General features: G+C 71.2%; 55 protein-coding genes and 1 pseudogene. 41 read left to right on the top strand and 15 right to left on the bottom strand.

Going from position 1 to position 53,542, the window contains the following annotated elements; translation table 11 throughout:
* Window positions 1–94, bottom strand: a pseudogene (locus ACFVUT_RS34810) (transcriptional regulator); the annotation flags it as partial.
* A gap of 25 nt (window positions 95–119) precedes the next feature.
* On the opposite strand from ACFVUT_RS34810, the gene map reads away from it, so the two are divergent.
* From map to truA, 8 genes are all read left to right on the top strand, one after another.
* On the top strand, window positions 120–956 hold the full coding sequence (map, locus tag ACFVUT_RS34805) for a type I methionyl aminopeptidase (RefSeq protein WP_389655989.1): 837 nt from the start codon (window positions 120–122) through the stop codon (window positions 954–956).
* 341 nt (window positions 957–1,297) lie between these two features.
* Window positions 1,298–1,519 carry a translation initiation factor IF-1 gene (gene infA / locus ACFVUT_RS34800; RefSeq protein WP_003956442.1) on the top strand — a complete coding sequence of 74 codons (222 nt, stop codon included), beginning with the start codon at window positions 1,298–1,300 and terminating at the stop codon, window positions 1,517–1,519.
* Window positions 1,520–1,579: 60 nt separating this feature from the next.
* Window positions 1,580–1,693, top strand: coding sequence for a 50S ribosomal protein L36 (gene rpmJ / locus ACFVUT_RS34795; RefSeq protein WP_003956441.1), 114 nt, complete (start codon window positions 1,580–1,582; stop codon window positions 1,691–1,693).
* Between the two features lie 193 nt (window positions 1,694–1,886).
* Window positions 1,887–2,267, top strand: a complete 381-nt coding sequence (gene rpsM / locus ACFVUT_RS34790; protein ID WP_018519286.1) for a 30S ribosomal protein S13 — start codon at window positions 1,887–1,889, stop codon at window positions 2,265–2,267.
* A gap of 105 nt (window positions 2,268–2,372) precedes the next feature.
* A complete protein-coding gene (rpsK, locus tag ACFVUT_RS34785) occupies window positions 2,373–2,777 on the top strand; it encodes a 30S ribosomal protein S11 (RefSeq protein ID WP_003956432.1) in 405 nt (134 codons plus the stop codon).
* Window positions 2,778–2,918: 141 nt separating this feature from the next.
* On the top strand, window positions 2,919–3,941 hold the full coding sequence (locus tag ACFVUT_RS34780) for a DNA-directed RNA polymerase subunit alpha (RefSeq protein WP_003966937.1): 1,023 nt from the start codon (window positions 2,919–2,921) through the stop codon (window positions 3,939–3,941).
* A 230-nt stretch (window positions 3,942–4,171) separates the two neighbouring features.
* Window positions 4,172–4,696, top strand: coding sequence for a 50S ribosomal protein L17 (gene rplQ, locus ACFVUT_RS34775; protein ID WP_389655987.1), 525 nt, complete (start codon window positions 4,172–4,174; stop codon window positions 4,694–4,696).
* An 87-nt stretch (window positions 4,697–4,783) separates the two neighbouring features.
* Window positions 4,784–5,638 (top strand): tRNA pseudouridine(38-40) synthase TruA, encoded by an 855-nt coding sequence (gene truA, locus ACFVUT_RS34770; RefSeq protein WP_389655985.1) that lies wholly within the window; start codon window positions 4,784–4,786, stop codon window positions 5,636–5,638.
* A 26-nt stretch (window positions 5,639–5,664) separates the two neighbouring features.
* On the opposite strand, the gene ACFVUT_RS34765 is transcribed toward truA, so the two are convergent.
* Both ACFVUT_RS34765 and ACFVUT_RS34760 read right to left on the bottom strand, forming a co-directional pair.
* Window positions 5,665–7,536 (bottom strand): hypothetical protein, encoded by a 1,872-nt coding sequence (locus tag ACFVUT_RS34765; RefSeq protein WP_389655983.1) that lies wholly within the window; start codon window positions 7,534–7,536, stop codon window positions 5,665–5,667.
* Window positions 7,537–7,586: 50 nt separating this feature from the next.
* Window positions 7,587–8,438, bottom strand: a complete 852-nt coding sequence (locus ACFVUT_RS34760; protein WP_389655981.1) for a hypothetical protein — start codon at window positions 8,436–8,438, stop codon at window positions 7,587–7,589.
* Between the two features lie 58 nt (window positions 8,439–8,496).
* Here ACFVUT_RS34760 and ACFVUT_RS34755 point away from each other — a divergent pair, with 58 nt between their 5' ends.
* The 5 genes from ACFVUT_RS34755 to glmM all read left to right on the top strand — a co-directional run bounded on the left by ACFVUT_RS34755 (window position 8,497) and on the right by glmM (window position 14,147).
* Window positions 8,497–10,125, top strand: a complete 1,629-nt coding sequence (locus ACFVUT_RS34755) for an ABC-F family ATP-binding cassette domain-containing protein (protein ID WP_389656104.1) — start codon at window positions 8,497–8,499, stop codon at window positions 10,123–10,125.
* Window positions 10,126–10,307: 182 nt separating this feature from the next.
* Entirely contained in the window at window positions 10,308–11,207 is a 900-nt protein-coding gene (locus ACFVUT_RS34750; RefSeq protein WP_389655979.1) for a hypothetical protein, read from the top strand.
* A 303-nt stretch (window positions 11,208–11,510) separates the two neighbouring features.
* Window positions 11,511–11,954 carry a 50S ribosomal protein L13 gene (rplM, locus tag ACFVUT_RS34745; protein ID WP_072486702.1) on the top strand — a complete coding sequence of 148 codons (444 nt, stop codon included), beginning with the start codon at window positions 11,511–11,513 and terminating at the stop codon, window positions 11,952–11,954.
* 44 nt (window positions 11,955–11,998) lie between these two features.
* Complete coding sequence (gene rpsI / locus ACFVUT_RS34740; protein WP_030914197.1) at window positions 11,999–12,526, top strand: 30S ribosomal protein S9; 528 nt, start codon at window positions 11,999–12,001, stop codon at window positions 12,524–12,526.
* Window positions 12,527–12,788: 262 nt separating this feature from the next.
* Window positions 12,789–14,147 (top strand): phosphoglucosamine mutase, encoded by a 1,359-nt coding sequence (gene glmM / locus ACFVUT_RS34735; protein WP_389655977.1) that lies wholly within the window; start codon window positions 12,789–12,791, stop codon window positions 14,145–14,147.
* 156 nt (window positions 14,148–14,303) lie between these two features.
* Here glmM and coaA read toward each other — a convergent pair whose 3' ends face one another.
* The 3 genes from coaA to ACFVUT_RS34720 form a co-directional block, all read right to left on the bottom strand.
* Window positions 14,304–15,299, bottom strand: a complete 996-nt coding sequence (gene coaA, locus ACFVUT_RS34730; protein ID WP_389655975.1) for a type I pantothenate kinase — start codon at window positions 15,297–15,299, stop codon at window positions 14,304–14,306.
* Window positions 15,300–15,442: 143 nt separating this feature from the next.
* Window positions 15,443–16,426: a CU044_5270 family protein gene (locus ACFVUT_RS34725; protein WP_389655973.1), complete on the bottom strand. Its 984-nt coding sequence runs from the start codon at window positions 16,424–16,426 to the stop codon at window positions 15,443–15,445.
* Window positions 16,414–17,013 carry an RNA polymerase sigma factor gene (locus ACFVUT_RS34720; RefSeq protein WP_389655971.1) on the bottom strand — a complete coding sequence of 200 codons (600 nt, stop codon included), beginning with the start codon at window positions 17,011–17,013 and terminating at the stop codon, window positions 16,414–16,416. The genes ACFVUT_RS34725 and ACFVUT_RS34720 overlap by 13 nt, the downstream gene beginning before the upstream one ends.
* A gap of 207 nt (window positions 17,014–17,220) precedes the next feature.
* Here ACFVUT_RS34720 and ACFVUT_RS34715 point away from each other — a divergent pair, with 207 nt between their 5' ends.
* Both ACFVUT_RS34715 and ACFVUT_RS34710 read left to right on the top strand, forming a co-directional pair.
* Window positions 17,221–17,856 carry an RNA polymerase sigma factor gene (locus ACFVUT_RS34715; RefSeq protein WP_389655969.1) on the top strand — a complete coding sequence of 212 codons (636 nt, stop codon included), beginning with the start codon at window positions 17,221–17,223 and terminating at the stop codon, window positions 17,854–17,856.
* The gene (locus ACFVUT_RS34710; RefSeq protein ID WP_389655967.1) at window positions 17,853–18,926 is read left to right on the top strand and encodes a CU044_5270 family protein; all 1,074 of its coding nucleotides are present in this window, start codon (window positions 17,853–17,855) and stop codon (window positions 18,924–18,926) included. Before ACFVUT_RS34715 ends, ACFVUT_RS34710 begins: the two co-directional genes overlap by 4 nt.
* A 208-nt stretch (window positions 18,927–19,134) precedes the next feature.
* Here the strand turns inward: ACFVUT_RS34710 and ACFVUT_RS34705 are convergent, their stop codons facing one another.
* On the bottom strand, window positions 19,135–21,642 hold the full coding sequence (locus tag ACFVUT_RS34705) for a hypothetical protein (RefSeq protein ID WP_389655965.1): 2,508 nt from the start codon (window positions 21,640–21,642) through the stop codon (window positions 19,135–19,137).
* Window positions 21,643–22,099: 457 nt separating this feature from the next.
* Here ACFVUT_RS34705 and ACFVUT_RS34700 point away from each other — a divergent pair, with 457 nt between their 5' ends.
* From ACFVUT_RS34700 to ACFVUT_RS34660, 9 genes are all read left to right on the top strand, one after another.
* Window positions 22,100–22,927 carry an alpha/beta fold hydrolase gene (locus ACFVUT_RS34700; RefSeq protein WP_389655963.1) on the top strand — a complete coding sequence of 276 codons (828 nt, stop codon included), beginning with the start codon at window positions 22,100–22,102 and terminating at the stop codon, window positions 22,925–22,927.
* A gap of 173 nt (window positions 22,928–23,100) precedes the next feature.
* On the top strand, window positions 23,101–24,948 hold the full coding sequence (glmS, locus tag ACFVUT_RS34695) for a glutamine--fructose-6-phosphate transaminase (isomerizing) (RefSeq protein ID WP_389655961.1): 1,848 nt from the start codon (window positions 23,101–23,103) through the stop codon (window positions 24,946–24,948).
* A 20-nt stretch (window positions 24,949–24,968) separates the two neighbouring features.
* Window positions 24,969–25,337 carry a holo-ACP synthase gene (locus ACFVUT_RS34690; protein ID WP_389655959.1) on the top strand — a complete coding sequence of 123 codons (369 nt, stop codon included), beginning with the start codon at window positions 24,969–24,971 and terminating at the stop codon, window positions 25,335–25,337.
* A gap of 4 nt (window positions 25,338–25,341) precedes the next feature.
* Window positions 25,342–26,799 carry an NAD(P)H-hydrate dehydratase gene (locus tag ACFVUT_RS34685; protein ID WP_389655957.1) on the top strand — a complete coding sequence of 486 codons (1,458 nt, stop codon included), beginning with the start codon at window positions 25,342–25,344 and terminating at the stop codon, window positions 26,797–26,799.
* 59 nt (window positions 26,800–26,858) lie between these two features.
* Window positions 26,859–27,251, top strand: a complete 393-nt coding sequence (locus tag ACFVUT_RS34680) for a DUF488 domain-containing protein (protein ID WP_389655955.1) — start codon at window positions 26,859–26,861, stop codon at window positions 27,249–27,251.
* A gap of 162 nt (window positions 27,252–27,413) precedes the next feature.
* Window positions 27,414–28,568, top strand: coding sequence for an alanine racemase (gene alr, locus ACFVUT_RS34675; protein ID WP_389655953.1), 1,155 nt, complete (start codon window positions 27,414–27,416; stop codon window positions 28,566–28,568).
* Window positions 28,569–28,661: 93 nt separating this feature from the next.
* Complete coding sequence (locus ACFVUT_RS34670; RefSeq protein WP_389655951.1) at window positions 28,662–29,921, top strand: alpha/beta fold hydrolase; 1,260 nt, start codon at window positions 28,662–28,664, stop codon at window positions 29,919–29,921.
* Window positions 29,890–30,453, top strand: a complete 564-nt coding sequence (gene tsaE, locus ACFVUT_RS34665; protein ID WP_389655949.1) for a tRNA (adenosine(37)-N6)-threonylcarbamoyltransferase complex ATPase subunit type 1 TsaE — start codon at window positions 29,890–29,892, stop codon at window positions 30,451–30,453. Before ACFVUT_RS34670 ends, tsaE begins: the two co-directional genes overlap by 32 nt.
* A gap of 309 nt (window positions 30,454–30,762) precedes the next feature.
* The gene (locus ACFVUT_RS34660; RefSeq protein WP_389655947.1) at window positions 30,763–30,951 is read left to right on the top strand and encodes a hypothetical protein; all 189 of its coding nucleotides are present in this window, start codon (window positions 30,763–30,765) and stop codon (window positions 30,949–30,951) included.
* Window positions 30,952–30,990: 39 nt separating this feature from the next.
* Here ACFVUT_RS34660 and ACFVUT_RS34655 read toward each other — a convergent pair whose 3' ends face one another.
* On the bottom strand, window positions 30,991–31,554 hold the full coding sequence (locus ACFVUT_RS34655; RefSeq protein ID WP_389655945.1) for a hypothetical protein: 564 nt from the start codon (window positions 31,552–31,554) through the stop codon (window positions 30,991–30,993).
* A gap of 171 nt (window positions 31,555–31,725) precedes the next feature.
* Here ACFVUT_RS34655 and tsaB point away from each other — a divergent pair, with 171 nt between their 5' ends.
* From tsaB to ACFVUT_RS34625, 6 genes are all read left to right on the top strand, one after another.
* The gene (tsaB, locus tag ACFVUT_RS34650; RefSeq protein WP_389656100.1) at window positions 31,726–32,373 is read left to right on the top strand and encodes a tRNA (adenosine(37)-N6)-threonylcarbamoyltransferase complex dimerization subunit type 1 TsaB; all 648 of its coding nucleotides are present in this window, start codon (window positions 31,726–31,728) and stop codon (window positions 32,371–32,373) included.
* A complete protein-coding gene (rimI, locus tag ACFVUT_RS34645) occupies window positions 32,370–32,897 on the top strand; it encodes a ribosomal protein S18-alanine N-acetyltransferase (protein ID WP_389655943.1) in 528 nt (175 codons plus the stop codon). The genes tsaB and rimI overlap by 4 nt, the downstream gene beginning before the upstream one ends.
* On the top strand, window positions 32,897–34,015 hold the full coding sequence (gene tsaD, locus ACFVUT_RS34640; RefSeq protein ID WP_389655941.1) for a tRNA (adenosine(37)-N6)-threonylcarbamoyltransferase complex transferase subunit TsaD: 1,119 nt from the start codon (window positions 32,897–32,899) through the stop codon (window positions 34,013–34,015). Before rimI ends, tsaD begins: the two co-directional genes overlap by 1 nt.
* The gene (locus tag ACFVUT_RS34635; protein WP_389655939.1) at window positions 34,012–34,296 is read left to right on the top strand and encodes a hypothetical protein; all 285 of its coding nucleotides are present in this window, start codon (window positions 34,012–34,014) and stop codon (window positions 34,294–34,296) included. The genes tsaD and ACFVUT_RS34635 overlap by 4 nt, the downstream gene beginning before the upstream one ends.
* Before the next feature lie 230 nt (window positions 34,297–34,526).
* Window positions 34,527–34,892 carry a YciI family protein gene (locus tag ACFVUT_RS34630; protein WP_389655937.1) on the top strand — a complete coding sequence of 122 codons (366 nt, stop codon included), beginning with the start codon at window positions 34,527–34,529 and terminating at the stop codon, window positions 34,890–34,892.
* A gap of 47 nt (window positions 34,893–34,939) precedes the next feature.
* Window positions 34,940–36,208, top strand: coding sequence for an RNA polymerase sigma factor (locus ACFVUT_RS34625; protein ID WP_389655935.1), 1,269 nt, complete (start codon window positions 34,940–34,942; stop codon window positions 36,206–36,208).
* 122 nt (window positions 36,209–36,330) lie between these two features.
* Here ACFVUT_RS34625 and ACFVUT_RS34620 read toward each other — a convergent pair whose 3' ends face one another.
* A complete protein-coding gene (locus tag ACFVUT_RS34620; protein WP_389655933.1) occupies window positions 36,331–36,951 on the bottom strand; it encodes a class I SAM-dependent methyltransferase in 621 nt (206 codons plus the stop codon).
* A 97-nt stretch (window positions 36,952–37,048) separates the two neighbouring features.
* Here ACFVUT_RS34620 and ACFVUT_RS34615 point away from each other — a divergent pair, with 97 nt between their 5' ends.
* Both ACFVUT_RS34615 and ACFVUT_RS34610 read left to right on the top strand, forming a co-directional pair.
* Window positions 37,049–37,714 (top strand): hypothetical protein, encoded by a 666-nt coding sequence (locus ACFVUT_RS34615; RefSeq protein ID WP_389655931.1) that lies wholly within the window; start codon window positions 37,049–37,051, stop codon window positions 37,712–37,714.
* 53 nt (window positions 37,715–37,767) lie between these two features.
* The gene (locus ACFVUT_RS34610) at window positions 37,768–38,133 is read left to right on the top strand and encodes a hypothetical protein (RefSeq protein WP_389655929.1); all 366 of its coding nucleotides are present in this window, start codon (window positions 37,768–37,770) and stop codon (window positions 38,131–38,133) included.
* 44 nt (window positions 38,134–38,177) lie between these two features.
* On the opposite strand, the gene ACFVUT_RS34605 is transcribed toward ACFVUT_RS34610, so the two are convergent.
* A complete protein-coding gene (locus tag ACFVUT_RS34605) occupies window positions 38,178–39,470 on the bottom strand; it encodes a methyltransferase domain-containing protein (protein ID WP_389656097.1) in 1,293 nt (430 codons plus the stop codon).
* 82 nt (window positions 39,471–39,552) lie between these two features.
* Here ACFVUT_RS34605 and ACFVUT_RS34600 point away from each other — a divergent pair, with 82 nt between their 5' ends.
* From ACFVUT_RS34600 to groL, 4 genes are all read left to right on the top strand, one after another.
* Entirely contained in the window at window positions 39,553–40,572 is a 1,020-nt protein-coding gene (locus tag ACFVUT_RS34600; protein ID WP_389655927.1) for a polysaccharide deacetylase family protein, read from the top strand.
* A complete protein-coding gene (locus ACFVUT_RS34595) occupies window positions 40,569–40,907 on the top strand; it encodes a hypothetical protein (RefSeq protein ID WP_389655925.1) in 339 nt (112 codons plus the stop codon). The genes ACFVUT_RS34600 and ACFVUT_RS34595 overlap by 4 nt, the downstream gene beginning before the upstream one ends.
* Window positions 40,908–41,334: 427 nt before the next feature.
* A complete protein-coding gene (gene groES / locus ACFVUT_RS34590; protein ID WP_389655923.1) occupies window positions 41,335–41,643 on the top strand; it encodes a co-chaperone GroES in 309 nt (102 codons plus the stop codon).
* 99 nt (window positions 41,644–41,742) lie between these two features.
* Entirely contained in the window at window positions 41,743–43,368 is a 1,626-nt protein-coding gene (gene groL / locus ACFVUT_RS34585) for a chaperonin GroEL (protein ID WP_389655921.1), read from the top strand.
* A gap of 147 nt (window positions 43,369–43,515) precedes the next feature.
* Here the strand turns inward: groL and ACFVUT_RS34580 are convergent, their stop codons facing one another.
* On the bottom strand, window positions 43,516–44,289 hold the full coding sequence (locus tag ACFVUT_RS34580; RefSeq protein WP_389655919.1) for an SDR family NAD(P)-dependent oxidoreductase: 774 nt from the start codon (window positions 44,287–44,289) through the stop codon (window positions 43,516–43,518).
* Between the two features lie 35 nt (window positions 44,290–44,324).
* Entirely contained in the window at window positions 44,325–44,999 is a 675-nt protein-coding gene (locus tag ACFVUT_RS34575; RefSeq protein ID WP_389656094.1) for an MOSC domain-containing protein, read from the bottom strand.
* Between the two features lie 216 nt (window positions 45,000–45,215).
* On the opposite strand from ACFVUT_RS34575, the gene ACFVUT_RS34570 reads away from it, so the two are divergent.
* On the top strand, window positions 45,216–46,106 hold the full coding sequence (locus ACFVUT_RS34570; RefSeq protein ID WP_389655917.1) for a LysR family transcriptional regulator: 891 nt from the start codon (window positions 45,216–45,218) through the stop codon (window positions 46,104–46,106).
* Window positions 46,107–46,191: 85 nt separating this feature from the next.
* Here ACFVUT_RS34570 and ACFVUT_RS34565 read toward each other — a convergent pair whose 3' ends face one another.
* A complete protein-coding gene (locus ACFVUT_RS34565; RefSeq protein WP_389655915.1) occupies window positions 46,192–46,527 on the bottom strand; it encodes a WhiB family transcriptional regulator in 336 nt (111 codons plus the stop codon).
* 413 nt (window positions 46,528–46,940) lie between these two features.
* Here ACFVUT_RS34565 and ACFVUT_RS34560 point away from each other — a divergent pair, with 413 nt between their 5' ends.
* From ACFVUT_RS34560 to ACFVUT_RS34545, 4 genes are all read left to right on the top strand, one after another.
* Window positions 46,941–47,552, top strand: coding sequence for a response regulator transcription factor (locus ACFVUT_RS34560; RefSeq protein ID WP_003948568.1), 612 nt, complete (start codon window positions 46,941–46,943; stop codon window positions 47,550–47,552).
* Window positions 47,553–47,849: 297 nt separating this feature from the next.
* Complete coding sequence (locus tag ACFVUT_RS34555; RefSeq protein WP_093893485.1) at window positions 47,850–48,425, top strand: sigma-70 family RNA polymerase sigma factor; 576 nt, start codon at window positions 47,850–47,852, stop codon at window positions 48,423–48,425.
* A gap of 129 nt (window positions 48,426–48,554) precedes the next feature.
* Window positions 48,555–50,057, top strand: a complete 1,503-nt coding sequence (gene guaB, locus ACFVUT_RS34550; protein WP_389655912.1) for an IMP dehydrogenase — start codon at window positions 48,555–48,557, stop codon at window positions 50,055–50,057.
* A gap of 134 nt (window positions 50,058–50,191) precedes the next feature.
* A complete protein-coding gene (locus tag ACFVUT_RS34545; protein ID WP_389655910.1) occupies window positions 50,192–51,316 on the top strand; it encodes a GuaB3 family IMP dehydrogenase-related protein in 1,125 nt (374 codons plus the stop codon).
* 78 nt (window positions 51,317–51,394) lie between these two features.
* Here ACFVUT_RS34545 and ACFVUT_RS34540 read toward each other — a convergent pair whose 3' ends face one another.
* Window positions 51,395–52,036 carry a hypothetical protein gene (locus tag ACFVUT_RS34540; RefSeq protein ID WP_389655908.1) on the bottom strand — a complete coding sequence of 214 codons (642 nt, stop codon included), beginning with the start codon at window positions 52,034–52,036 and terminating at the stop codon, window positions 51,395–51,397.
* 105 nt (window positions 52,037–52,141) lie between these two features.
* The gene (locus ACFVUT_RS34535; protein WP_389655906.1) at window positions 52,142–53,404 is read right to left on the bottom strand and encodes a nucleotide sugar dehydrogenase; all 1,263 of its coding nucleotides are present in this window, start codon (window positions 53,402–53,404) and stop codon (window positions 52,142–52,144) included.
* Window positions 53,405–53,542 lie beyond the last annotated feature (138 nt).

The raw sequence follows: 53,542 nt of genomic DNA, 5'->3' as shown, positions 1-53,542 counted from the left end.
CCCAGTCGGGGTAGATGCGGTGTGAGGCGGGGTCGAGGAAGTTGAAGCGGGCGAGGTTCGCCTGGTTCTGGGGGGAGGCGTAGACGTCGTGGTAGTCCGATGCAGAGAGGCGCCGCGCAATGGTGCAGATCAAGACCCCCGAGCAGATCGCGAAGATGCGTGAGGCGGGGCTGGTGGTCGCTGCCATTCACGCGGCCACCCGAGAGGCGGCGGTTCCCGGCGCCACCACGCTGGACCTGGACCAGGTCGCCCGCAAGGTGATCGCCGACCACGGAGCGAAGCCGAACTTCCTCGGGTACGGCGGCTTCCCCGCGACCATCTGCACCTCGGTCAACGAGGTCGTCGTCCACGGCATCCCGGACGACAAGACCGTCCTCAAGGACGGCGACATCATCTCCGTCGACGCCGGCGCGATCGTCGACGGGTGGCACGGCGATGCCGCGTACACGGCTTTCGTCGGCACCGGTCACGCTCCGGAGCTGATCGAGCTCTCCCGCGTGACCGAGGAATCCATGTGGGCCGGTATCGCCGCGATGAAGGTGAACCACCGCCTCATCGACATCTCGAAGGCGATCGAGTCCTACATCCGCCGCCAGCCCCGCCCCGCCACCGGTAAGTACGGGATCATCGAGGACTACGGCGGCCACGGCATCGGCACCGAGATGCACATGGATCCCCACCTGCTGAACTATGTCAGCCGCAAGCGCGGCAAGGGCATCAAGCTCGTGCCGGGCGTCTGCCTGGCCATCGAGCCGATGGTCTCGCTCGGCACGGCGCAGACCGAGGTGCTGCGGGACGACTGGACCGTGATCACCACGGACGGCACCTGGTCCTCCCACTGGGAGCACTCGATCGCTCTCACCGAACAGGGCCCGCTCGTCCTGACCGCCCCCGACTGCGGCAGGGAGAAGCTGGCGCAGTACGGGATCGAGGCCGCACCGGACCCGCTGGGCTGAGCGCACACCGGGCGGACGGGGTCGGACGGGACGGCCGGAGCCGGTGAAGGTGCGCGGGGAAGTGCCGGGATGCCGGGGCCGGTGTGGCCCCGGACCGGCCGCAAGTCCGCGGCCCCGGACCGCTTCGGGGCCGTGCGGATGGTCCGGCGGAGCGAGTGGTCCGGTGGATTTGACCCCCTTGTGGAGGTCTAAGGATCTCCTGGGTTGGGCAAACTTGACGGATTCGTCTTTTGGGGTCCGCTGACGTAGACTGACTCGTCGGCTCTCGTGCATCAGTGTGTCCACATGCCCACGGATGATGCCCGGAAGCCGATCAAGGTAGCCGATTCGAAAGGCGAAGCGTGGCCAAGAAGCAAGGTGCCATCGAAATTGAGGGCACCGTGATCGAGTCCCTCCCGAACGCCATGTTCAAGGTGGAACTCCAGAACGGTCACAAGGTCCTCGCGCACATCAGCGGCAAGATGCGGATGCACTACATCCGAATCCTTCCGGATGACCGGGTCGTCGTGGAGCTCTCCCCGTACGACCTGACGCGTGGCCGGATCGTCTACCGCTACAAGTAGATCTTGCCCGCATCACGCTTCGGCGTGGTGATGGCACTGACCCGGAGAACCTGACATCCCATGAAGGTCAAGCCGAGCGTCAAGAAGATCTGCGACAAGTGCAAGGTGATCCGCCGTCACGGTCGGGTCATGGTCATCTGCGACAACCTGCGCCACAAGCAGCGCCAGGGCTGACGCACGACCCCCTGCATCTCGCAGCACTTCGCGCGACGCACGTAATACGTACATACGCAGAGCCCGTCCAAGCTTCGGCTGACGACACCTCCGGCGGGGGCCGGGGACCCGGGCGTACCACCTCTCGCCACGAGAGGTCGGCGATCGGGAGCGGCACTGCGGAAGACCCCCGAAAAACAACTGGAGCCATTGAATGGCACGCGTTTCAGGTGTTGACATCCCGCGCGAAAAGCGCGTGGAGGTTGCCCTCACCTACGTCTTCGGTATCGGGCGCACCCGGTCCAAGGAGATTCTCGCCACCACTGGCGTGAACCCCAACACCCGCGTTCGCGACCTGGCCGAAGAGGACCTGGTCAAGATCCGCGAGTACGTGGACGCCAACCTCCGCACCGAGGGTGACCTCCGTCGCGAGATCCAGGCCGACATCCGCCGCAAGGTCGAGATCGGCTGCTACCAGGGCCTGCGTCACCGCCGCGGCCTGCCGGTCCACGGCCAGCGCACCAGCACGAACGCGCGTACCCGCAAGGGCCCGCGTCGCGCGATCGCCGGTAAGAAGAAGCCGGGCAAGAAGTAGTCCTCAGCGGACGCACTGCGGCAGTCCGGGTCTCCGGCCGTCCGCAGCAACCAGCGGTCTTCGCTGTAGGACCGATCACCTCCCCTCTCCATCTGGAGTCAAGACATGCCCCCCAAGGGTCGTCAGGGCGCAGCCAAGAAGGTGCGTCGCAAGGAAAAGAAGAACGTCGCTCACGGCCACGCGCACATCAAGAGCACGTTCAACAACACGATCGTCTCGATCACGGACCCCTCGGGCAACGTGATCTCCTGGGCCTCCGCCGGCCACGTCGGCTTCAAGGGCTCGCGCAAGTCCACCCCGTTCGCCGCGCAGATGGCCGCCGAGTCGGCCGCCCGTCGCGCGCAGGAGCACGGCATGCGCAAGGTTGACGTCTTCGTGAAGGGCCCCGGCTCCGGCCGCGAGACCGCGATCCGTTCGCTCCAGGCCACCGGCCTGGAGGTCGGTTCGATCCAGGACGTCACCCCCACCCCGCACAACGGATGCCGGCCGCCCAAGCGTCGCCGCGTCTGATTCTGCCCGGGCAGTGGTGCCGGTCATCCGGCACCGGCTCGTGGTTCCGGGCGGTACGGCCCTTTCGGGTCGTGCCGCCCGTACCCTTGTCAGTATCTGGGGGCGTCAAATAGTGGGCGCCCACGACTGAAGGAACGCAACATGCTTATCGCTCAGCGTCCGTCGCTGACCGAAGAGGTCGTTGACGAGTTCCGCTCCCGGTTCGTCATCGAGCCGCTGGAGCCGGGCTTCGGTTACACCCTCGGCAACTCTCTTCGCCGCACGCTCCTCTCCTCGATCCCCGGCGCTGCTGTCACCAGCATCCGGATCGACGGTGTCCTGCACGAGTTCACCACCGTGCCGGGCGTCAAGGAGGACGTCACCGACCTCATCCTCAACATCAAGCAGCTGGTCGTCTCCTCGGAGCACGACGAGCCGGTCGTGATGTACCTGCGCAAGCAGGGCCCCGGCCTGGTCACCGCTGCTGACATCGCCCCGCCGGCCGGTGTGGAGGTCCACAACCCGGACCTGGTCCTGGCCACGCTGAACGGCAAGGGCAAGCTGGAGATGGAGCTGACCGTCGAGCGCGGTCGCGGCTACGTCTCCGCGGTCCAGAACAAGCAGGTGGGCCAGGAGATCGGCCGTATCCCGGTCGACTCCATCTACTCGCCGGTACTCAAGGTCACCTACAAGGTCGAGGCGACCCGAGTCGAGCAGCGCACCGACTTCGACAAGCTCATCGTCGACGTCGAGACCAAGCAGGCCATGCGTCCCCGTGACGCCATGGCTTCGGCCGGTAAGACCCTGGTCGAGCTGTTCGGCCTGGCGCGCGAGCTCAACATCGACGCCGAGGGCATCGACATGGGTCCGTCCCCGACGGACGCCGCGCTCGCCGCCGATCTGGCGCTGCCGATCGAGGAGCTGGAGCTCACGGTCCGCTCGTACAACTGCCTCAAGCGCGAAGGCATCCACTCCGTGGGTGAGCTCGTGGCGCGTTCCGAGGCCGACCTGCTCGACATCCGCAACTTCGGTGCGAAGTCGATCGACGAGGTCAAGGCGAAGCTGGCCGGTATGGGCCTGGCGCTCAAGGACAGCCCGCCCGGATTCGACCCGACGGCCGCGGCCGACGCGTTCGGCGCCGATGACGACGCGGACGCCGGTTTCGTGGAGACCGAGCAGTACTGACCACCTCCGGCGGAGGTGCCCGGCGGTCGCCGGGTGCCCCCGCCGGTGCGAGGTTCCTTCCTCGGCCACCGGCCCGGTCCCGGTCCGGTGGCCGATGCCTGCGGTGACAGGCAGGGACCGCCTCGTCCGAGGGAAGCCTCGGGCAGGCACAGACGTCCGCGGGGCAGCCGCCTCGCGGGAACTGACACCGGTACCTGATACGGCCGGTGCAGCACACAAGGAGAAAAACCATGCCGAAGCCCGCCAAGGGCGCCCGTCTGGGCGGCAGCGCTGCGCACGAGAAGCTTCTTCTCAACAACCTCGCGAAGTCGCTGTTCGAGCACGGCCGCATCACCACGACCGAGGCCAAGGCCCGCCGCCTGCGTCCGGTCGCCGAGCGCTTCATCACCAAGGCGAAGAAGGGCGACATCCACAACCGTCGCCTGGTGCTGCAGTCGATCACGGACAAGGGCATCGTGCACACGCTCTTCACCGAGATCGCCCCGCGGTACGAGAACCGCCCCGGTGGTTACACCCGCATCACCAAGATCGGCAACCGTCGCGGCGACAACGCCCCGATGGCCGTCATCGAGCTGGTCGAGGCGCTGACCGTGGCCCAGCAGGCCACCGGTGAGGCCGAGGCCGCGACCAAGCGCGCGGTCAAGGAAGACGCCCTCAAGAAGGACGAGGCCCCGGCCGAGTCCGCCGAGGTCGTCGAGGACGCCAAGCCGGCCGACGCCGAGGCAGCGGCTGATGTCGAAGCCAAGGACGCCTGAGCGTTCTGAGACCCCTGGACGGGCCCGCATCACCCTTCGGGGCGGTGCGGGCCCGTTCCGTAGGGACTGGCAGAAAAGGATCCTTCGGTGAGTGACGAGGTAGAGCCCGGCTTCGTACGGGTGCGGCTGGACCTGGCGTACGACGGCAAGGGCTTCTCCGGCTGGGCCAAGCAGACCGGCAGGCGGACCGTCCAGGGGGAGATCGAGGACGCGCTGCGGACCGTGACACGGTCCGCACGGACGTACGACCTGACCGTCGCCGGGCGTACCGATGCCGGGGTGCACGCCCGGGGCCAGGTCGCCCATGTCGACCTGCCGGACGAGGTGTGGGCCGAGCACGCGGACAAGCTGTTGCGGCGGATGGCCGGGCGGATGGCACCCGATGTGCGGATCTGGCGGATCTCCCGGGCGCCCGTCGGGTTCAATGCCCGCTTCTCGGCGCTGTGGCGTCGTTACGCGTACCGGGTCGCCGATCGTCCCGGTGGGGTGGATCCGCTGGTGCGCGGTCATGTGCTGTGGCACGACCGGCCGTTGGACGTCGACGCCATGAACGAGGCGGCGCTCCGGATGGTCGGGGAGCACGACTTCGCCGCGTACTGCAAGAAGCGCGAGGGTGCGACGACCATCCGTACGCTGCAGAAGCTGCGTTGGGTGCGGGACGAGGCGTCCGGGATCCTGACGGCGACCGTGCAGGCGGACGCGTTCTGCCACAACATGGTGCGGGCCCTGATCGGGGCGGCGCTGTTCGTCGGGGACGGGCGCCGCCCGGCCGAATGGCCCGCCCAGGTGCTGGCGGCACGGCTGCGCGATCCCGGCGTGCACGTGGTACGCCCCCATGGCCTGACGCTGGAGGAAGTGGCGTACCCGGCCGATGAGTTGCTGGCCGCCCGGTCCAAGGAGTCGCGCAGGGTGCGCACGCTCCCCGGAGCGGGCTGCTGCTGACCCGCGGCGGTGCGCCGGCCCTTCGCTCAGTCCGGGGCCGGGGCCGTGCCGCCGCGCGCCCGGCGCCGCTGCCGCCAGGCACCCGCCAGCCGGCCCGCCATGTACAGGGACACGAGTGTGGCCATCGCCGCCCGGAGCGGGCGGACGTCCGCGGCCGACCACGCGTACACGGCAGCCGCCGTGAACAGCACCAGCCCCAGGACACGCAGCAGCCACCAGAACGGTGAGCGGGGTGCGTGGCTGTCCGGGGGCGGCGGGTGTTCGCCGTCCCGGGCGGTCATCGAGGACCGCAGGCCGGCCAGCAGGCCGCGGCGGGTGAGGACCCTGGCGTCGGGGAGGGCGTCGAGGACTTCCGGGCGGTCCCCGAAGGCCGGGGGCAGCGGGGGCAGGGACAGGGCCGCCAGGAGGTCCGACTGGTGGCGGGGCGGGTTTCCCGTGGCACGCAGGACGTGGATCAGCGGGCGGGGGTCGGGGAGGGCGAAGGCGCGGGACAGGGCCTCGGCCGTGGCGGCGGCCGCGGTGTGGTCGGGGGCAGGGGACGTGGTGTCCCACTCGTGGCTGGCCAGGGGCCTGCCCTTGAGGAACAGGGTGAGCCCGCAACGTTCGGGCGTGCGGCGCAGAACCAGCGTGGGCCACTTCTCACCGGTGGTGAATCGGTCGGCGGCCGTGGTCAGCGGGTCCTCCGTGGACAGGACCGAGCGCTTGGCGGGCCGGGCCTCGGGGACGGCCTCGATGTAGGTGTGCGTGGTGGTTGCCGGGGCGGTGCGCAGGGAGACGCCGCACATCAGCGCCGCCTGTGCCACGTCCGCCGGGCGGGCCGCCGCGATCGCGACCGCGCACGGGGCGCCGGGCCACCATTCGGGGGTGGGGACGGGGGTACGGGCCTGCGGAGGAGGTCCGAAGAACGGGGTCCGGGCCGCCATGTGGATGCGGATGCCCGAGCGGGTCTCCAGGAACTCCGTGCGCGGGTCGCTCCCGAAGTACGCCCAGGGGTGCGTGGTGGCGTGGACGCCGATGGCGCGGAACGCGTCGAGGGCCTCGTCCCAGCGCTCCGTGCGCAGCAGCATCAGGGCCAGGTGGTTGCGGAAGCCGGCGGCCTCGGGGCTGCCGGTCCCGTACACGTCCGAGAGCTCCAGGGCGCGGGCGATGGCCGACGTGACGCGGGGCGCGTAGGGATCGGGGCCCGCCGGTGTGCCGGGGGCGGGGGAGAGGACCGTGTACTCCAGCGCTGCGAGCAGCGGCAGGGCGTGCAGCTTCGAGCCGGGCGGGGCCGTCGTCGCCGCGCTCTCGGCGAAGCCGAACATCTCCTCGTGCGAACCCCACCACCTCGCGGACAGGTACTGGAGGGCCGCGGCATGGCATCCGTAGTGGTGCGGGTCGCGTGCCAGGGCCTGCGCCCGGTACTCGTCGAAGGCCTCGCGCGGGGCCCGGCTGCCCCTGGCGTGGGTCAGGGCGATGCGCCACGGGACGGGATCGGCGGGGTTGAGATCGGCCGCCCCGCCGATCACCGGGGCCGCGTCCTCCAGCAGCGCGAAGAAGGCCCGGAGCTGGTCGGGCGAGACCCGCCCGGCACGTTCCGCCGTCCGTATCTCCCAGGCCCGGCCGATACAGAGGTCCGCCCGGACCAGAGCCGCGTCCGGGTCCTCGGGGGATCCGGACGACCAGGCGTCCAGCCAGCCGGGGTTGTGCAGGGCGGCTGCGGCGAGCCGGGAGACGTAGCCGTCCCTCAGCTCCCACTGGGCGTGCGCACGGGTGGCGGCCAGCAGTTCGCGGGCGGGGCCGTGGTCGCCCTCGGCTGCCGCGGTCAGGGCGGTACGGAGCGCGGTGTCCGGGGCGTCGACGACCACGGCTTCGTCCGGCGGCAGATCGGCACCGATGGCCGCGCTGTGGCGCAGCACGCGGGGGAGGGTGAGGAGGAACGGGAGGCGCACGGGAATCCCGGGCCGGGTCAGCCGGTGGGCGCGGTGGCCGCCGCCGATGCCTGGAGCTCGCCGCGGTGGCGGATCTGACGGAATGTGAAGTTCGTCAGGTCGTCACCCGTGGCGTAGACGTTCTTGTCACCCTTGGTGACGTTCTTGCCGCTGGTGAACCCGCTGATGGAGAAGTAGGCGTAGCGGCCGTAGGAGTTGGCGGTACGGCGGCAGAACGACCCGGCGGGGCAGAAGGCCGGTACGCCCGCTCCGCCCAGTGCGGCGATGCTGTCGCTCGCCTGCTGGGCCGCCTTCTTCGCCTGTGCCTCCGTCCCGAAGACCGCGAGGCCGACGGTGACGGCGACACCGTCCTTGCTGTACGTGGCACGGATGACCTGGCCGCAGCCGTTGTTGACGAGGACCGAGCCGAGCGTGCCCTTGGCGGTCGCGGCGCAGTTCTTCGTCTGCTGCGTCGCGCCCTTGACGTAGACGCGGTCGCCCATCGTGAGCTTCTTGCCGGGGAAGAACGCGTCGACGGTGATCGGCGCCTTGTCCTTCTTGGCGTCGGATATGTAGTCCTTCGGGTCCGGTGGGGGCGGTGGTGCCACCGAGGAGAAGGACGGTTCCGGCTCGGCCGTGTCGTTCGGCAGGTCGCTGGGCGCGGGCAGCTCGCTCGCGTTCTTGCCGGAGTTGGCGTGGTTGTTGTTGTTCGTCGAGATGACCGCCGTCGCCACGATCGCGCCGACCGCGGCGGTGGCGAGTACGCCGCCGCCGATCAGCAGCCACTTCTTGCGACGGCCGCGCGCGGCGGACTCGTCGGCCAGTGCTGCCCAGTCCGGAGTCTGTGTGCCCCCGGGCCCCCAGGAGGGCCCCCCTTGCCCAAAGCTCATGCGGCGAATCCTAGACGGAACATAATCCGGTTGGGCCAGGGCTTCGCGGCCCGTGACAATGCTGTGCATGGGACATCTCGAAGCGGGCCATCTGGAGTATTACCTACCGGACGGGCGGGTGCTGCTCGGCGATGCCTCGTTCCGGGTCGCGGACGGGGCCGTGGTCGCCCTCGTGGGGGCGAACGGAGCCGGGAAGACCACGCTGCTGAGGCTGCTCGCCGGGGAGCTCCAGCCGCACGGCGGCTCCGTGTCGGTGAGCGGCGGCCTCGGCGTGATGCAGCAGTTCGTGGGTTCCGTGCGGGACGACCGCACGGTCCGGGACCTGCTGGTCTCCGTCGCCCAGCCCCGTATCCGGGAGGCGGCCCTCGCGGTCGACCGGGCCGAGGAACTGATCCTCACCGTCGACGACGAGGCCGCGCAGATGACGTACGCGCAGGCCCTGAGCGACTGGGCGGAGGCACGCGGGTACGAGGCCGAGACGGTGTGGGACATGTGCACCACGGCCGCGCTCGGTGTGCCGTACGAGAAGGCGCAGTGGCGCGAGCTGCGCACGCTGTCCGGCGGTGAGCAGAAGCGGCTGGTGCTGGAGGCGCTGCTGCGCGGGCCGGACGAGGTGCTGCTGCTCGACGAGCCGGACAACTATCTCGACGTCCCCGGCAAGCGCTGGCTGGAGGAGAAGCTGAAGGAGACCCGTAAGACGGTCCTCTTCGTCTCCCACGACCGGGAGCTGCTGTCCAGGGCCGCGGAGAAGATCGTCAGCGTCGAGCCGAGCCCGGCGGGCAGCGACGTGTGGGTGCACGGCGGCGGCTTCGATACGTACCACCAGGCGCGCAAGGACCGGTTCGCCCGGTTCGAGGAGCTGCTGCGGCGCTGGGAGGAGGAGCACGCCAGGCTGAAGGCGCTGGTCCACCGGCTGCGGCAGCAGGCCGCGATCAGCCCCGACATGGCGTCCCGCTACCGGGCGATGCAGACCCGTTTCAAGAAGTTCGAGGACGCGGGACCTCCGCCGGAGCCGCCGCGCGAGCAGGACATCAGGATGCGGCTGCGCGGCGGCCGGACCGGAGTACGGGCGCTGACCTGCGAGGGGCTGGAGCTGACGGGGCTCATGAAGCCGTTCGACCTGGAGGTCTTCTACGGGGAGCGGGTCGCCGTCCTCGGCTCGAACGGCTCCGGGAAGTCCCACTTCCTGCGGCTTCTCGCGGGCGAGCCGGTGGCGCACACGGGCGGGTGGAGGCTCGGGGCGCGTGTCGTGCCGGGTCACTTCGCGCAGACGCACGCCCATCCGGAGCTGCTGGGCCACACGCTCGTGGAGATTCTGTGGACCGAGCACGCCAAGGACCGCGGCGGGGCGATGTCCGTACTGCGGCGCTACGAGCTGGAGCGGCAGGGGGACCAGCCGTTCGAGAAGCTCTCCGGCGGGCAGCAGGCCCGGTTCCAGATCCTTCTCCTGGAACTGTCCGGCACGACCGCGCTGCTGCTGGACGAGCCGACGGACAACCTGGACCTGGAGTCCGCCGAGGCCCTGCAGGACGGCCTTGAGGCGTACGACGGGACGGTCCTGGCGGTCACGCACGACCGCTGGTTCGCGAAGTCCTTCGACCGGTATCTGGTGTTCGGTTCGGACGGCGTCGTGCGGGAGACGAAGGAGCCGGTGTGGGACGAGCGGAGGGTGGAGCGGGCGCGGTAGGACGAGGTGGCGGTGGTGGGTGCTGGTGCCCGGTCCTGGTGCCCGGTCCTGGTGCCCGGCGCCGCTCGGCTGCTGGTGCTGGTCGGGGCATGGGTGCTGGTCGGAGCGCCGGCGCTCACCCGTCCGGGTGAGCGCTCCGCGAAGGGCGGACACGCCCTGTGCCGTGTTCCTAGCGTGGCCGCATGGTCAGCTCATCACACGAGGCGATGCACCGGATCTTCCAGGAGGATCCCGGGGTCTTCGCGCGGACGTTCCGCACGCTCGGCCTCCCCTTTCCGGAACCCGTCGCGGTCTCGCTCATGCCCACGGATCTCACCGAGATCAAGCCGCTCGAAAGACGAGTGGACACCCTTCTGCGGATCGACGCGGCCGAAGGCGGCAGCTATCTGCTGGCCGTTGAGGCGCAGGGCAAAAAGGACCGGGGGAAGCCCGGCAGCTGGGCCTATTACGTGGCTCACCTCTACGCGAAGTACCAGCTTCCTCCGCTGCTCCTGGTGACGTGCCAGGACCGGGCGACGGCCGAGTGGGCGGCCCGGACGGCGGTCATCGGTCCCACGACATGGCCGACGCTGTCGCTCCGCCCCTTGGTGCTCGGGCCGCACAACGTCCCCGTCCTCACCGATGCGGACGCCGCAGCGAGGGACATTCCCCTCGCCACGCTCTCGGCCATCACGCATGGTAAGGATCCGAATGCCGGTGTCATACTGAAGGCTCTGGCCGCCGCTCTGCAGACCGTTGACGACGACACTGCACTGATCTTCGCCGAACTCACCGAACTTGGCCTGGGCTCCGCTCCGGCCGCACAGATCTGGAGGGACCTGATGTCTGTAGACCTCTCTTTCTTCCGCTCGGAGACTTCTGAGCGGCTGCGTTCCGAGGGGCGTTCCGAGGGGCGTTCCGAGGGGCGTTCCGAGGGACTTGCCGAGGGCGTTCTGTTGGTCCTGTCCAAGCGGGGGATCGCGGTCTCGGAGCCGGTGCGGGAGCGGATCATGTCCTGTGCGGATCTGGACGTGCTGAGTGACTGGCTCGACCGGGCGTTGACCGCCGAGGTCGCCGAGGACCTGTTCGCGGCGGAGGCCTGATTCCGACCGTGTCGGAACGGCGGGTTCCGGGGCGGCCGGAAACCCTGTCCTGGTGTTCGGAAGCCGGGCAGGACCGACAGCCCCGGGGCTGTTTTGACCCGCACGGGGGAGCGACGGTATTCTTCTGGTTTGTTATGCGTATTGGCTTGGTCGTTCTCACGCGAGGGGCCCTTACGCCGGTTCACCGGGCCGATGACCAGCGGCAGGCACTCGGGTTGCGTCCCCGTAGCGCCGCCAAGGCTGGTGTGATCGTCCGGGTGGCCTTGTCAGGACTCACTCACTGAAGAAGCGAAGGCTACGACCGTGCGTACGTACAGCCCCAAGCCCGGCGATGTGACGCGCCAGTGGCACATCATTGACGCGCAGGACATCGTCCTGGGTCGTCTGGCCACCACGGCTGCGAACCTCCTCCGCGGCAAGCACAAGGCGATCTACGCCCCCCACATGGACATGGGCGACTTCGTCATCATCATCAACGCCGAGAAGGTTCACCTCTCCGGCAACAAGAAGACCCAGAAGATGGCGTACCGCCACTCCGGGTTCCCGGGTGGTCTCCGCTCCGTCCGCTACGACGAGCTGCTCGCCAAGAGCCCCGAGAAGGCTGTCGAGAAGGCCATCAAGGGCATGATCCCCAAGAACAGCCTGGGCCGTCAGATGCTCTCGAAGCTCAAGGTCTACGCGGGCGACCAGCACCCGCACGCTGCTCAGCAGCCGGTCCCGTTCGAGATCACCCAGGTCGCGCAGTAGTTCCGGCCTCCCCCTAAGACCAAAAGAAAGATCTGAGGAGAATCGTGGCCGAGACCACTGTTGAGAACCCCGTCGAGGGCACCGAGGGCGAAGAGGTCTTCGCCGAGGTGACCACCTTCGAGTCCGAGGTTCCCGTCGAGGGCGAGTACACCAGCGAGTCGCTGGCCTCCCGCTTCGGCGACCCGCAGCCCGCCGCCGGCCTGGGCCGTCGGAAGAACGCCATCGCCCGCGTCCGGATCGTTCCGGGCACCGGCAAGTGGAAGATCAACGGTCGCACCCTTGAGGACTACTTCCCCAACAAGGTGCACCAGCAGGAAGTCAACGAGCCCTTCAAGGTGCTCGAACTCGACAACCGCTACGACGTCATCGCCCGCATCTCGGGTGGCGGCGTCTCGGGTCAGGCCGGTGCCCTGCGCCTCGGCGTGGCCCGTGCGCTGAACGAGGCGGACGTGGACAACAACCGCGCCCCGCTGAAGAAGGCCGGCTTCCTCTCCCGCGACGACCGTGCGGTCGAGCGCAAGAAGGCCGGTCTCAAGAAGGCCCGTAAGGCCCCGCAGTACAGCAAGCGCTAAATCGCCTGCTCATCCGCTGTACACGTTCGCCCCGGCAGCACACCTTGTGCTGGCCGGGGCGTTCGTCTATCGGCACCCCTGGGCGTATAACGGCATAAGACGTTCATACGCTTGCAGGTGCGGTGTTGTGTGGCGTCGCTCGGTGAGGGCGCGCCGCGTCGTGCGCATGGTGTTGCTGTGTCGCGTCGGTCTGCACGGCGTCGGCTCGCAGGGCAACGCATTCGTTTGGTTTGTGGTTTCGGAGCATCTTCGGAGGACACCAGTGGGACGACTCTTCGGCACGGACGGTGTGCGCGGTGTCGCCAATGCGGACCTGACGGCCGAGCTGGCGCTCGGTCTGTCGGTCGCTGCGGCGCATGTGCTCGCCGAGGCGGGCACCTTCGAGGGGCATCGGCCGACAGCCGTGGTGGGGCGCGACCCACGTGCGTCCGGAGAGTTCCTGGAGGCCGCCGTCGTGGCGGGCCTCGCCAGCGCGGGCGTGGACGTCCTGCGGGTCGGTGTGCTGCCCACCCCCGCGGTGGCGTACCTCACCGGTGCGCTGGGCGCCGACCTCGGCGTGATGCTCTCCGCCAGCCACAACGCCATGCCGGACAACGGCATCAAGTTCTTCGCCCGCGGCGGTCACAAGCTCGCCGACGAGCTGGAGGACCGGATCGAGACGGTCTACGAGCAGCACCGCACCGGTGAGCCGTGGGAGCGCCCGACCGGTGCCGGTGTGGGGCGTGTCACCGAGTACGCCGAGGGCTTCGACCAGTACATCGCGCACCTGATCGCCGTCCTTCCGAACCGGCTCGACGGGCTGAAGGTCGTCCTCGACGAGGCGCACGGCGCGGCCTCCCGGGTCTCGCCCGAAGCCTTCGCACGGGCCGGCGCCGAGGTGATCACGATCGGCGCCGAGCCCGACGGCCTGAACATCAACGACGGCTGCGGCTCCACCCATCTGGAGCTGCTGAAGGCCGCCGTCGTCGACCACGGCGCCGACCTCGGTATCGCGCACGACGGTGACGCCGACCGCTGCCTCGCCGTCGACGCCACGGGCGCGGAGGTCGACGGCGACCAGATCCTGGCCGTGCTCGCCCTCGCCATGCGCGAGGCCGGGCAGCTGCGCAAGGACACCGTGGTCGGTACGGTCATGTCCAACCTCGGCTTCAAGATCGCGATGGAGCAGGCGGGCATCAAGCTCGTCCAGACCGCCGTCGGCGACCGCTACGTACTGGAGTCGATGAAGGCCGAGGGCTACGCGCTGGGCGGCGAGCAGTCCGGCCACGTCATCGTCCTGGACCACGCCACCACCGGCGACGGCACGCTGACCGGCCTGCTGCTGGCGGCCCGGGTCGCCGCCACCGGCCGTGCCCTCGCCGAGCTGGCCGAGGCCATGCAGCGGCTGCCCCAGCTCCTGATCAACGTCCCCGACGTCGACAAGTCCCGCGTCGGGACCTCCCCGGAGCTGGCCGCGGCGGTCGTCGAGGCCGAGCGCGAACTGGGCTCCACCGGACGCGTACTGCTGCGCCAGTCGGGCACGGAGCCGCTGGTACGGGTCATGGTCGAGGCGGCCGACATCGACCAGGCACGTGCGGTCGCCGAGCGGCTGGCCGACGTGGTGAAGTCCGCGCTCGGCTAGTGCCGCGGCACCGGACCGTGCCGGGCCCGTCCCCGGGCCGGGCAGGATCGGTGGGCGGGGGCCGGTGCCGTGCGTCGCGCGGCGGAGGAGGCGCCGGGACGGGGGCCCGCCCCGTAGCCCGTCCGGTGGTGTGCCGTCCGCAGGGCCGGTGCGGGGTCAGAGTTTGCGCAGGGACAGCCGCTGGACCTTGTGGTCCGGCCCCTTGCGCAGCACCAGCGTGGCACGGCCCCGGGTGGGCGCCACATTCTCCACCAGGTTGGGCTTGTTGATGGTCCGCCACATCGTCGCGGCGTACTCCATCGCCTCCGCCTCGGAGACCTGGGTGTACGTGCGGAAGTACGAGAACGGGTTCTGGAACGCCGTCTCGCGCAGCTTCCGGAACCGGTTGAGATACCAGGTCTCGATGTCCTCGGTCCTCGCGTCCACGTACACGCTGAAGTCGAAGTAGTCCGCCAGCCCGACCCTCGTCCGCCCGTCCTTGCCGGGCAGTGCGGGCTGCAGCACGTTCAGCCCCTCGACGATCAGGATGTCGGGGCGGCGTACGGTGAGCCGCTCGCCCGGCACGATGTCGTAGATCAGATGCGAGTAGACGGGCGCCGTCACCTCGTCCTTGCCGGCCTTGATGTCGGCGACGAAGCGGGTCAGGGCGCGCCGGTCGTACGACTCCGGGAACCCCTTGCGGGACATGAGGCCCCGCGCCCGGAGTTCCTTCATCGGCAGCAGGAACCCGTCCGTCGTGACGAGCTCCACCCGGGGGTGCTCGGGCCACCGGGCCAGCAACGCCTGGAGGATGCGGGCCGTGGTGGACTTGCCGACCGCGACACTGCCCGCGACCCCTATGACGAACGGGGTGCCGCGCTGTGCGCCGTGGCCGTTGCCCGCGTCCCCGAGGAAGGTGTTCAGGGCGCCGCGCAGACCCGAGGTGGCCTGGACGTACAGGTTGAGGAGCCGGGAGAGCGGCAGATAGACGTCCCGTACCTCGTCGAGGTCGATGACGTCCCCGAGCCCGCGCAGCTGCTCCACCTCCTCGGCGGTCAGCGGCAGCGGCGTCTTGTCACGCAGGGCGCTCCACTCGGCGCGCGACAGGTCGACGTACGGCGTCGTCGGGTGCTCGGTGCGTCGGTGGGTGCTCCGTGACGGTGAAGTGATCACCTGTTCATTGTTGCGGGAGTTTTGACGGCGCGGGAGGTGGGCTCGGTCACGCGGGGGGTGGGCTCGGTCACGTGGGTACGGGCGGGGCCGGTGTCCGCACCCCTGTGGCGGACACCGGCCCTGGTCCGTGGCCCCCGGACGCGTCAGGGCTTCTCGCCCTTGGCGTCGACGACGGCGGTTTCGATCCTGGCCACGCTGTAGGTGATCTGCCCCGCCGTGTGCTTCTCCGGAGGCAGTTTCACCGTGCCGGCGGCGAACTGGGACTCGTAGTCCTCGGTGACCACGGACCGCATCCCGGCGTAGCCGAAGTCGTGCGGGTCGAGGAGGATTTCCCGCTGCTCGTGCCTGCCGTCCTCCTCCCGGGTGAGGGCGATGGCCTCGCGCCCGGCGGCGTCCTTCACCAGATGGTCGGTCACGTGCACGCCGGGGACGGTGGCCAGGGCCCGGTAGATCCGGGCGAGGGCGGCCGGCGCGATCGGATACGCCTCGACCATCAGCCCCATCGCCCGGAAGCTGTGCTGCGCCTGCCCCTCCGGCGGACTCTCGGCGGTGTTGCCCGTGGGGTAGAACGAGCGGACCTTCGCCAGCAGCCGCGCCGGGTCGTCGGGCAGCTCGTCGGCGGCCCGGTAGACCTGGCGGGAGGTGCGGTAGTCGTCGTCCTTGCCGTTCTTGGCCGCGGCGGAGTTGTCGTAGGGAACCCAGTTGTCGGGGTTGTACGAGAAGTCGAGGGGAGGCGAGCCCTTCGGCTGTTCCGGTGGGGCGATCACGACCTTCGTGTAGATCCACTGGTCGTCGCGCGGCTCGGTCGGGGCGGGTTGCATCTCCAACGCGTCGGCGGCCCGGTTCAGCACCTCGGCCGGGTTGTCCAGCCGCAGGGTTCCGGAGGCCGAAGCGGGTCCGGAACGGTCGGGGGCGGCGGCCCCGACGAGCTGGGTGCCGAGCACGGCCGCCACGGTGATCGCCGCAGCCGCGCCGAGGGAGGCGATCCGCCAGTCGGCCCGCAGCCGCCGGACGCGACGGCCCGAGGCCACGGCCTCCGTGAGCCGCAGCCGGCCCGGAGCGAGTGCGGAACGGTCGGGAACGGGCGCGTCCGCGCGCAGCTCCCGCAGCTGGGTCATTTCGTCCATGACGGGGTCAGCTCCATGACGTCGGGCGTGAACGAGGGATCCATGCGCAGCGCCTCACGGACCTTGCGGCGGGCGCGATTGAGCCGGGACCGTACGGTGCCGAGCGGGATGCCCAGCGCCTCGCCGACCTCCTGGTACCCGAGATCGGCCCAGGCGATGAGCAGCAGCACATGACGGTCGCCGGGCGAGAGCGAGGCGAGTGCCCCGGCCAGCGGTGCCTGGGCGGCGATCCGGTCGTCGCAGCGGTCGCTCCAGGACGCGGCCACCGGGTCCTGACCGGTACGGGCCAGAGCCCGCAGGCCCCGCTCCTCGCCGCGCCGCTGCTTTCCGATGAGATGCGCGGCGATGCCGTACAGCCAGGGGCGGGCGTTGCGACGCGTGCGGTCGTAACGGTGCCGGGAGCGGAAGGCGATGAGGAAGGTCTCCGCCGTGATGTCGTCCGCCGCGCCCTCCCCGAGGCGGCGGGCGGCATAGCGGTGGATGTCCGGGGCGTGGCGGTCGTAGAGCCCGGCGAAGATCTCGGGATGCTCCAGCGACTGCGCGACGACCTCGGCATCGTCGTCGGGGCTGGCTGGTGGTCCGGTCACATCGGCTCCTGGGCGTCGGGGACGAGCGTGTCACCCCTTGTTGCCCGTAGGACTCGGAAAGGTTCATGGGATGCGGAAAGGTTCACCGATCCCGATACGGAGCGTCCGGGCCGGCCGCTCCGTTCGCCTCGGGCCGTCGCCGCTTCCGGTGCGTCGCGTGTCCCACGTCACAGGAACTCCTTCCGGGCGGCGGAGAGGGTAGGAGGTGTGAGGCACACAGAGGATGCGGGCGGTCTGCGCCGACGCATACGGGCGGGGGACCGCCAGACGTTCGCCGACCTCTATGAGGACTACGCGCGCACGGTCTACAACCACGCCCTCCGGATGACCGGCGACTGGTCGACGGCCGAGGACGTCATGGCCGAGACCTTCCTGGCCGCGTGGCGTACCCGGGAGCGGCTGGAACCGGACGGAGGGTCGCTCAGACCGTGGTTGCTCGGCATCGCGACCCACAAGGCCGAGAACGCGAACCGGTCCAGGCGGCGGCGGCTCGCCTTTCTGGCCCGCCACCGGGAGCCGCCCGCCGCGGCGGATTTCGCGCAGGAGACCGCGGGACGGATCGACGACGCCCGTCGGCTGGTGGCCGTCCACGCCGCGCTGAGCCGGCTGCGCCGGCACGAGCGTGAGGTGTTGGCCCTGTGCGTGTGGTCGGGTCTGGACTACGCGGAGGCCGCGCAGGCCCTGGGCATCCCGGTCGGCACCGTGCGCTCCCGGCTGTCACGGGCGCGGGCCAGGCTCCGCCGGCTCAGCGAGGAAGAAGTGGCGGAACCGCGGCGGCCCCGCGGAGAGGTGAGAAGCGGGGCCGCGCTCGCGGCCCTGCCCGTGCGGGAGGAAACACCATGAACGACGCCGGCACGCCCCGGCCGCTGTCCGAGCGGGCCGAGGTCGAGGAAGCGGCCCGGCTGCTGCCGACCCCGGCCGAATGGGACCTCCCGCCCGAGCGCCATCTCCACCACAAGGAAGCACTGATGCAACAGATGGAACAGGACCGCGCCGCCTCGGTACCGGTCGTGCGGGCTCCTCGCCGATGGCTGCGCCCGGCCGTCCTGGTACCGGCAACGGCACTGGCACTGGCCGCGGCCCTGACCGCGGGCATCGGCCTGGGCGGCAGCGGGGGACCGGCCGACGGGGCGACGCCGCGGGCGCAGGCGCCGGGGCAGGTCCGGCAGCAGACCGTCGCGCTGCTCGGCCGGCTGTCCGACGCCGCGCTCGCCGCCGACACCGCGACACCGGTCGGGGACAGCCAGTTCGTGTACGTGAGGACCACGGGCCGCAGCGCGGACCAGACGAGCGGAAAGGCGGTGACCGGTGCGCTGAAGGGGCGTGAGGTCTGGTTCTCGCAGGCACCGGGGCCGGTCAAGCGGATCGGTCTCATCCGCGAGGACGGGGACACCGTGCCGATCAATGCCGAACTCGGCGACAGCGGCGGCACCCCGGCAGGAATCGACCGGCCCACCTACCGCTGGCTGGCCGCCCTGCCGACCGACCCGGAAGCGCTGCTGACGTACCTGTACGCCAGGACCCCGGCGACGGACGGCCAGGAACGCGACCAGGCGCTGTTCGACCGCATCGGAAGCCTCATCGCGGAACAGATCATGCCGCCGGAGACCGCCGCCGCCCTCTACCGGGCCGCCGCGAGGATTCCCGGGGTCGCCGAGGCTCCGGACGCGACCGACGCCACGGGCCGCCACGGCCTCGGCATCGTCCGCGACGACACCCGGTACCACGTGCGCTCGGAATGGGTCTTCGACACCGACGACCTCTCGTTCCTGGGCTCCCGCAGCTACCTCACCGCGGACACTCCGGTCGGAGGGACCGGCACCCTGCTCTCCAGTACGGCCGTCATGGAGCGGGCCGTGGTGGACGAGGCCGGCCGACGGCCCACCGCCGCGGAAGCCCGCAGAACGGCATGACATCCGGACGCCCGGAGTCGACGGCGCCGGGCGGACGTGAGGAAGGCCCAACCCGGAACGGCCCAACCCGGAACGGCCCTGCTCCGGATCGGCCGGGCTCCGGAACGGTTGGGCGGGCGTGAAGAAGGCCCTGCCCCGGAACGTTCGCCGTTCCGGGGCAGGGCCCGTGTGTCCTCGGTAGCCGGTGGAGCCGGCCGTGTCAGCTGTTTCAGCCGCGTCGGCGGCGGCGTGTGGCGATCAGTACCGCGCCTGCTCCCGCCAGCACACATCCCAGGGCCGTCAGTGCGAGCAGGCCGTCACCGTCACTGCCGGTGTGGCTGAGTTCGCCGCCATGGTGGCCGGACCACGTGGGCTTGCCGCCATGGTGTCCGGGCCACGGGTGCTTCGTGGGCTTCGTGGTCGGCCAGGTGTGGGACGGATGCGGGGACGGGGAGGCTCCCCGGTCCTTGTTGGTGAGCGTGCAGGTGACCGCGGCGCCGGCCGCGAGGGTCACCCGGTCGTCGTCGACCGGCACGCTGCCGCCGGAACCGGTGCAGGCCCAGCCGAGGGCCTCGTAGTTCTCCGGACCGCCGGACTCGCCGAGGGTGTAGGTCCCCGACGGCACCTTCACGTTCGTGACCTCGGCGGCGCCGCTCGTACCGGAGAGGTCCGCCGGACCCGTCGCGGTCAGTGTCCAGTCCTGGGGCTCGGCCGTCCCGCCGTGTTCGTTGACCACGTGCTTGACGAGCGTGAGCTGCGCCTCGCACGTCACCGTGTTCCGTACGGTGAACACGTTGGCGGGCCGGTCCAGTTCGGCCGGGTAGGGAAGGGCCGCGTCGACGGACACGCCGTTGGCCGCCGTGACCCGGCTGCTGCGGAGCGTGCAGGTGTCGGGGATGTCGGTCGTCTCGGCGATCGTCGTGGTGTCGCCGACGGTGTAGCCCTCGCGGGCCACGCCCCACTCCTGGGTTGTGGCCTCTCCGGCCCCGGGACCGGTCAGGGTGAGTGCGGCGTCGAAACCGGCCGGGCGGTCGGCGTGGGTGTACGTCTTCCCGTCGATGCTCCATTCCTTGTCGACGGTGACCTCGGCGGTCTGCCGGGGCCGGTTGTAGATGGTGCAGCTGATCGCGGAGAGCTGGGGGACGTCGACGGTGAAGCCCGGGGCTTCGGCCGTGCCTGTGTTGGTGACCGTGACGGGTGTGTCGTCGTCCAGGTTGGTGCAGACCGCGTTCTGCCCTTCCTGCGTCACCACCGAGTAGCCCGTCTGCTGGGTCTCCGCCACGTCCACGTCGGCGGATTCCGTGCCGCTCGGGTAGGTCGGTTCGAAGACCACGGCTCCCGTGCCGTCGGATGTCGTCTCCTGCGTGTCGGGCAGTCCGCCGACACCCGGTGTCGTGGTGGTCGCGGTGAACTCCCAGCCGGCGTCGGCCGGGGTGGAGCCGGTGACGTCCTCGCCGGTGTTCCCGGCGGGCACGATCTGCTTGACGACGGAGAGCGTCCCGGCGCAGTGGTCGAGTGCGATGTTGGTCAGGGCTTCGCCGGCGCCCTCGAAGTCCTCGGTCTGGTAGTAGTCGGCGGTGGTCGGGTTGGTTCCGTCGAAGGCCTCCGTACCCGAGATGGCACGGAGGTTCAGCCCGGAGACCCCTTCGACGCCCCGGCCGACGCCGACGGCGATGACGCGGGAGCCCTTCGCCTTCACCGCGTTGGCGGCGAAGATCCCGCCCTCGACGTCGGCGAAGTGGGTGTGCGAGCCGTCACCGGAGCGGGGGTTGTTCCAGTACGTCGGATTGCCGTCGGTGAGCACGACGACCGCGTCGTAGTGGGGCTCCGCCTTGGCCACCGCGTACAGGCCCTGGTCCCAGTTGGTGCCGGAGCCCAGGGTCCAGTCGGCGTAGAGGTTCTTGAAGGCGTCGGCGCCGGCCTGCGTCGACACCGGCATCAGCGCCGGGTGGTTCGTCGTGCCGGTGCTCGGCGATCCCCGGTCGAAGGAGAAGAGGGCCATGCTCGACGGCGTGCCGACGAGCGAATTGGTGAAGCCGTTGGCCGCCGCCTTCAGGGACGGCAGGGCGCTTCCCACGGACGCCGAGAGGTCCAGGACCAGGGCGATGTTCAGGCCGCAGCTCTCCGGCAGTCCGGGATTGATCCGCGACTGCTGCCAGATGCCGCCGGAGGCGACGTACGGGTTCGCCGAGTAGTCGGTGCTGAACATGAAGTCGCTGGTGGAGGAGTACGTCTGCCCTCCCTCCAGCGCGGGGGTCTGGAACTGGTACGGAGACTGCACCGAGCCCGACCCGCTGCCCTGGCCGGTGCGCAGGTCGGGGTTGGTGTACCAGCCCGCCGGAACACCGTTCTCGACCTGGCGGACGTAGTAGCGCACGCCTTCGTTGACGCCGCCGCTGCCGGTGTCCGGCACGACGAAATTGCAGTCCCCGTCGGCGTCGGAGGTGCACAGGGCCCACGTCCCGTTGACGGGGGTGGTGGCGTTCGCCGACGCGTACAGGGCCAGTTGCACTCCGGCGAGCGGGCCGACGACCGAGTCGGCGACGCGGTCGCCACCGGTCTTCACCGTCACCACGGAGCTGTCGGCCTCGGGCGGCGGTACGGTCGCGGGAGCCGCCCCCAGCAGGGACACGAGCGCCACAGCACCCGCTACGGCCCGTCCGACAGCCCGGCGGGCTCCGCCTCGACGGCCGGCGAGGCCGCCCGGTTCGGCTGCCGCCTTGCACAGAAAGCGCATGGGTTCCTCTCTGACGTAGTAAGGAGGCACCCATGTAATCAAGGCATAAAGCCCATATATGACGATTAGTCCATCGGGGGGCGAGGTTCGGCGGATGCCCCTCGGGGGGCCGGGGCGCGGCCGTTCGCCTTCGGGGCGTGCGCACCCGTCCCCGTGTCGGCCGTGGCGTCGCGCGTCACCCGTTCGGAGCCATGCGCGCCTCCGTCCTTCGGGGAGGAGGGCCGTCCGTCCGGGCGCGGTGCGGCGCCCGGACGGACGGGCCATCCGAATCATCCGGATCCGGATGATTCGGAATTGCGGCTTCCGTTTCTGCCCGCACGCTGGACGGGGGAGGCCCGAGCGCGTCACCCGCCTCGGCCGTGCCTTCCCGCCCCACGGCTCGTGTGCGTACGTCTGCCCTCCGGGCGGCGAGGGCTCACGGTCGCGGCCGGCCAGTACACCCGAGAGGACAGCACGCATGCCCGCAGTGACCACGCGCGACGGTATCGAGATCTTCTACAAGGACTGGGGCCGGGGCCGCCCCGTCGTCTTCATCCACGGCTGGCCCCTGAACGGCGACGCCTGGCAGGACCAGCTCAAGGCGGTGGCGGACCACGGGTACCGCGGCATCGCGCACGACCGGCGCGGCCACGGGCGCTCCACCCCGGTCTGGGACGGCTACGACTTCGACACCTTCGCGGACGATCTCAACGACCTGATCACCCAGCTGGACCTGCGGGACGTCACGCTGGTGGCGCACTCGATGGGTGGTGGCGAACTCGCCCGCTACATCGGCCGCCACGGCACCGGGCGGATCAGGTCGGCGGTGCTGCTCTCCGCGATCCCCCCGCTGATGCTCAAGGGCCCCGACAACCCCGAGGGTGTGCCGCAGTCGGTCTTCGACGACATCAAGAAGGGCATCCTCGCCGAGCGTTCGCAGTTCTGGAAGGACACCGCAGTCGGCTTCTTCGGTGCCAACCGGGACGGCAACAAGGTCACCCAGGGCAACAAGGACGCCTTCTGGCACATGGCCATGGCCGAGACCATCGAGGGCGGCGTCGCCTGTGTCGACGCCTTCGCGGCGACGGACTTCCACGAGGACCTGAAGAAGTTCGACATCCCCACGCTCGTCGTGCACGGCGACGACGACCAGGTCGTCCCCATCGACGCCACGGGCCGCAAGTCCGCCGAACTCATCCAGGACGCGACGCTCAAGGTCTACGAAGGCGGCTCCCACGGCATCGCCCTCGTCCCGGGCCACAAGGAGAAGTTCAACAAGGACCTCCTGGAGTTCCTCAAGCGCTGAAACGCTCTCCCGGCCTCCTGGGCGGGTCCGGCCCCGCCGGGCGGCCTCGCCCCCCGCCCCGCAGGTTCGGCCCCCGCCCGACGGGCTCGGTCCGTCGGGCGCTCTCCCTGCCGCGCCGTTCCTCTTCTGCGACGATGCGAGGACCAGGGGCGGGCGACCAGGAAGGGAACGGTATGTGCGGAATCGTCGGATACGTCGGTGGGCAGTCGGCGCAGGACGTCGTCGTCGCGGGTCTGAAGCGCCTCGAATACCGGGGCTACGACTCGGCGGGCATCGCCGTCCTCGCGGACGGCGGTCTGGCCTCGGCGAAGAAGGCCGGGAAGCTCGTCAATCTGGAGAAGACGCTGGCCGAGGCGCCGATCCCGGCCGGGGCCGCCGGGATCGGGCACACCCGCTGGGCCACCCACGGCGCGCCCACCGACGCCAACGCCCACCCGCACCTCGACAACGCGGGCCGCGTCGCCGTCGTGCACAACGGGATCATCGAGAACTTCGCCGTGCTCCGTGCCGAACTGGCCGAGCGCGGCCACGACTTGGCCTCCGAGACGGACACCGAGGTCGTCGCCCACCTTCTCGCCGAGGCGTTCTCGTCCTGTGCGGACCTCGCGGAGTCGATGCGGCAGGTCTGCCGGCGGCTGGAGGGGGCCTTCACCCTCGTCGCCGTGCACGCCGACGCGCCCGACACGGTCGTCGGGGCCCGGCGCAACTCGCCGCTCGTCGTGGGAGTGGGGGAGGACGAGTCGTTCCTGGCGTCCGACGTGGCCGCGTTCATCGCGCACACCCGCTCCGCGATCGAGCTGGGACAGGACCAGGTGGTGGAGCTGCGCCGGGAAGGAGTCACCGTCACCGACTTCGACGGGCGGCCCGCCGACGTCCGCGCGTACCACGTGGACTGGGACGTCTCCGCCGCCGAGAAGGACGGCCACGCCTCCTTCATGCTCAAGGAGATCGAGGAGCAGCCCAAGGCCGTCGCCGACACGCTCCTCGGGCGGATCGACGGCGCGGGCACCCTCCACCTCGACGAGGTGCGGATCACGCCCCGCGAGCTCCGCGAGGTCGACAAGGTCGTCATCGTCGCCTGCGGCACCGCGTTCCACGCCGGGATGATCGCCAAGTACGCCATCGAGCACTGGACCCGGATCCCCTGCGAGACCGAGCTGGCCAGCGAGTTCCGCTACCGCGACCCGATCCTCGACCACCGCACCCTCGTCATCGCGATCTCCCAGTCCGGCGAGACGATGGACACACTGATGGCCCTGAGGCACGCCCGCGAACAGGGCGCCAAGGTCCTCGCCATCTGCAACACCAACGGCTCCACCATCCCCCGGGAGTCCGACGCGGTCCTCTACACGCACGCCGGGCCCGAAGTCGCCGTCGCCTCCACCAAGGCGTTCCTCACCCAGCTCGTCGCCTGCTACCTCGTCGCCCTCTACCTCGGGCAGATCTGCGGCACGAAGTGGGGGGACGAGATCAGGACGGTCATCCGGCAGCTCTCCGCGATCTCCGGGGCCGTCGAACAGGTCCTGGCGACCATGGAGCCCGTACGGGCGCTCGCCCGCTCCCTCGCCGACCACGACACCGTGCTCTTCCTGGGCCGTCACGTCGGCTATCCGGTGGCCCTGGAAGGCGCGTTGAAGCTCAAGGAACTCGCGTACATGCACGCCGAGGGCTTCGCCGCCGGTGAGCTCAAGCACGGGCCGATCGCGCTCGTCGAGGACGGCATGCCGGTCGTCGTGGTCGTGCCACCGCCGCGCGGCCGGTCGGTGCTGCACGACAAGATCGTGTCGAACATCCAGGAGATCCGGGCCCGCGGCGCCCTCACCGTCGTCATCGCCGAGGAGGGCGACGAGGCGGTCGTCCCGTATGCCGACCACCTGATCCGGATCCCCGTGACGCCTACGCTGCTTCAGCCGCTGGTGTCGACCGTGCCGCTCCAGGTGTTCGCCTGCGAACTGGCCACGGCCCGCGGCAACGACGTGGACCAGCCGCGCAATCTGGCGAAGTCCGTGACCGTGGAGTAGCGAGAGTTGAGGGAACACGCGTGATCATCGGGGTCGGGATCGATGTGGCCGAGATCGAACGGTTCGACGCGGCGCTGGAGCGTACGCCGCAGATGGCCGACCGGCTCTTCCTGAAGAGCGAGTTGCTGCTGGCCAGTGGCGAGCGGCGCGGTATCGCCTCGCTCGCCGCCCGGTTCGCCGCCAAGGAGGCCCTGGCGAAGGCGCTCGGCGCGCCGGGCGGCCTGCTCTGGACGGATGCCGAGGTGTACGTCGAGGACAGCGGGCAGCCGCGGCTGCGGGTGAGCGGCACCGTCGCCGCACGCGCGGCCGCGCTGGGCGTACGGCACTGGCACGTATCGCTCAGCCATGACGCGGGGGTGGCGTCGGCCGTGGTGATCGCGGAGGGTTGAGCACATGCGTACTGCGTACAGCGTCGAGACCGTACGGGCCGCCGAGCGGGCTCTGATGGCCCGGCTCCCCGACGGCGCCCTCATGCAGCGTGCCGCGGCCGGGCTCGCCGCGGCCTGCGCCGACGTGCTGCGGCGGCGCGGCCGGGTGTACGGATCCCGGGTCGTCCTGCTCGTCGGCAGCGGCGACAACGGGGGCGACGCGCTGTACGCGGGCGCCCGGCTCGCCCGCCGCGGGGCGGGCGTGCGCGCCGTGCTCACCTCGCCGGGACGCGCCCACGGGCGCGGGCTCGCGGCGCTGCTCGCGGCGGGCGGGCGCGTGGCGGAGGGGGACGCGGTGAACGGGGCCTGGGGCGGGCACATCGACCTCGTCGTCGACGGGATCACCGGCATCGGCGGACGGGGCGGGCTGCGCGCCGACGCCGCCGCGCTGGTGCGGGCCTTCCGGGCGACCGGTGCCGCGATCGTCGCCGTCGACCTGCCGAGCGGGGTCGAGGCCGACACGGGGGAGGTGCTCGGCGACGCGGTGTGCGCCGACGCGACCGTCACCTTCGGCACGCACAAGCCGGGGCTCCTCATCGACCCGGCCGCCGGCCGTGCGGGGGCGGTGCACCTCGTCGACATCGGGCTCGGGCCCGAGCTGCCCGGCGTTCCCGACCTGGAGGCGTTGCAGTACGCGGACGTCGCCGCGCTGCTGCCGGTCCCCGGCAGCGAGAGCGACAAGTACCGGCGCGGTGTCGTCGGCATCGTCGCAGGGTCGGCGCGCTACCCGGGGGCGGCGGTGCTGGCCGTCTCCGGGGCGCTGCGGGGCGGCGCGGGAGCCGTGCGGTACGTCGGACCCGGCGCCGGCGCGGTGATCGCCCGCCATCCGGAGACGCTGGTCCACGCGGGGCCGCCGTCCAGGGCGGGGCGGGTACAGGCCTGGGTCGTCGGCCCCGGCCTCGGTGACGGGACGGAGGCCGCCGAGTCGGTGCGTGACGTGCTGGCCACGGACGTCGCGGTGCTCGTCGACGCGGACGGGCTGCGGCTCCTCGACACCACCGCCGTGCGCGCGCGCACCGCGCCGACCGTCCTCACCCCGCACGCCGGCGAGGCCGCAGCCCTGCTCGGCGTCCCGCGCGAGGAGGTCGAGGCGGGGCGGCTCGCCGCCGTACGGGAACTGGCCGCCCGCTTCCGCGCCACGGTCCTGCTCAAGGGGTCGACGACCCTGGTCGCCACCGACACCGGTGCTCCCGTACGGGTCAATCCGACCGGCACCTCCTGGCTGGCCACGGCCGGCAGCGGCGACGTCCTCTCCGGCCTGACCGGCTCCCTGCTGGCGGCGGGCCTCGCCCCGCGCGACGCCGCGTCCACCGGCGCGTACCTGCACGGCCTGGCCGCCCGCCACGCCGCCGACGGCGCACCCGTCGCCGCGCAGGACGTCGCCGACGCGATTCCGGCGGCGTGGCGGGACGCCCGGGCCTGAGCGATCCTGGGGCGGGGGCGGACGACCCGGGCCGAGGCAGCCGACAGGAGGGCCGAATCGTGGGCGGCAGGAAAGGCGGCGGCGTACGCGTACGCCGGGTGTACGACCCGCAGGAGGAGAGCGACGGCACCCGGGTCCTCATCGACCGGCTCTGGCCGCGCGGCCTGTCCAAGGACCGGGCCGGGATCGACAAATGGCTCAAGGACGTCACCCCGTCGAACGAGCTGCGCGCCTGGTACCACGAGGACCGCACCGGCACCCGCTACGACGACTTCGTCGACCGCTACCGCACCGAGCTGTCCGACCCCGTGCACGAGGCCGCCGTCGGGGAGCTGGTGGACCTGGTCCGCGCGGGCGGGCCGGTGACGCTGGTCACGGCGGTCAAGGACGTACCGCACAGCCATGTCCCGGTCCTCGTCGACCACCTGGAACACGAGCTGCGCCCGCACTGACGGCCTGTCGGGTGATCTCTGATCGGGCGGCCACGCCCGATCAGAGATCACCCGACAGGATCTGAGGCAGCTCCGCCCGGCACGGTGTCCTGCCCCTGCGCCGGACGCTCTTCGACCCGCCGCGCGAAGGTCCCGCCGCACGTCTCTGAGAGACTGGGCGCGATGAACGAGACAGCGTCCCTGAGAGCCCGTGCCGAGATCGACCTCGCCGCTTTGCGCGCCAACGTGCGCGTGCTGCGCGCGCGGGCGGCCGGCGCGCAACTCATGGCCGTGGTGAAATCCGACGCCTACGGGCACGGGGCGGTGCCCTGCGCCCGGGCCGCGCTGGAGGCCGGGGCGACCTGGCTGGGCACCGCGACGCCGCAGGAGGCCCTCGCGCTGCGGGCGGCCGGACTCGGCGGCCGGATCATGTGCTGGCTGTGGACACCGGGCGGACCCTGGCGTGAGGCGATCGAGGCCGACATCGATGTGTCGGTGAGCGGGATGTGGGCCCTGCGCGAGGTCGTCGCCGCGGCCACCGAGGCAGGCGTCGCGGCCCGCGTCCAGCTCAAGGCCGACACCGGCCTCGGGCGCAACGGCTGCCAGCCCGCCGACTGGCCCGAGCTGGTCGCCGCAGCCCGCGCCGCCGAGGACGCGGGCACCGTCAGGATCACCGGCCTCTGGTCCCACTTCGCCTGCGCCGACGAGCCCGGCCACCCCTCCGTCGCCGCCCAGCTGAACGTGTTCCGGGACATGGTCGCGTACGCGGAGAAGGAGGGCGTCGAACCCGAGGTGCGCCACATCGCGAACTCCCCGGCGCTGCTGACGGTCCCCGAGTCGCACTTCGACCTCGTACGGACCGGGATCGCGATGTACGGCATCTCGCCCAGCCCCGAGCTGGGTACCCCGGCCGACTTCGGACTGCGCCCTGTCATGACGCTCGTCGCGTCGGTCGCCCTCGTCAAGCGGGTGCCGGCCGGTCACGGGGTCAGTTACGGGCACCACTACACGACTTCTGCCGAGACCACGCTGGGCCTGGTACCGGTCGGCTACGCGGACGGCATCCCGCGCCATGCCTCCGGCCGCGCTCCCGTCCTGGTCGGCGGTGCGTGGCGGCGGATCGCGGGCCGTGTGGCGATGGACCAGTTCGTCGTCGACCTCGACGGGGACGAGGTCGAGGTGGGCAGCGAGGCGGTGCTCTTCGGCCCCGGGGACCGGGGCGAGCCGACCGCCGAGGACTGGGCGCAGGCCGCCGACACGATCGCGTACGAGATCGTCACCCGGATCGGCACCCGGGTACCGCGCGTCCATCTGCGGGGCACCCCGGCCGAGTCCTGACCGATCAAGCGTTCCTGACCGGGCACGATCTGAGCATGACCGGAACAGACCAGCCCTGACCTGACGGACACGACGGAGGAGGTGCGCGGCACGGTGAGCGAGATCAGCGCGGGGGACGCGGTCACGGACGCCGCCACGGCGGTCGGCTGGCGCCGGGCGGGATTCGCCGGAGCCGCCATAGGCGTGATCGCGGCAGGAGCCGCCGCCGGTGTCGCGGTCGAGCGGCTGACCGTGGGCCGGGGCATGCGCAGGAGGGCCAGACTGGCGCTGGACGCCTCGGGGCCGTACGGCTCGCTGCGCGGACTGCCCGGCCGGGCCGCGGCCGACGACGGAACCGAGCTGTACTACGAGATCGACGAGGTCGAACCGGACGGCGCGGCGGTGACCGCCGCGGGTGGCGGGAGCCCCGCCGCCTCCGGCACCGGTACCCGTCGGCGGCGGCTCTTCGGCCGCAAGGCGCCCGCCCCCGTCACCGTCGTCTTCAGCCACGGCTACTGCCTCAACCAGGACTCCTGGCACTTCCAGCGGGCGGCGCTGCGCGGCCTGGTCCGCACAGTCCACTGGGACCAGCGCAGTCACGGCCGCTCCGAGCGGGGCCGGGCCCAGGCGGACGGGGTGACGGTCGGCATCGACCAGCTCGGCCGTGATCTGAAGGCCGTCATCGACGCGTCCGCCCCGGAAGGGCGCCTGGTCCTGGTCGGACACTCGATGGGCGGTATGACGATCATGGCGCTCGCCGAGCAGTACCCCCAGCTCGTCCGGGACCGGGTCGCCGCCGTGGCCTTCGTCGGCACATCGAGCGGGAAGCTCGCCGAGGTCAGTTTCGGGCTGCCGATCGCGGGCGTGAACGCGGTGCGGCGGGTGCTGCCCGGGGTGCTCAGGGCGCTCGGTTCCCAGGCCGAGCTGGTGGAACGCGGCCGCCGGGCGACCGCCGATCTCTTCGCCGGGCTGATCAAGCGCTACTCGTTCGGTTCGCGGGACGTGGACCCGGCGGTCGAGAGGTTCGCCGAGCGGCTCATCGAATCCACCCCGATCGACGTGGTCGCCGAGTTCTACCCGGCCTTCACCGAGCACGACAAGAGCCACGTCGTGCCCGCCTTCCGCGACGTCCCGGTGCTGATCCTGGCGGGCGACAAGGACCTGATCACCCCCAGTTCGCACAGCGAGGCCATGGCGGACCAGCTCCCGGAGGCGGAGCTGGTCATCGTCCCGGACGCCGGGCACCTGGTGATGCTGGAACACCCGGAGACGGTGACGGACCGGCTGGCGGACCTGCTGGTCCGCATCGGAGCGGTGCCGCCGGCGGCTAACGTTGACGAGCATGGAAGCACCGCACAACAGCCTGACGGCTGAAGCAGGCGAGGGCGCCGAGCCGGACACCGTCACCGTGAGCCTGGCCGTCGAATCCCCCGAACAGATGCAGGCCCTCGGCCGCCGGATCGCCGGGGTGCTGCGCCCCGGCGACCTCGTGATGCTCACCGGTGAGCTGGGCGCCGGGAAGACGACGCTGACCCGGGGGCTCGGCGAGGGCCTCGGGGTGCGCGGCGCCGTCACCTCTCCCACCTTCGTGATCGCCCGTGTCCACCCGTCGCTGACCGGTGGCCCCGCGCTGGTCCATGTCGACGCGTACCGCCTGGGCGGCGGGCTCGACGAGATGGAGGACCTGGACCTCGACGTGTCGCTGCCCGAGTCCGTGGTGGTCGTGGAGTGGGGCGAGGGCAAGGTCGAGGAACTGTCGGAGGACCGGCTGCGGGTGCTGATCCACCGCGCGGTCGGCGACACGGACGACGAACGGCGCGCGGTGACGCTGGTCGGCGTCGGGCCCCGCTGGGCGGGTCTGCGCGGGGACATGGCCACCGAACCGCCGGAACCGGCGGCCCGATAAGGGGGCGTTGCGCGCTTGCGACCCGTCAGCCCGCTCGTCGTCGCGGGCGACGGGCGACAAGCTACGGGCGGCGATCGGCGGGCGACAAGCTACGGGCGGCGGGCGGGTCCTCCTGCTGGACGGTCCCTCGCTCACCGCGCTGCCGGTCTGCTGAGCGCACGTTCACGTGCGGATTCGACCGTCCCGGAGCTCTTTCCGACAAGCCGTCGGTAAATTGTTGCGCGCGGAGCGGTGGTCGTGTTCCCATGGACGGGAGACCTGGTTAGGTGTACCTAACCATGACCTCCATCGGAGCTCCAGGAGGTATCCGTGCCGACGCCCGAGCGTGACCCGCAGCAGCAGTCGCCGTCCGCCCTGTCGATGAAGGATCTGCTGGCCTCGTGCGCCGCCGCCGCGGCGGTGTCCACACCGCCGGCCAAGCCCGGCGAGGAAGAGGCGGACGGGCTGCCGCCCCACGAGCTGCCGTCCCAGTGCGACGCGGCACAGTCCGCGGCCTAGGCGGCCGGCCCCGCGCTCCAGCCCGTGCGCGGTGTCCCGTTACGGGACGACGACCACCTTCGTGCGCACCGTCGCGAACTCCCACATCGCGTCCCCGTCGGGCCGGGACGCGCGCACGCCCCCCGTCTTCAGGGACGGGTCCGGACTCTCCATCGAGCCGTCCACCGCCGCGCTGAATCCCACGGGCACGCCGTCCACCATCGCGAACCGCACCACGTGCTCGATCGTCACGCCGTCCGAGCCCCTGGAGGCCGGCCCCGAGCGCGAACCCACCTGGTACGTCCCGGCCTCCGGGTTCAGCGCGCTCGGCATCACCGCGAAGGTCCGGGTCACCTTCCCGTCCGCGTCGACGAGCCAGACCCGGCGGTCCTCCAGGGCGTACACCACGCGCTTGCCGACACCGGAACCGGCGGGCAGCGCCGCCGGGGTCTTCTTGCCCTTCGGCTTCTCGTGGCCGGCGGCAGGTGTGCTCGCGGAGACCTGCGGCTGCGGGGCGGCGACGGAGTCGGGTGCGTTCGCCGATGCCTGGTAGGCCAGGAAGCCGACCGCGGCGAGAGCAACCGCCGTGAGCCCGGCCACGATTCCCGAGCTGCTCCTAGCCACCGTGCGCGCCCCTTTCGCTGCCGTATGTAGTACAAGCGTTTACGTCGTTACGTCGTATCTCGCGCGTGTACACGGTGACGGTAGCAGCCGGAACCCGTCGTCCCGGGACGGCGGACGGGGCGCCGGGCCCCGTCCCGGGAGCCGTAGGCTGTTTGCGTGCTCTTGCTCGCCATGGATACCGCCACCCCCGCCGTCACCGTCGCCCTTCACGACGGGACCTCCGTCGTCGCCGAGTCCGGTCGGATCGACGCCCGGAAGCACGGGGAGCTGCTGCTGCCCGCCGTCGACCGGGTCCTCGCCGAGGCCGGAGCGGAGCTAGCCGCCGTGACGGACGTGGTCGTGGGCGTCGGCCCCGGACCGTACACCGGACTGCGGGTCGGCCTGGTCACGGCCGCGACCTTCGGCTCCGTCCTCTCCGTACCCGTGCACGGCCTGTGCACCCTGGACGGTCTCGCGTACGCCGCGGGGCGGGCCGGCCTGGAGGGCCCGTTCGCCGTGGCGACGGACGCCCGCCGCAAGGAGGTGTACTGGGCGAGGTACGAGGACTTCCGTACCCGCACCGCGGAGCCCGCCGTCGACCGGCCCGCCGACCTCGCCGACCGGCTCGCCGGACTCCCCGTCGTCGGCGCGGGCGCGCTGCTCTACCCGGAGGCGTTCCCGGACGCCCGGGGCCCCGAGCACGTCGGCGCCGGCGCGCTGGCGGCCCTCGCCGCCGAGCGCCTGGCCGCGGGCGCGGAACTGCTGCCGCCGCAGCCGCTCTACCTCCGCAGGCCCGACGCCCAGATCCCGAAGAACTACAAGGTGGTCACCCCGAAGTGACGAGCACGACTGCCGTCCTGCGCGAGATGCGCTGGTGGGACATCGATCCGGTGCTGGAACTCGAACACGAGCTGTTCCCGGACGACGCCTGGTCGGCCGGGATGTTCTGGTCCGAGCTGGCGCACTCCCGCGGCGCGCAGGCCACCCGCCGCTACGTCATCGCCGAGGACCCCGCCACCGGCCGGATCGTCGGCTACGCCGGTCTCGCCGCGGCCGGTGATCTCGCCGACGTGCAGACGATCGGTGTCACCCACGACCACTGGGGCGGCGGTCTCGGTTCCGCGCTCCTCACCGACCTGCTGAAGCACGCCACGGCCTTCGAGTGCGCCGAGGTGCTGCTCGAAGTCCGCGTCGACAACGCCCGGGCGCAGAAGCTGTACGAACGCTTCGGCTTCGCACCGATCGGCTTCCGCCGCGGCTACTACCAGCCGGGCAACATCGACGCACTCGTCATGCGCCTCCCCATGCACGACGGCGCGACCGAGCACCCGCAAGAGCCCGTACAGGAAACAGAGACTGACTGATGGCTGACGAACCGCTCGTACTCGGCATCGAGACCTCCTGCGACGAGACCGGCGTCGGCATCGTCCGCGGTACGACGCTGCTGGCCGACGCCGTCGCGTCCAGCGTGGACACGCACGCCCGCTACGGCGGCGTCGTCCCGGAGATCGCCTCCCGCGCGCACCTGGAGGCGATGGTCCCCACCATCGAGCGCGCCCTGAAGGTGGCCGGGATCAGCGCCCGGGACCTCGACGGCGTCGCCGTCACCGCGGGCCCCGGGCTCGCGGGCGCGCTGCTCGTCGGCGTCTCGGCCGCCAAGGCGTACGCGTACGCGCTGAACAAGCCGCTCTACGGGGTCAACCACCTGGCCTCCCACATCTGCGTCGACCAGCTGGAGCACGGCCCGCTGCCCGAGCCGACGATGGCGCTGCTGGTCAGCGGCGGCCACTCCTCACTGCTTCTCGCACCGGACATCACGCATGACGTACGGCCGCTGGGCGCGACCATCGACGACGCGGCGGGCGAGGCCTTCGACAAGATCGCCCGGGTGCTGGACCTCGGCTTCCCCGGAGGCCCGGTCATCGACCGGCTGGCGAAGGAGGGCGACCCGAAGGCGATCGCCTTCCCGCGCGGTCTGAGCGGCTCGCGCGATCCGGCGTACGACTTCTCCTTCTCCGGACTGAAGACCTCGGTGGCGCGCTGGATCGAGGCCAGGCGGGCGGCCGGCGAGGAGGTGCCGGTACGGGACGTGGCGGCGTCCTTCCAGGAGGCCGTCGTGGACGTGCTCACCCGGAAGGCCGTACGGGCCTGCAAGGACGAGGGAGTCGACCACCTGATGATCGGCGGCGGTGTCGCGGCCAACTCGCGGCTGCGGGCGCTGGCGCAGGAGCGGTGCGAGCGGGCCGGGATCCGGCTGCGGGTGCCGCGGCCGGGGCTCTGCACGGACAACGGGGCCATGGTCGCGGCGCTGGGCGCGGAGATGGTCGCCCGGAACCGGCCCGCCTCGGACCTGGAGCTGTCCGCGGACTCGTCGCTGCCGGTGACCGACCCCCATGTGCCGGGCGCCCACGGACCCGGACACGGACAGGCGCACGACCACGATCACGTGCACGAGATCAGCAAGGACAACCTCTACTCATGAGCGGTACGACCGTCGCGCTGATGTGGGAGGCCCGCGCCGTGGACGGCAGGGGCCGCGAACTCCTGGAGTGGGCGCGCGCCCGGTCGGCCGAGCTGGCCCGGGAGCCGCTGCGCCGCGAGCTGCTGCGCGCCCCGCAGGACCGGGTCCTGGTCATCACCTGGTGGGAGGGGGCGTACGGCGACGAGCTGCCCGAACTTCCCGAGCCGGCGGCGGAGCTGATCACCCGTCCCGTGCACCGCTGGCGCTTCGAGTCCCTGGGGGCCGTGGAGTCCGCAGGCTGAGGTGTGCCCCTCCGGCTGGGGTGAGCCCCTCCGGCTGGGGGCAGCCCCTCCGGCTGGGGTGAGCCCCCTGCCTCGCCGACCGCCCGGCGACCGGCGCGCCGGCCGCTCCGGTGGCCGCCGCGGAACATTCTCAGAAGAATTCCGGTGAAGCTGTCGATCCGGCCGCCTCCCGTTCGACGCAAGGGTGAGAGGCGGGGGAAGGACCCCGTCCGCACGACCGAGGAGTCACCATGCCCCGCTTCCTGTCGCTGATCCGCATCGATGAGCAGAACGCCCCCACCGACAACCCGGGCCCCGAGTTCGAGAAGCGCATGGGCGCCCTGTTCGAGGAGATCACCAAGGCCGGAGTCATGCTGGAGACGGCCGGGCTCACCCCGACCTCCCAGGGCACCAGGGTCACCTGGTCCGGCGGCGAACTGAGCTGCACCGACGGCCCCTTCACCGAGACCAAGGAGGTCGTCGGCGGCTACGCCATCCTCCAGGCCAAGGACAAGGCCGAGGCCCTGGAGTGGACCAAGCGGTTCCTCCAGATCCACCCGGCGCACTGGACCGTCACCTCCGAGGTCCGCCGGATCGACGAGGCCACCGGCCTCTGACCGGCCCCGCTTGCCCCGTTCCGGCACGGCTGATCTGATGAGTGACCGTGACGGCGGCAAGCGCGAGACCGACGGTCGAAGCGGTCTTCAGGATCGAGTCCGCGCGGATCATCGCCGGTGTCACCCGCATCGTCCGGGACGTGGGCATCGCCGAGGAGATCGCGCAGGACGCCCTGGTGGCCGCGCTGGAACAGTGGCCGGAGGCAGGTGTCCCGGACCGGCCGGGCGCCTGGCTCATGGCCACCGCCAGACATCGCGCGATCGACCTCGTACGCCGCAAGGAGACGTACGCGCGCAAGCTGGCCGAGGTGGGGCGGACTCTGGAGGACGTCCCGCCGCCCGAGCCCCCGGAAGCGGACGACATCGACGACGATCTGCTCCGGCTGATCTTCACCGCCTGCCATCCGGTGCTCCCCACCGCGGCCCGGATCGCCCTCACCCTGAGGCTGCTCGGCGGGCTCACCACCGAGGAGATCGCCCGCGCGTACCTGGCCCCGGAACCGACCGTCGCCCAGCGCATCGTCCGCGCGAAACGGACCCTGGGCCGGGCGGGTCTCCCCTTCGAGGTGCCGTCCGGACCCGAGCGCGTCGCCCGCCTCGGTTCCGTGCTCGAAGTCATCTACCTGATCTTCAACGAGGGGTACGCGGCGACCGCGGGCGACGACTGGCTGCGCCCGGCGCTGTGCGAGGACGCGCTGCGTCTGGCCCGGGTGCTCGCGGGCCTGATGGAGGGGGAGTCCGAGGTGCACGGCCTGGTCGCGCTGCTGGAGCTCCAGGCATCGCGTACCCGCGCCAGGACCGGGCCGGGCGGTGCGCCGGTGCTGCTCGCCGACCAGAACCGGGCCCGCTGGGACCACCTGCTGATCCGGCGTGGCGTCGCGGCCCTGGAGCGGGCCGTGGCGGCGGCGACGGAGGAGGGCGGCGGTCTCGGCCCGTACGCCGTGCAGGCCGCGATCGCCGCGTGTCACGCCAGGGCGGTGACGTACGAGGACACGGACTGGGCGACGATCGCCGCCCTCTACGACCGCCTCGCCGTGATCGCGCCCTCCCCGGTCGTCGAGCTGAACCGGGCCGTTGCGGTCTCGTCGGCGCGGGGCCCGGCGGCCGGCCTCGCCCTGGTCGACGCGCTGGCCGACGACCCGGCGCTGAAGGGCTATCACCTGCTGCCCAGCGTCCGCGGCGACCTGCTGGCCCGGATGGGACGTACGGACGAGGCGCGGAAGGAGTTCGTACGGGCGGCCGGCCTGACCCGCAACGCACGGGAACGCGCGATGCTCCTGGACCGCGCGGCCCTTCAGGAGCGCGCCGGCGGATGAGTCCCGGACACACGTCACGTCCACCCCCGGCGACGCTCTCGATGAACCAGTCGGGACACGCGTCCACGGCCTTGTCGCCCTCCGGTCCGCCTTCCGGAACGGCCACGGGCCGTTCCGGCGGGTCAGCGCAGCGCCACTCCCAGTGAGTCGGCGCCCATCGCCTTCGGGGCGCCCTTCCCGTAGAACACGTCCAGGTCGGCGATCGTGAACCCCGCGGCCCTCAGCATCCCGGCGATCGGCCGGGTCAGGCTGCACCCGGCGAAGAGCCGCCGTTCCAGCGGATCGAGGCGGTGCTGCCAGCGGCGCACGTTCTCGTCCCCCTCCGGTGCCAGCCCGTGCTCCAGGAAGTGCAGGGTCGCACCGGGTTTGAGAACCCGGCGCACCTCGCGCAGCGCCGCGTCGGCGTCGGGAATGGTGCACAGCGTCCACGTGGACAGCGCGCCGTCGAAGGTGTCGTCCTCGAACGGCAGATAACGGCCGTCCAGGCAGGCCCGGCGCACCGGGGTGTGCCCCGCGTCGATGCGGTCGTGGGCCAGCTTCCAGCCGAGGTCGGACGGCTCGACCGCGGCCACGTCGGTGACGGCGTCCGGGTAGAACGGAACGTTGTGTCCGGAGCCGAAGCCGATCTCGATGATCTCGCCGTACAGGCCCTCGCAGACCCGGCGCCGCAGCGGTTCGACCGACTTCATTCCGCCGGCGGCATCGGCGATACGGGGCACGATCCGTTCGACGTAGAACCCCATCGCGCACCTCCGTGTCTCGCTTTCCAGCATGGCACTCCGGCGGACCCGATGCACCGCACCGGCCGTCGGGGAAGCGTGCGTCGGTAGGGTCTTCCCCATGTTCCGTCGCGTACAACTGCCGCCGCCCCCACCGCCCGTGGAGATACGGACCTGGCCCGACCGCGAGGCGCTGCTCGCCGACCGGGCCGTGGTGCTCGGCGAGTTGGTGCGGATGCATGTGTCACCGGGGCGGCTGGCGGCGCTGTGGCTGTGGGGGGCGCTCTGCGCGGTCGGCTGGTCGCTGGTCGGCGCGGCGATCGTCACGTTCGAGGAGACCTACGACATCTTCAGCGCGTTGATCGGCGTGATCCTGGCCGGCATGGGCGCCTGCTGCACGATCCCCGCGATCGTCTTCGTCGTCATCGGCCTGCGCCGCGACCGCGAGATCCGCCGGCTGCTCGCCGCCTGGGGCGAGTTGGACCGCGACCCGGCGCGGGACGCGCGGTTGCGGATGCCGGGTGCCGGTCTCACCTGGCTGCTGATGTCCTTCGCGCTGTGCGCACTCGGCCTGTACGCGTGCGTCGCGGTCCCGGCGACGGCGGAGGCGGGCCGTGACACCTACGGGGCGGTCGCCCTGGTCATGGGGCTCGGGATGACCGGCTGGCTCGTCGGACTGATCGGCATCACCAAGGCGTTCGCCCACCGCCGCTGGGTGCTGCGGGTGCTGGTCGGGGCACCCGCTCCGGAGCCGCTGTTCTCGGTCGGGGGCGGTGCGCACCGCTGACCCCGGACTTATCCTGGCCGGACACATGAGTCACGCAGGGGGAGGAGTGCCGCATGGAGTGGTACTGGTGGCTGCTCATCATCTTCTGGACGGGCGGCTTCGGATGGGCCGTCGACAACGTCCGTACCGCGCTGCGCAACCGGCACACCAGGAAACTGGAGCTGCTGGAGGCGACCAAGCAGGAACGGCTGGCCGTCGAGGCGGCCCACAAGCCGCCGGAGCCGGTCTGCGGTTGCACGCACCATCTCGCCAAGCACGACAAGCAGGGCAGGTGCCATGAGCGGGTCGAGGTGCCGACGGCCTGGGACGAGTCCAAGAAGCCGGTCCGCTTCGAGGCGGGGGAGTGCAACTGCCAGCAGTACGTGGGTCCTCAGCCGCTCTCGCAGGTGTACGCCGAGGACCTGACCGACCTGGCTTGACCGACCTGGCCTGACCGACCTGACAGCACGGCTGCCGCCGCCGGTCAGGCGGGGCCGGTCAGCGGGTGGCCGATCAGCATCGTCGGGGCCCCGGCCACCCGCGTCAGGAAGACCGTCGCGGCGTTCGGCCCCTGGAGCTTCATCCGGCGGCGCAGCTCCTCGGGCTCGACGGCCGATCCGCGCTTCTTCACCGTCAGGACGCCGACCTTCCGCTCCCGCAGCAGCGCCTTCAACTTCTTCATGTTGAACGGCAGCCGGTCGGTGATCTCGTAGCCGGTGGTGTACGGGGAGTCGTAGGGCTCGTCGCTCGTGACGTACGCGATGGTCTCGTCGATCAGCCGGCCGCCGCACCGCGCCACGATGTCGGCGACCAGATGGGCGCGGATGACGGCTCCGTCCGGTTCGTACAGATAACGGCCGACCGGGCCGACGGGCGGGGCGGGCAGCGGGGCGCCGGACCACAGGGCGGCACGGGCCGGAAGCACGGTGGCGCGGTACGAACCGGCCGCGAAGCCCTCGCCGAACCAGAGCACCGCCTCTTTCACATCCCCGCCGTCCGAGATCCACTCGGCCTCCGCCTGCGCCGGGATCGCCTCGTGCGGGATGCCGGGGGCGATCTTCAGCGCGGCGCGGGGAGCCTTGAGCGCGGCGCCGGTCGCCCAGGAGAGCGGCGGCGAGTACGCCTCGGGGTCGAAGATCCTGCCTCGGCCGCCGCGCCGGGCGGGATCGACGAACACCGCGTCGTACGGCGAGGTGTCGATCTCCGTGACATCGGCGCACCGTACGTCGATCAGACCGGCCAGGCCGAGGGCGGCGGCATTGGCGCGGGCCACCTCGGCGGTCAGCGGGTCGCGGTCGACCGCGAGGACGGAGATGCCCGCCCGCGCGAGCGCGATCGCGTCGCCGCCGATCCCGCAGCAGAGGTCGGCGACGCTCCGTACCCCGCCCGCCTCGACGAACCGCCGCGCGCGGTGGGTGGCCACCGAGGTGCGGGTCGCCTGCTCGACGCCGTTCGGCGTGAAGAACATCCGGTACGCGTCCTCGGCGCCGAATTTCGCCACCGCCCGCTGCCGCAGCCGCGCCTGCCCCAACGCTGCCGAGACCAGCGGGGCCGGGTGGGTGCGGCGCAGCCGGGTGGCGGTGGCGAGTTCCTGGGCGGGGTCGTACGACCGCAGCCCCTCCAGCAGTTGGGCGCCCTCGGGGGTACGCAGGGCCAGGAAGGCGGCGAGCGGGTCGTGGGCGTCGGACGGGCCGGGGGCGTCGGACCGGTGGCCGGTGCCTGGCCGGTTCTCGGCGTCGGACGGGTCGTGCGGGGCGAAGGCGTTCACCCGCCCCATTGTGAGCCAGCCGGGTTGACCGGTCGGCCCGGCGGCGGTGTCGGGCCGGGGCGCCCGGCGCGTGCTGGCAGGATGCGACGCCATGCAACTAGTACGACAAAAGGAAGAATTAACCATGAAAAGGAGCGGGCCCGGCATCCCGGAGCCAGGGGGCGGACGGCGCGCGCCCGGGCGCCGTCCCGCCCGCGCGGTCCTGTCCGCGCTCCTGGTCGCCGCCGTCTGCGCCGGCTGCGGTTCCGGGGCCGGCGGCGCGTCCGCGGACGCCGACGAGCACCGGGCCCGCCCCGCCGCCGGCCCGCCGGGCGGTCCCGCCGCAGGGCTCGGGCCGCAGGCCGGCCAGGGCCGCGCACCCGCCGGGGCACGGGAGAACGCGCGGTTCGGTCCGGCCGTACGGGCGGCCCTCGCCAAGAAATGGGGGCTGGTGCGACCGCCACTGATCGCGCCCCCGCCACCCGCCGTGAAGCCGCACCTCACCACCCGCCGGGGGTTCGAGGTCAACGGCGGCGACGACTCGCTGCCGCCGGTCTTCACCACCGTCCCGACCAAGGACCGGGTCGTCTTCCTGACGATGGACGACGGGGCGGAGAAGGATCCCGAACTGCTCCAGATGATGGACGAGCTGGACATCCCGTACAGCGCGTTCCTCAGCGACTACCTGGTGCGTGACAGCTACGGGTACTTCCTGGAAATGCAGCGGCTGGGCGTCGGCCTCAACAACCACACGCTCACCCACCCCTACCTGCCCGGCCTCTCGTACAGCGAGCAGAAGAGGGAGATCTGCGACCAGCAGGCCGTCATCGAGGAGCAGTACGGCCGACGGCCCACGCTCTTCCGCCCGCCGTACGGCAACTACAACGGGGACACGCTCCGCGTCGCGAAGTCCTGCGGCATCAAGGCCGTACCGCTCTGGAACGCGGAGGCGTTCCCGGACCACATGGAATGGCGCGAGGGGGATCAGGAGCTGCGCCCCGGCGACATCATCCTCACGCACTTCCGGGGGCGGCAGGAGTGGGGCGGCAGCATGGCCGACCTGGTCCGGGCGGTCATGAAGACCATCACGGACCAGGGGTACGCCGTGGCCCGGCTGGAGGACTACGTATGAGAAGGGCGCACAGGCTGCTCGCCGGACTGCTGACGGCCGGTGCGCTCCTGACCGCGACCACCGGGTGCGCACAGTCGGTGGACCCGATCGAGCGGCTGGGCCGCAAGGCCGCACAGAGGGTGACCCATCCGCATCCGCGTCCGACCCCCGCGGCCGGCCCTCCGGCGCACCCGCACGGTGATCACGGGGAGCAGGGGTCGCTGGTCGTCACCGCCTGCCCGCAGCGGCCGGAGTCCCGGCACCCGCGGTCGTCACCACCGCTGAGGCGCTGGTGGCCGGACCGGCCGGGACCGAACGCGGTGGCGAGTGCGAGCCCCCGGTGCGACCGGCGGTAGTGCCGGCGAGGGGCCGTGCGGGAGCGGGGCCGACAGCCGCGCGGAGGTTCGCGCACGAACCCGCGGTCGAACGGAAGGGTGCGGTCCGTCCCCGCGTGACCGCGAGGGCGTCCGGACCGTCGCACTGCGGCGGCGCCAGGGCCTCCGGGCTGTCCGGACCGTTGAAAGGGCAGGCGCCCGTCGGAAGGGGCAGGCGCCCGTCGCGCCACGGGCGCGCGGGGATCACACGGCGCCGCGACTGGCCGGATTGGCACTCCGCTTGACCGAGTGCTAATCGCGGCCATAGTCTCGGTGCTGGCACTCACCACTGGAGAGTGCCAGCAGTACTGTGCGACGGGCAGGTCCGGCACCCGCGACGACGGATCCACCTGGTCGCCACCCCAAGACTGTTAAACCCCGTGAGATCTCCGAAGGGGGAGACCGGATCGTGTCGACCGCCAGCTCCAAGGTTGCGATCAAGCCGCTCGAGGACCGCATTGTGGTCCAGCCGCTCGACGCCGAGCAGACCACGGCCTCCGGCCTGGTCATTCCGGACACCGCCAAGGAGAAGCCCCAGGAGGGCGTCGTCCTGGCCGTGGGCCCGGGCCGCTTCGAGAACGGCGAGCGCCTTCCGCTCGACGTCAAGACCGGCGACGTCGTGCTGTACAGCAAGTACGGCGGCACCGAGGTGAAGTACAACGGCGAGGAGTACCTCGTCCTCTCGGCTCGCGACGTGCTCGCGATCGTCGAGAAGTAATTCACTCACGTTTGCTTCTGTTCTGCGCCCCTGGCCCCCTGCGAACAACCAGCCGGGCGGTCGGGGGCGCAGTTCGTTTGAGAGGAAAGCTCAGCTCCCATGGCGAAGATTCTGAAGTTCGACGAGGACGCCCGTCGCGCCCTTGAGCGCGGCGTCAACAAGCTTGCCGACACGGTCAAGGTGACAATCGGCCCCAAGGGCCGCAACGTCGTCATCGACAAGAAGTTCGGCGCCCCCACCATCACCAACGACGGTGTCACCATCGCGCGCGAGGTCGAGCTCGACGACCCGTACGAGAACCTCGGTGCCCAGCTGGTGAAGGAGGTCGCCACCAAGACCAACGACGTCGCGGGTGACGGTACGACCACCGCCACCGTGCTGGCCCAGGCGCTCGTCCGCGAGGGTCTGCGCAACGTCGCGGCCGGTGCCTCCCCGGCCGCCCTGAAGAAGGGCATCGACGCCGCGGTCAAGGCCGTGTCCGAGGAACTCCTCGCGACCGCCCGCCCGATCGACGACAAGTCCGACATCGCCGCCGTGGCCGCGCTCTCCGCGCAGGACCCGCAGGTCGGCGAGCTCATCGCGGACGCGATGGACAAGGTCGGCAAGGACGGCGTCATCACCGTCGAGGAGTCCAACACCTTCGGTCTGGACCTCGACTTCACCGAAGGCATGGCCTTCGACAAGGGCTACCTGTCCCCGTACATGGTGACCGACCAGGAGCGTATGGAGGCCGTCCTCGACGACCCGTACATCCTGGTCCACCAGGGCAAGATCGGCTCGATCCAGGACCTGCTCCCGCTGCTGGAGAAGGTCGTCCAGGCCGGTGGCTCCAAGCCGCTGCTGATCATCGCCGAGGACGTCGAGGGCGAGGCGCTGTCGACCCTCCTCGTCAACAAGATCCGTGGCATCTTCAACGCCGTCGCGGTGAAGGCCCCGGGCTTCGGTGACCGCCGCAAGGCCATGCTCGGCGACATCGCCACCCTCACCGGTGCGACCGTCATCGCCGAGGAGATCGGCCTCAAGCTCGACCAGGCCGGTCTGGACGTGCTGGGCACCGCCCGTCGCGTCACCGTCTCCAAGGACGACACCACGATCGTGGACGGCGGCGGCGAGCCCGGCGACGTCAAGGGCCGGGTCAACCAGATCAGGGCCGAGATCGAGGCCACGGACTCCGACTGGGACCGCGAGAAGCTCCAGGAGCGCCTCGCGAAGCTGGCCGGCGGCGTGTGCGTGATCCGCGTCGGTGCCGCCACCGAGGTGGAGCTCAAGGAGAAGAAGCACCGTCTGGAGGACGCCATCTCCGCGACCCGCGCCGCGGTCGAGGAGGGCATCGTCTCCGGTGGTGGCTCCGCTCTGGTCCACGCCGCCAAGGTCCTGGAGGGCAACCTCGACAAGACCGGCGACGAGGCCACCGGTGTCGCGGTCGTGCGCCGCGCCGCGGTCGAGCCGCTGCGCTGGATCGCCGAGAACGCCGGCCTCGAAGGCTACGTCATCACCTCGAAGGTCTCCGAGCTCGACAAGGGCCAGGGCTTCAACGCCGCGACCGGCGAGTACGACGACCTGGTGAAGGCCGGCGTCATCGACCCGGTCAAGGTCACCCGCTCCGCGCTGGAGAACGCCGCGTCCATCGCGTCGCTGCTGCTCACGACCGAGACCCTGGTCGTCGAGAAGCCGGCCGAGGAAGAGGCCGAGGCCGGCCACGGCGGTCACGGCCACGCGCACTGACGCCGAGCGTCCGCGGCTGAGCCGCTGAACGATCGAGACCCGGTACCCCGTCGCGGGGTACCGGGTCTCGGCGTGGACCGGGCGCAACCAGTTCACCCAGAAGGGCGGGTGGGCGGCGCTCAGGGCCCGGCCGCCGTGTACGTCCGCTCAACGAGGTCCGTACGTGCGACCCGCCTTGGAGGCGACCCCTCCGAGCAGGCCGCGCGGCGTCACCTTCACGAGCCCCATCAACGCCTTGTACCGCGGATCAGGGATCGAGACCGACCTGCCGCGTGCCAGGTCCGCCAGGGCCGCCGCCACCAGCTTGTCCGCATCGAGCCACATCCAGCCCGGGATGTTGCCGGTCCCCATCCCGGCCCGCTCGTGGAACTCCGTCCGTACGAAGCCGGGGCACAGCGCCATCAGCCGCACCCCCGAACCGGCCAGGTCCTTCGCCACACCCTGGGTGAACTGCACGACCCACGCCTTGGACGCGCCGTACGTACCGCGCGGCAGGAACGCGGCCACCGAGGCCACGTTGACGACTCCGCCCCGCCCCCGCTCCCGCATCCCGGCAGCCGCCGCCGAGGTCAGCCGCAGCACCGCCTCGCAGTGCACCTTGAGCATGTTCAGCTCATCGGCCATGGGCACATCCAGGTAGCGGCCCCTGTTGCCGAACCCGGCGTTGTTGACCAGCAGATCGACCGGCTGCCGACGATCCGTCAGCCGGGCCTCGACCGCGGCGATCCCCTTGTCCTCGGACAGGTCGGCCGTCAGCACCTCGGCCTCGATGCCGTGCCGGTCGTGCAGTTCGGTCGCCTGCTCGCGCAGCCGTTCCGTGTCGCGGGCCACCAGCACCAGGTTGTGCCCATCGGCCGCGAGCCGCCGCGCGAACGCGGCACCGATCCCCGCGGTCGCGCCCGTAATCAGTGCAGTCGTCATACGCGGCACGTTAGTGCCTGTCCGGCAGACCGTGATCAGCTGTCCGCCGACTGCGTCCCCACGTACTCCAGAGCGGCACGGCGCGTCTCGGGATGCAGTGCGTCGCCGGCCGCCAGCATCCTCGGCAGCAGCTCCCGGCGCGTCGTCGTGGCCAGGAACTGCAGCGTCACGGTGACGTCGTGAGCGGGCCGGTGCACGATCTCGACCGGGTCGCCGGCGCGGATCTCGCCCGGCGTGACCACCCGCAGGTAGGCACCCGGGGACGCCGCCTGCGTGAACCGCTTCACCCAGCGCTTCTCGTCGAGATGGTCCGCGAACGTACGGCACGGGATCCGGCCCGACGTGACCTCCAGGACCAGATCGGCCCCGATCCGCCACCGCTCGCCGATCTTCGCGCCGCTCACGTCCAGACCGCTGGTCGTCAGGTTCTCGCCGAACACGCCGTTGGCCAGCGGGCGGCCGAGCTCCCGCTCCCAGACGTCCAGTTCCTCGCGGGCGAAGGCGTACACGGCCTGGTCGGAGCCGCCGTGATGACGCAGGTGGCACACCGCGTCGCCGGCCAGACCGCTGCCGCCGGTGCCCTTGGGGCCGGGGTCGGTGACCCGGACGGGGCCGTCGGCCGGCCGCTTGTCCATCCCGGTCACACCGCCGGGGGCCTCGGTGTAGTCGACGGCCTTCGGCCGTCCCACGTTCACGGTCAGCAGCTTCATCGGCTCCGTCGTCTTCATCGTCTCCGTCGTCTCCACTGTCTCCATCGGCTCCAACGGGCTCGTCGGCTCCGTCGGCTCCGCCGGGCTCGTCGTCCCCGCCGGGCTCGTCGGTTTCATCGCCTTCCTCGACTCCATGCGGAGAACGCTAACCACCACACACTCAAAGATGTCGATAGTTAATTCGCGATGGCTCCAAGATTCTCTTATGGTTGGAGCGTGATCGAAGCTCGCCATCTCCGTGTCCTGCGCGCCGTGGCCGCCACCGGCTCGTTCTCCGCCGCCGCCCGCGAACTGGGCTGCACCCAGCCCGCGGTGAGCCAGCAGATGAAGGCGCTGGAAGCCTCCGCGGGGACCGCGTTGCTGATCCGCACGGGACGCGAGATGCGGCTCACCCAGGCGGGCGAGGCGCTCGTCCGGCACGCCTCCGGCATCCTCGCGGGCCTCACCGCCGCCGAGGAGGAGGTCGCCGCGATCGCCGGGCTGCGGGCCGGCCGGGTCCGGCTCGTCTCGTTCCCCAGCGGCAGTTCCACGCTGGTGCCCAGTGCCCTCGCGGCGCTGCGCGCGGCGCACCCCGGCACCCGGGTCTCCCTGGTCGAGGCCGAACCGCCGCGCTCGGTCGAGATGCTGCGCGAGGGCGACTGCGACATCGCGCTGGCGTTCCGCTACGGCACCTCCGGCGCGGAGTGGGACGACCTGGTCGTCCGCCCGCTGCTCACCGACCGGCTGATCGGCCTGGTTCCCGACGGGCACCGGCTGGCCGGTCCTGCCGCGGTCGGCATCGCCGAGCTGGCCGACGAGTCGTGGATCGCGGGCTGCCCGCGCTGTCGCCGCCAGCTGGTGGAGGTCTGCGAGGAATCCGGTTTCACGCCGCGGATCGACTTCGCCACCGACGACTACCCGGCGGTGATCGGCCTGGTCGGTGCCGGGCTGGGCGTGGCCGTACTGCCGGAGCTGGCGTTGGAGTCGGTACGCCCCAAGGGGGCCCGCACCGTGACGGTGGAGCCGGCCATCGAGCGCGAGATCGTCGCCCTGACCCTGCCCGACCTGGCCCGGGTTCCGGCGGTCGCAGCCACCCTGGACCGGCTGTCCCTGGCGGCCGCCCGCTGAGGGGGGCCTGCCTGTGTCCCGGCCCCCCTCGGTGGCCGGGTGAGATGAAGAAACGTTTTTCTATTGGCTGCGGGGTGCGGCGGGATCAGCCGTGCCCCGACGGGGACGGAAGAGCCGACGGAGCCGCTGCCGCGATCAGCCGGTTGCGGGCCCGTCCCATGAGCTCCTCGCGTTCGTCCTCGGTCAGTCCGCCCCACACTCCGTAGGGCTCGCGTACCGCCAGCGCGTGCGCCGCACACTCGGCGCGTACCGGGCATCGCATGCAGACCTCTTTTGCCGAGTTCTCGCGGGCGCTCCGTGCTGCCCCGCGTTCACCCTCCGGGTGGAAGAACAGCGAGCTGTCGACCCCGCGGCAGGCCGCCAACAGTTGCCAGTCCCACAGATCGGCGTTGGGTCCGGGAAGGCGGGAGAAATCTGCCATTGCTTGTCCCCTCGAAACCATGCTGAGTCGGAATCGTCGTTGTCGTCCGTTGTTGACCGTGCCCATGACATCTACATCTACGGTGTAAGTAGATGTAAATATGACTGATTGCGAATCTAGCCACAGACACCAGCAAAAGGGAAGAAAACCCGCTAAATGGGGCATATTTTCGCGTGAAATTTCGGTTGACCGTTGGATGATGTGTGCCGCTCTCCTCTGTGTGCGCGTCCTTACGTAGAGTGTCGAAGCCCGTCGTCCGACCCGTAACTCTTTCGAGTGACCGTCGTTGAGAGGGCGGAGGCGGTTGACAGAAAAAGCGATCGGGCAGATGTCCGAGAGCGTCAACCGCTCAGGTGACGACAGGTAAGACCCTGGAGGTTCAAGGTGACGCGCATCTGCTGCGGAGGGCGGTCATGACATCCGTCCTCGTCTGCGATGACTCCCCGCTTGCCCGGGAAGCGCTCCGTCGCGCGGTCGCGACCGTGCCCGGCGTCGAGCGTGTGACGACGGCGGCCAACGGCGAGGAAGTCCTCCGCCGCTGGGGCGCCGACCGTTCGGATCTGATTCTCATGGACGTACGCATGCCCGGTCTCGGGGGTGTGGAGACGGTCCGTCGGCTGCTCTCCGCCGACCCCGGCGCCCGGATCATCATGCTGACCGTCGCCGAGGACCTGGACGGTGTCGCGCTCGCGGTCGCCGCCGGTGCCCGCGGATATCTGCACAAGGACGCCTCGCGCGCGGAGCTGCGGGCCACCGTCACCCAGGCGCTGGCCGATCCGACCTGGCGGCTCGCCCCGCGCAGACTGCGGTCGGCCGAGATGGGTGCGGCGCCGACGCTCACCGCGCGTGAGATCCAGGTGCTCGAAGGCATGAGTCATGGCCGTTCGAACGCTGAGATCGGCCGTGAGCTGTTCCTCTCCGAGGACACGGTGAAGACGCACGCCAGGCGCCTGTTCAAGAAGCTCGGCGCCTCGGACCGGGCGCACGCCGTGGCGCTCGGCTTCCGCTGGGGCCTGGTCCGCTGAGGGTCGGGCGCGGCCGGAAGCCCGTCGATTCCCCGTCCGCGCGTCGGCGGACGGGGCGGGTGGCCGATGCGTGGGGCGGGCCGCGCCCCGCCGCCGGCGGCGTCCCCCACGCCGACGGCATGTGAAGCTTCCCGGCCGATACCGCATCCTTGAGTTGTGGAGTTCCTCGGGAACGATTCGGTCGAGCGGAAGGGGAGGGCGCAGGACATGACTTCCGGCGCACCCGCTCATAACGCTTCGGTGCACAACTACGGACGCGGCGACGCGGACGATGTGGCTCCGGGGCACCATGGTCCGATGCGCGACGACGAAACGACGGTGATCGGTGCCCTGGTGCACCGGGCTGTCGAGGGCGACGCGCAGGCCACTCACGATCTGCTGGCCCACGTCCATCCACTCGCGTTGCGCTACTGCCGGTCCCGGCTGAACCGGCTGCCTGGTGATGCTCGCCACTTCGTGGAGGACCTGGCGCAGGAGGTCTGCGTCGCGGTGCTGATGGCGCTGCCGCGCTACAAGGACACCGGCAGGCCCTTCGAAGCCTTCGTCTTCGCGATCGCGGGGCACAAGGTCGCCGATCTCCAGCGGGCCGCCATGCGGCACCCGGGGTCGACGGCGGTGCCCTCCGACGAGATGCCCGAGCGGCCGGACGATTCGCTCGGGCCCGAGGAGCGTGCGCTGCTCAGCAGCGATGCGGCCTGGGCCAAGAAGCTTCTCGCCAACCTGCCGGACAACCAGCGCGAGCTGCTCGTCCTGCGCGTGGCGGTCGGTCTCACAGCCGAGGAGACCGGACAGATGCTGGGCATGTCGCCGGGTGCTGTCCGGGTCGCCCAGCACCGGGCCCTGAGCAGGCTGCGGGCTCTCGCGGAACAGTGACCGGGCCGGTCCGGCAGATCCCGTACGAAGCTACGAACCCTCTGGGTGATCTTGCTCGTGGAATGAGACACCCTCGGAGGCCGTTAGCATGGACATCCGCACCGATCAAGGCCATTTGGGGAAGGTGTCATGACTGCAAACGTCGACGGAGTGCCCGAGAAATTCGCGACGCTCGGGCTGACATACGACGACGTGCTGCTGCTGCCCGGCGCGTCCGACATGGCGCCCGACCAGATCGACACCTCGTCCTACATCTCCAAGAACGTGCGGGTGAACATCCCGCTGCTCTCCGCCGCGATGGACAAGGTCACCGAGGCCCGCATGGCGATCGCCATGGCCCGGCAGGGCGGGGCCGGTGTGCTGCACCGCAACCTCTCCATCGCCGACCAGGCCAATCAGGTCGACCTGGTGAAGCGCTCCGAGTCCGGCATGGTCACCGACCCGATCACGGTCCACCCGGACGCGACGCTGAGCGACGCCGACGAGCTGTGTGCCAAGTTCCGCATCAGCGGTGTTCCGGTCACCGACGCCGCGGGCAAGCTGCTCGGCATCGTCACCAACCGCGACATGGCCTTCGAGTCGGACCGTACGCGTCAGGTGCGCGAGGTCATGACGCCGATGCCGCTGGTCACCGGCAAGGTCGGCATCTCCGGCGTGGACGCCATGGAGCTGCTGCGCCGCCACAAGATCGAGAAGCTTCCGCTCGTCGACGACACGGGTGTCCTCAAGGGCCTCATCACCGTCAAGGACTTCGTCAAGGCCGAGCAGTACCCGAACGCGGCCAAGGACAAGGAGGGCCGGCTGCTGGTCGGCGCCGCCGTCGGTGTCGCGGGCGACTCCTACGAGCGGGCCCAGGCGCTCATCGAGGCGGGCGTCGACTTCATCGTCGTCGACACCGCCCACGGTCACTCCCGGCTGGTCGGCGACATGGTCGCCAAGATCAAGTCGAACGCCTCGGTCGATGTCATCGGCGGCAACATCGCGACCCGTGACGGCGCCCAGGCGCTGATCGACTCGGGCGTCGACGGCATCAAGGTGGGTGTGGGCCCCGGTTCCATCTGCACCACCCGGGTCGTCGCCGGCATCGGCGTCCCGCAGGTCACCGCGATCTACGAGGCGTCCCTCGCCGCCAAGGCGGCCGGTGTCCCGGTCATCGGCGACGGCGGCCTGCAGTACTCCGGCGACATCGCCAAGGCCCTGGTGGCCGGCGCGGACACCGTGATGCTCGGCTCGCTGCTGGCCGGCTGCGAGGAGTCCCCGGGCGAGCTGCTCTTCATCAACGGCAAGCAGTTCAAGTCCTACCGGGGCATGGGCTCGCTCGCGGCGATGCAGACCCGCGGCGACCGCAAGTCGTACTCCAAGGACCGGTACTTCCAGGAGGGCGTCGCCTCCGACGAGAAGCTGGTCCCCGAAGGCATCGAGGGCCAGGTCCCGTACCGCGGCCCGCTCTCCGCGGTCGTCCACCAGCTCACCGGCGGTCTGCGCCAGTCGATGTTCTACGTCGGCGGGCGCACCGTCCCGGAGCTCCAGGCCAACGGCCGGTTCGTCCGGATCACCTCGGCGGGTCTCAAGGAGAGCCACCCGCACGACATCCAGATGACGGTCGAGGCGCCGAACTACAGCAGGAAGTAACGCGACGCGCCGCCGAGGGGCGGTCCGGGGTTCCCGGATGCTGTGGGAACAGCATCCGGGTTCCCGGGACCGCCCCTCAGTCGTGTGTCGGGGATACTGGACAGCGCAGACGTAGAGGGAAAGGCCACACCATCGTGACTGAGATCGAGATCGGGCGCGGCAAGCGCGGCCGCCGGGCGTACGCATTCGACGACATCGCTGTCGTCCCGAGCCGCCGCACCCGCGACCCGAAGGAGGTCTCGATCGCCTGGCAGATCGACGCCTACCGTTTCGAGCTGCCGTTCCTGGCGGCTCCCATGGACTCGGTGGTCTCTCCGCAGACCGCGATCCGCATCGGTGAGCTCGGCGGCCTCGGCGTCCTCAACCTTGAGGGCCTGTGGACCCGGCACGCCGACCCGCAGCCGCTGCTCGACGAGATCGCCGAAATGCCCGTCGAGTCGGCGACCCGGCGCCTCCAGGAGATCTACTCCGCCCCGATCCAGGAGGAGCTGATCGGCCAGCGCATCAAGGAGGTGCGCGATGCCGGTGTCGTCACCGCCGCCGCACTCTCCCCGCAGCGCACCGCTCAGTTCTCCAAGGCCGTCGTCGACGCGGGTGTGGACATCTTCGTCATCCGCGGTACGACGGTCTCGGCCGAGCACGTCTCGGGTGCGGCCGAGCCGCTCAACCTCAAGCAGTTCATCTACGAGCTGGACGTCCCGGTGATCGTCGGCGGCTGCGCCACGTACACCGCGGCCCTGCACCTGATGCGTACCGGTGCGGCCGGTGTCCTCGTCGGCTTCGGCGGCGGCGCCGCGCACACCACGCGCAACGTCTTCGGTATCCAGGTCCCGATGGCGACCGCGGTCGCCGATGTGGCGGGGGCCCGCCGCGACTACATGGACGAGTCCGGCGGCCGGTACGTGCACGTGATCGCGGACGGCGGCGTCGGCTGGTCCGGCGACCTGCCGAAGGCCGTCGCCTGCGGTGCGGACGCCGTGATGATGGGCTCCCCGCTGGCCCGTGCGACGGACGCGCCGGGCCGCGGCCGGCACTGGGGCATGGAGGCCGTCCACGAGGACGTGCCGCGCGGCAAGCTGGTCGACCTGGGCACCGTCGGCACGACCGAGGAGGTCCTCACCGGTCCTTCGCACACCCCCGACGGTTCGATGAACATCTTCGGCGCGCTGCGCCGGGCGATGGCGACGACGGGGTACAGCGACCTCAAGGAGTTCCAGCGTGTCGAGGTGACGGTGGCGGACTCGCAGCACCGCCGCTGACCGTTCCCGCACATACGGGAGGGCCCGGACCGCACACGCGGTCCGGGCCCTCCCGTATGACGCGGGCGACGGCCCGGGTCAGTCGGTCGCCTTGCGGGCGGCCGAGAAGGCGACGACCGCGGCGACCGCGAAGAAGACGAAGCTCATCACGCTCGCGTCTTCCTTCCACACCTTGTTCAGGTCGCTGAAGTGGTCGAAGAAGATCTCGCTGACCGAGAGCGGGAGCTGCTTGCTGATGATGAAGGCCTCACCGAGCAGCTGGCCCAGGTAGACACCGACCAGGGCGAGGGCGGCGCCGATGACCGGCAGGGCGGGGTTGCGGCCGCCGACCTTGCCCGCGGCGAAACCGACGAGGGCGCCCACGCCCACGGCCGCGTAGCCGATCTCGTGCTTGGTGGCGCCGATGATCGCGCCGTAGATGCCCGCGGCGACGAGGGCCGCGACGAGCGCGGCGAGCAGGCCGAGGCCCAGGTTGTTGCGGGCCGGGGCGGGCGGGGCGAAGGGTGCGCCGCCGAACGGGACTCCGGGCTGCCCGGGCTGACCGTACGCACCGGGCTGCTGGCCCGCGAACGGGTTGCCGGTCGGGGCGCCGGGCTGGCCGGGCTGCTGACTTGCGAACGGGTTGCCGGTCGGGGCGTCCGGCTGCTGGCCCGCGAACGGGTTGCCGCCGGCGGGCTGGGCTTCGTTCGGCTGGTTCGCCGGAGGCACGGGCTGGCTCATGGTGGAATCCCCCTGGGACAGATGCGCACGAGTGTGCGAGAAGTGACGCCGCAGGCTAGCAGCCGCCTATGACATCGCCCACCCGATTGCTCCGGGAATCCCGCCTCACAGCCGGTGTGCGGCCCCTGCCGGGGTCGCGCCCCGGGTGTCGAGAAGGAGCTGGGCCTTCACGGCGAGGCCCTGGAGGTCGTACGTGCGGTGGTGCTGGAGCAGCACGGTGAGGTCGGCGCTCGATGCCGCCTCGTACAGCGAGTCGGCGCGCGGGACCGGGAGTTCACGGACCCGCCAGTCCAGGACGTGCGGGTCGTGGTAGCCGATCTGTGCACCCATGTCCATCAGCCGGGTCGCGATCTCCCGGGCGGGAGAGGCCTCCTGGTCGGCGAGGTCCGGCTTGTAGGTGACCCCGAGGAGCAGGACCCGGGCGCCGCGTACGGATTTGCCGTGCTCGTTCAGGAGGGTGGCGCAGCGTTGGATCACGTACTGCGGCATCCGGTCGTTGATCTCCTGGGCGAGCGAGACCATCCGCAGGGGGTGGCCGGGGGTGCGGCTGCTGTACGGGAGGTAGCCCGGGTCGACGGGGACACCGTGGCCGCCGACGCCGGGGCCCGGGCGGAACGGCTGGAAGCCGAACGGCTTGGTCTCGGCGCACCTGATGACGTCCCAGAGGTCGACGCCGAGATCGTGGCAGAGCACCGCCATCTCGTTGACCAGGGCGATGTTGACGTGCCGGAAGTTGGTCTCCAGGACCTTCGCCATCTCGGCCTCGCGCGGACCGCGGGCCCGGACGACCTTGTCGGTGAGCCGGCTGTAGAAGGCGGCGGCGGATTCGGTGCAGGCGGGGGTGAGCCCGCCGATGACCTTGGGGGTGTGGGCGTAGACGTGGGTCCTGCTGCCGGGGTCGAGGCGGCTGGGGGAGTGGGCGAGGTGGAAGTCGCGACCGGCGCGCAGGCCCGAGCCCTCTTCGAGGAGGGGCCGGACGAAGCTCTCGGTGGTGCCGGGCTGTACGGCCGATTCCAGCAGGACGGTGGTGTGCGGGCGCAGCCGGGCGGCGAGCGCGCGGGCCGCGTCGCCGACGGCGGTGAGGTCGAGGGTGCGGTCGGCGCCGAGCGGAGTGGGTGCGCAGATCACCGCGGTACGGACCCGGCCGAGTTCGGCCGGGTCGGTGGTGGGCCGGAAACCCCCCGAGAGCATCCGGCGTACTTCCGAGGCGGTGAGGGATCCCTCGGCCGGGGTGCGGCCGGCGGAGAGTTCCGCGGCGGCGCGTGGGTCGGTGTCGTAGCCGATGGTCTCGACACCGGCGGCCACGGCGGCCTGGGCGAGAGGGAGGCCGAGGTGGCTGAGTCCGATGACAGCGAGGTCTGCGGGCATGTGGATGGCCGTCCTTCCCTGGGGCCGGGCGGGGGGGGGGGGGGGGGGCGCCCCCCCCCCCCCCCCCCCGCCCCCCCCCCCCCCCCCCCCCCACCCCCCCAACGCAAAAACCAAAAACAAAAAAAAAAAAAAAAAAAA

This window comes from Streptomyces sp. NPDC058051 (assembly GCF_042885475.1).
Classification (GTDB): domain Bacteria; phylum Actinomycetota; class Actinomycetes; order Streptomycetales; family Streptomycetaceae; genus Streptomyces.
This window is presented reverse-complemented; position numbering and strand designations above follow the sequence as displayed.

Excerpts from the sequence above, each read along its gene's own strand:
- ACFVUT_RS34630 (WP_389655937.1), top strand. The coding sequence starts at position 34,527 with ATGCCCCGCTTCCTGTCGCTGATCCGCATCGATGAGCAGAACGCCCCC.
- ACFVUT_RS34620 (WP_389655933.1), bottom strand. The coding sequence starts at position 36,951 with ATGGGGTTCTACGTCGAACGGATCGTGCCCCGTATCGCCGATGCCGCC.
- rpsK (WP_003956432.1), top strand. The coding sequence starts at position 2,373 with ATGCCCCCCAAGGGTCGTCAGGGCGCAGCCAAGAAGGTGCGTCGCAAG.
- ACFVUT_RS34575 (WP_389656094.1), bottom strand. The coding sequence starts at position 44,999 with ATGAAGCTGCTGACCGTGAACGTGGGACGGCCGAAGGCCGTCGACTAC.
- ACFVUT_RS34605 (WP_389656097.1), bottom strand. The coding sequence starts at position 39,470 with ATGGGGCGGGTGAACGCCTTCGCCCCGCACGACCCGTCCGACGCCGAG.
- glmS (WP_389655961.1), top strand. The coding sequence starts at position 23,101 with ATGTGCGGAATCGTCGGATACGTCGGTGGGCAGTCGGCGCAGGACGTC.
- ACFVUT_RS34635 (WP_389655939.1), top strand. The coding sequence starts at position 34,012 with ATGAGCGGTACGACCGTCGCGCTGATGTGGGAGGCCCGCGCCGTGGAC.
- ACFVUT_RS34615 (WP_389655931.1), top strand. The coding sequence starts at position 37,049 with ATGTTCCGTCGCGTACAACTGCCGCCGCCCCCACCGCCCGTGGAGATA.
- ACFVUT_RS34540 (WP_389655908.1), bottom strand. The coding sequence starts at position 52,036 with ATGAGCCAGCCCGTGCCTCCGGCGAACCAGCCGAACGAAGCCCAGCCC.
- tsaD (WP_389655941.1), top strand. The coding sequence starts at position 32,897 with ATGGCTGACGAACCGCTCGTACTCGGCATCGAGACCTCCTGCGACGAG.
- ACFVUT_RS34760 (WP_389655981.1), bottom strand. The coding sequence starts at position 8,438 with ATGAGCTTTGGGCAAGGGGGGCCCTCCTGGGGGCCCGGGGGCACACAG.
- rplQ (WP_389655987.1), top strand. The coding sequence starts at position 4,172 with ATGCCGAAGCCCGCCAAGGGCGCCCGTCTGGGCGGCAGCGCTGCGCAC.
- ACFVUT_RS34685 (WP_389655957.1), top strand. The coding sequence starts at position 25,342 with ATGCGTACTGCGTACAGCGTCGAGACCGTACGGGCCGCCGAGCGGGCT.
- ACFVUT_RS34780 (WP_003966937.1), top strand. The coding sequence starts at position 2,919 with ATGCTTATCGCTCAGCGTCCGTCGCTGACCGAAGAGGTCGTTGACGAG.
- ACFVUT_RS34710 (WP_389655967.1), top strand. The coding sequence starts at position 17,853 with ATGAACGACGCCGGCACGCCCCGGCCGCTGTCCGAGCGGGCCGAGGTC.
- alr (WP_389655953.1), top strand. The coding sequence starts at position 27,414 with ATGAACGAGACAGCGTCCCTGAGAGCCCGTGCCGAGATCGACCTCGCC.
- groL (WP_389655921.1), top strand. The coding sequence starts at position 41,743 with ATGGCGAAGATTCTGAAGTTCGACGAGGACGCCCGTCGCGCCCTTGAG.
- ACFVUT_RS34535 (WP_389655906.1), bottom strand. The coding sequence starts at position 53,404 with ATGCCCGCAGACCTCGCTGTCATCGGACTCAGCCACCTCGGCCTCCCT.
- ACFVUT_RS34725 (WP_389655973.1), bottom strand. The coding sequence starts at position 16,426 with ATGGACGAAATGACCCAGCTGCGGGAGCTGCGCGCGGACGCGCCCGTT.
- ACFVUT_RS34560 (WP_003948568.1), top strand. The coding sequence starts at position 46,941 with ATGACATCCGTCCTCGTCTGCGATGACTCCCCGCTTGCCCGGGAAGCG.
- map (WP_389655989.1), top strand. The coding sequence starts at position 120 with ATGGTGCAGATCAAGACCCCCGAGCAGATCGCGAAGATGCGTGAGGCG.
- rpmJ (WP_003956441.1), top strand. The coding sequence starts at position 1,580 with ATGAAGGTCAAGCCGAGCGTCAAGAAGATCTGCGACAAGTGCAAGGTG.
- rpsM (WP_018519286.1), top strand. The coding sequence starts at position 1,887 with ATGGCACGCGTTTCAGGTGTTGACATCCCGCGCGAAAAGCGCGTGGAG.
- tsaB (WP_389656100.1), top strand. The coding sequence starts at position 31,726 with ATGGATACCGCCACCCCCGCCGTCACCGTCGCCCTTCACGACGGGACC.
- ACFVUT_RS34595 (WP_389655925.1), top strand. The coding sequence starts at position 40,569 with ATGAGAAGGGCGCACAGGCTGCTCGCCGGACTGCTGACGGCCGGTGCG.
- ACFVUT_RS34565 (WP_389655915.1), bottom strand. The coding sequence starts at position 46,527 with ATGGCAGATTTCTCCCGCCTTCCCGGACCCAACGCCGATCTGTGGGAC.
- ACFVUT_RS34600 (WP_389655927.1), top strand. The coding sequence starts at position 39,553 with ATGCAACTAGTACGACAAAAGGAAGAATTAACCATGAAAAGGAGCGGG.
- ACFVUT_RS34705 (WP_389655965.1), bottom strand. The coding sequence starts at position 21,642 with ATGCGCTTTCTGTGCAAGGCGGCAGCCGAACCGGGCGGCCTCGCCGGC.
- ACFVUT_RS34700 (WP_389655963.1), top strand. The coding sequence starts at position 22,100 with ATGCCCGCAGTGACCACGCGCGACGGTATCGAGATCTTCTACAAGGAC.
- ACFVUT_RS34580 (WP_389655919.1), bottom strand. The coding sequence starts at position 44,289 with ATGACGACTGCACTGATTACGGGCGCGACCGCGGGGATCGGTGCCGCG.
- ACFVUT_RS34555 (WP_093893485.1), top strand. The coding sequence starts at position 47,850 with ATGCGCGACGACGAAACGACGGTGATCGGTGCCCTGGTGCACCGGGCT.
- ACFVUT_RS34755 (WP_389656104.1), top strand. The coding sequence starts at position 8,497 with ATGCTGTGCATGGGACATCTCGAAGCGGGCCATCTGGAGTATTACCTA.
- ACFVUT_RS34750 (WP_389655979.1), top strand. The coding sequence starts at position 10,308 with ATGGTCAGCTCATCACACGAGGCGATGCACCGGATCTTCCAGGAGGAT.
- guaB (WP_389655912.1), top strand. The coding sequence starts at position 48,555 with ATGACTGCAAACGTCGACGGAGTGCCCGAGAAATTCGCGACGCTCGGG.
- tsaE (WP_389655949.1), top strand. The coding sequence starts at position 29,890 with ATGGAAGCACCGCACAACAGCCTGACGGCTGAAGCAGGCGAGGGCGCC.
- ACFVUT_RS34610 (WP_389655929.1), top strand. The coding sequence starts at position 37,768 with ATGGAGTGGTACTGGTGGCTGCTCATCATCTTCTGGACGGGCGGCTTC.